General features: G+C 72.6%; 33 protein-coding genes and 1 CRISPR repeat array (2 of these 34 cut by a window edge). Of the genes, 12 read left to right on the top strand and 21 right to left on the bottom strand.

The window, feature by feature from the left end; genetic code table 11:
* The 10 genes from ACOJVX_RS11955 to eccD all read right to left on the bottom strand — a co-directional run.
* Positions 1–12,462, bottom strand: the 5' portion of a protein-coding gene (locus ACOJVX_RS11955) for a hypothetical protein (RefSeq protein WP_422647532.1). 5,832 nt of this gene lie to the left of the window's left edge; only the first 12,462 of its 18,294 coding nucleotides appear in the window; its start codon is at positions 12,460–12,462; the stop codon falls past the left edge of the window.
* Between the two features lie 19 nt (positions 12,463–12,481).
* On the bottom strand, positions 12,482–12,832 hold the full coding sequence (locus tag ACOJVX_RS11950) for a hypothetical protein (RefSeq protein ID WP_030107301.1): 351 nt from the start codon (positions 12,830–12,832) through the stop codon (positions 12,482–12,484).
* Positions 12,833–12,949: 117 nt separating this feature from the next.
* A complete protein-coding gene (locus ACOJVX_RS11945; RefSeq protein ID WP_030107302.1) occupies positions 12,950–13,432 on the bottom strand; it encodes a YbaB/EbfC family nucleoid-associated protein in 483 nt (160 codons plus the stop codon).
* Positions 13,433–13,481: 49 nt separating this feature from the next.
* Entirely contained in the window at positions 13,482–15,305 is a 1,824-nt protein-coding gene (locus ACOJVX_RS11940) for a WXG100 family type VII secretion target (RefSeq protein ID WP_026420311.1), read from the bottom strand.
* 62 nt (positions 15,306–15,367) lie between these two features.
* Positions 15,368–18,583, bottom strand: a complete 3,216-nt coding sequence (locus tag ACOJVX_RS11935; protein ID WP_337662020.1) for a hypothetical protein — start codon at positions 18,581–18,583, stop codon at positions 15,368–15,370.
* A 147-nt stretch (positions 18,584–18,730) separates the two neighbouring features.
* The gene (locus tag ACOJVX_RS11930; protein ID WP_418153557.1) at positions 18,731–19,654 is read right to left on the bottom strand and encodes a hypothetical protein; all 924 of its coding nucleotides are present in this window, start codon (positions 19,652–19,654) and stop codon (positions 18,731–18,733) included.
* Positions 19,655–19,752: 98 nt separating this feature from the next.
* Complete coding sequence (locus tag ACOJVX_RS11925; protein ID WP_026420308.1) at positions 19,753–20,040, bottom strand: WXG100 family type VII secretion target; 288 nt, start codon at positions 20,038–20,040, stop codon at positions 19,753–19,755.
* 53 nt (positions 20,041–20,093) lie between these two features.
* A complete protein-coding gene (locus ACOJVX_RS11920) occupies positions 20,094–20,423 on the bottom strand; it encodes a WXG100 family type VII secretion target (protein WP_026420307.1) in 330 nt (109 codons plus the stop codon).
* Positions 20,424–20,574: 151 nt separating this feature from the next.
* Positions 20,575–22,026, bottom strand: a complete 1,452-nt coding sequence (eccB, locus tag ACOJVX_RS11915) for a type VII secretion protein EccB (RefSeq protein ID WP_051314308.1) — start codon at positions 22,024–22,026, stop codon at positions 20,575–20,577.
* Between the two features lie 81 nt (positions 22,027–22,107).
* Positions 22,108–23,505 carry a type VII secretion integral membrane protein EccD gene (gene eccD, locus ACOJVX_RS11910; RefSeq protein WP_026420306.1) on the bottom strand — a complete coding sequence of 466 codons (1,398 nt, stop codon included), beginning with the start codon at positions 23,503–23,505 and terminating at the stop codon, positions 22,108–22,110.
* 143 nt (positions 23,506–23,648) lie between these two features.
* On the opposite strand from eccD, the gene ACOJVX_RS11905 reads away from it, so the two are divergent.
* On the top strand, positions 23,649–27,647 hold the full coding sequence (locus tag ACOJVX_RS11905; RefSeq protein WP_026420305.1) for a type VII secretion protein EccC: 3,999 nt from the start codon (positions 23,649–23,651) through the stop codon (positions 27,645–27,647).
* 335 nt (positions 27,648–27,982) lie between these two features.
* On the opposite strand, the gene ACOJVX_RS11900 is transcribed toward ACOJVX_RS11905, so the two are convergent.
* Positions 27,983–28,366: a VOC family protein gene (locus ACOJVX_RS11900; protein ID WP_103056897.1), complete on the bottom strand. Its 384-nt coding sequence runs from the start codon at positions 28,364–28,366 to the stop codon at positions 27,983–27,985.
* Between the two features lie 296 nt (positions 28,367–28,662).
* Here ACOJVX_RS11900 and ACOJVX_RS11895 point away from each other — a divergent pair, with 296 nt between their 5' ends.
* The 3 genes from ACOJVX_RS11895 (at position 28,663) to ACOJVX_RS11885 (ending at position 30,541) form a co-directional block, all read left to right on the top strand.
* Entirely contained in the window at positions 28,663–29,127 is a 465-nt protein-coding gene (locus tag ACOJVX_RS11895) for an NUDIX hydrolase (protein WP_422647531.1), read from the top strand.
* A 452-nt stretch (positions 29,128–29,579) separates the two neighbouring features.
* On the top strand, positions 29,580–30,185 hold the full coding sequence (locus ACOJVX_RS11890; protein WP_418153552.1) for a TetR/AcrR family transcriptional regulator: 606 nt from the start codon (positions 29,580–29,582) through the stop codon (positions 30,183–30,185).
* On the top strand, positions 30,182–30,541 hold the full coding sequence (locus tag ACOJVX_RS11885) for a DoxX family protein (protein WP_418153551.1): 360 nt from the start codon (positions 30,182–30,184) through the stop codon (positions 30,539–30,541). The genes ACOJVX_RS11890 and ACOJVX_RS11885 overlap by 4 nt, the downstream gene beginning before the upstream one ends.
* 303 nt (positions 30,542–30,844) lie before the next feature.
* Here ACOJVX_RS11885 and mycP read toward each other — a convergent pair whose 3' ends face one another.
* Both mycP and ACOJVX_RS11875 read right to left on the bottom strand, forming a co-directional pair.
* On the bottom strand, positions 30,845–32,260 hold the full coding sequence (gene mycP / locus ACOJVX_RS11880) for a type VII secretion-associated serine protease mycosin (RefSeq protein WP_422647530.1): 1,416 nt from the start codon (positions 32,258–32,260) through the stop codon (positions 30,845–30,847).
* 28 nt (positions 32,261–32,288) lie between these two features.
* Positions 32,289–36,749, bottom strand: coding sequence for a hypothetical protein (locus tag ACOJVX_RS11875; protein ID WP_422647529.1), 4,461 nt, complete (start codon positions 36,747–36,749; stop codon positions 32,289–32,291).
* A gap of 696 nt (positions 36,750–37,445) precedes the next feature.
* On the opposite strand from ACOJVX_RS11875, the gene ACOJVX_RS11870 reads away from it, so the two are divergent.
* On the top strand, positions 37,446–38,411 hold the full coding sequence (locus ACOJVX_RS11870; protein ID WP_422647528.1) for an arsenic resistance protein: 966 nt from the start codon (positions 37,446–37,448) through the stop codon (positions 38,409–38,411).
* Between the two features lie 1,131 nt (positions 38,412–39,542).
* A complete protein-coding gene (locus tag ACOJVX_RS11865; RefSeq protein ID WP_026420296.1) occupies positions 39,543–40,493 on the top strand; it encodes a glycoside hydrolase family 16 protein in 951 nt (316 codons plus the stop codon).
* A gap of 283 nt (positions 40,494–40,776) precedes the next feature.
* Here ACOJVX_RS11865 and ACOJVX_RS11860 read toward each other — a convergent pair whose 3' ends face one another.
* The 4 genes from ACOJVX_RS11860 to ACOJVX_RS11845 all read right to left on the bottom strand — a co-directional run bounded on the left by ACOJVX_RS11860 (position 40,777) and on the right by ACOJVX_RS11845 (position 45,495).
* Positions 40,777–42,111, bottom strand: coding sequence for an MFS transporter (locus tag ACOJVX_RS11860; RefSeq protein ID WP_081715668.1), 1,335 nt, complete (start codon positions 42,109–42,111; stop codon positions 40,777–40,779).
* A 77-nt stretch (positions 42,112–42,188) separates the two neighbouring features.
* A complete protein-coding gene (locus ACOJVX_RS11855; protein ID WP_418155226.1) occupies positions 42,189–43,523 on the bottom strand; it encodes an alanine racemase in 1,335 nt (444 codons plus the stop codon).
* Entirely contained in the window at positions 43,520–44,671 is a 1,152-nt protein-coding gene (locus ACOJVX_RS11850; RefSeq protein ID WP_051314304.1) for a M20 family metallopeptidase, read from the bottom strand. Before ACOJVX_RS11850 ends, ACOJVX_RS11855 begins: the two co-directional genes overlap by 4 nt.
* 101 nt (positions 44,672–44,772) lie before the next feature.
* The gene (locus ACOJVX_RS11845) at positions 44,773–45,495 is read right to left on the bottom strand and encodes a bifunctional 4-hydroxy-2-oxoglutarate aldolase/2-dehydro-3-deoxy-phosphogluconate aldolase (RefSeq protein ID WP_103056901.1); all 723 of its coding nucleotides are present in this window, start codon (positions 45,493–45,495) and stop codon (positions 44,773–44,775) included.
* Positions 45,496–45,805: 310 nt separating this feature from the next.
* Between ACOJVX_RS11845 and ACOJVX_RS11840 the strand changes: the two genes are divergently transcribed.
* The 4 genes from ACOJVX_RS11840 to ACOJVX_RS11825 all read left to right on the top strand — a co-directional run bounded on the left by ACOJVX_RS11840 (position 45,806) and on the right by ACOJVX_RS11825 (position 49,169).
* Positions 45,806–46,843 carry a sugar kinase gene (locus tag ACOJVX_RS11840; RefSeq protein WP_026420294.1) on the top strand — a complete coding sequence of 346 codons (1,038 nt, stop codon included), beginning with the start codon at positions 45,806–45,808 and terminating at the stop codon, positions 46,841–46,843.
* 61 nt (positions 46,844–46,904) lie between these two features.
* Positions 46,905–47,678 carry an IclR family transcriptional regulator gene (locus ACOJVX_RS11835; RefSeq protein WP_035292905.1) on the top strand — a complete coding sequence of 258 codons (774 nt, stop codon included), beginning with the start codon at positions 46,905–46,907 and terminating at the stop codon, positions 47,676–47,678.
* Between the two features lie 16 nt (positions 47,679–47,694).
* The gene (locus ACOJVX_RS11830; protein WP_026420293.1) at positions 47,695–48,108 is read left to right on the top strand and encodes a RidA family protein; all 414 of its coding nucleotides are present in this window, start codon (positions 47,695–47,697) and stop codon (positions 48,106–48,108) included.
* 698 nt (positions 48,109–48,806) lie between these two features.
* Entirely contained in the window at positions 48,807–49,169 is a 363-nt protein-coding gene (locus tag ACOJVX_RS11825; RefSeq protein ID WP_026420292.1) for a hypothetical protein, read from the top strand.
* A 236-nt stretch (positions 49,170–49,405) separates the two neighbouring features.
* Positions 49,406–50,033: a CRISPR direct-repeat array (repeat unit 37 nt; unit sequence GTTGCGATCCTCACCGGCCCTGGAGGGCCGGTGCAAC).
* A gap of 498 nt (positions 50,034–50,531) precedes the next feature.
* On the opposite strand, the gene ACOJVX_RS11820 is transcribed toward ACOJVX_RS11825, so the two are convergent.
* Entirely contained in the window at positions 50,532–51,461 is a 930-nt protein-coding gene (locus ACOJVX_RS11820) for a proline dehydrogenase family protein (RefSeq protein ID WP_418155229.1), read from the bottom strand.
* A gap of 25 nt (positions 51,462–51,486) precedes the next feature.
* The gene (gene pruA, locus ACOJVX_RS11815; RefSeq protein ID WP_026420290.1) at positions 51,487–53,112 is read right to left on the bottom strand and encodes an L-glutamate gamma-semialdehyde dehydrogenase; all 1,626 of its coding nucleotides are present in this window, start codon (positions 53,110–53,112) and stop codon (positions 51,487–51,489) included.
* 127 nt (positions 53,113–53,239) lie between these two features.
* Here pruA and ACOJVX_RS11810 point away from each other — a divergent pair, with 127 nt between their 5' ends.
* Positions 53,240–54,871, top strand: a complete 1,632-nt coding sequence (locus ACOJVX_RS11810; protein ID WP_035292967.1) for a PucR family transcriptional regulator — start codon at positions 53,240–53,242, stop codon at positions 54,869–54,871.
* Positions 54,872–55,236: 365 nt separating this feature from the next.
* On the opposite strand, the gene trxA is transcribed toward ACOJVX_RS11810, so the two are convergent.
* Positions 55,237–55,608, bottom strand: a complete 372-nt coding sequence (gene trxA / locus ACOJVX_RS11805; protein WP_026420288.1) for a thioredoxin — start codon at positions 55,606–55,608, stop codon at positions 55,237–55,239.
* A gap of 371 nt (positions 55,609–55,979) precedes the next feature.
* Here trxA and ACOJVX_RS11800 point away from each other — a divergent pair, with 371 nt between their 5' ends.
* Positions 55,980–56,810 carry an aldo/keto reductase gene (locus ACOJVX_RS11800; protein WP_422647527.1) on the top strand — a complete coding sequence of 277 codons (831 nt, stop codon included), beginning with the start codon at positions 55,980–55,982 and terminating at the stop codon, positions 56,808–56,810.
* 271 nt (positions 56,811–57,081) lie between these two features.
* Here the strand turns inward: ACOJVX_RS11800 and ACOJVX_RS11795 are convergent, their stop codons facing one another.
* Positions 57,082–57,671: the 3' portion of a pirin family protein gene (locus ACOJVX_RS11795; protein ID WP_422647526.1), read on the bottom strand. 409 nt of this gene lie beyond the right edge of the window; only the last 590 of its 999 coding nucleotides appear in the window; its start codon lies beyond the right edge, outside the window; it ends in the stop codon at positions 57,082–57,084.

Genomic DNA, 57,671 nt, shown 5'->3' with positions numbered 1-57,671 from the left:
ACCCGACTCCGGCTTGCTCGTGGACGAGGTCGTGTCGGTGGTACCGCCGCCGGACTCGCCCCCACCCGACTCCGGCTTGCTGGTCGTGACGTTCGCGGGGTCGGTCCCTGCCGGGTTCCGGCCCGTGGTCCCGGTCTCGCCCCGCTTCGCGCGGTCGTTGCCGCTCCCGTCGGTACCCGAGGTGCCGTGCTGGTACCCTGCCGACTGGGCGGGAGTCTGGGTGTCCGCGCCGGTCTGACTCGCGGGGTTCGGCTGCGCGATGGGGGTCAGCGGGATACCCGAGGCGGGGTCGCCGTTCGTCGTCGACGTGTCCCGCCCACCGCCGAAGAGCCTGCGCACCGGCAGGGGGACTGAAAGCCGGTCCCACCGCGTCACGTTGGCCTGCCGTCCTCCGTTCGCGGCGGGCGGGCTGGTGGTGGGATTGGTGTTCGCCGCCGCTCGGTCGCCCGAACCCTGGTTGTCGGTCTGACCGGTCTTCCCGGCGGGCGCGGGGCCCCCCGTCTCGCTCCCCTTGTCGGCGCCGCCGGACTTGTCGACCGTCGTCGACCCCTCGCCACCCGTCGACTTCTCGGTGGTGGTCGGCTGGTCCTTGAGCGCCTCGTTGAGCAGGAGCTCCACGGTGTCCGCATCGGAGCCGCGGACCCGCAGGTGCACCTTGCCCTCCTTGCCGTCGACGGTGAAGTCGACGTTCTCCATCCCCCGGAACCGGGTGGCGGAGACGTCCGCGCTGAACTCGGCGTCCAGCACGAAGAGGGTGGTGTCGGAATCGATCTTCGACTCGCTCTTGAGTGCCTGGTTGTAGGCCAACGAGCCCGTCGTCTTCCGGGAAGCGCCGAAGCCGAGCGTGCCGACCCCGCCCACGTTCATCTGCTGGCCGTGGCTCAGTTCTCCACCGGGACCGTAACCGCGTACCTCGACCCCGAGCTCGAAACCGCTGGAAATCCCCTGTTCGTTCGACTGGCTGCCGGTCGCGGAGGCCTCGTGGCCGAGGGTGGCTTCACCGGCGTCGTGCCGTTGGAAGCCGCGGAACCTGGTGGTCGTGGTCGTGCTGACGTCAGGGAGGACCTGGTGGTAGGTGCGTCGCCCAGAAGGCTGTGGATTGGAGGTGGACAGTCCGTGGATGAGGGCGTCGGGCCCCGACTTCTCCACATGCGCCGAGTTGATCCGGCTCACCGCGTCCCGGCGGATGGTCCCGTCGACGGGGACGCTGGCGGGCAGCTTGCTCATGACGTCCGCCCGGACCTGCCCCAGGCCCGAGACGAGATCCACGGACACGATGTGGTCGAGCAGGGCGGGTGGCAGGGCGACCGCCGGTCTCGGCTTGGGCGGGGCGGGGTTCCTCGTGCCCTCCTGCGGGGACGAGACGTCCTTGTCCGCCTTGGTGTCCTTCTCCCTGTCGGCCTTGGTGTCCTTGCCGCTGGTGTCCTCGGTCGTCCGGGTGTCCTCGCCCGCCTTGTCCCGCGACGTGGTGTTCTGGTCAGCCGGCGCTGACCGGGTGTCGACGGCGGACGTCCCACCCTCCGTGGTTGTCCCGGTGTCCGACTTCGGGGTCGATGTCGAGGCGGATTCTCCGGGGCGGGCGTCGCGCAGCGCCGTTTCGGAGTAGCTCAGCCGGAACTCGCCGGGGAGGCTGACCCCCGGTTCCTTCGGCTTCCCGCTGCCCCGCACCTCGACGTCGGCCCGGAAGCGGACGTCGAACAGGGAGGGGTCGCCCTCCTTGGACACCGAGCGCGAGGAGGTTCCCACACGCTGCGTGCTGTCCTGGGTGGACCGCTCGGCCGTGCTCCTGAAGGTTGGCGTCACCATGATCGGTGCGCCCGTCAACATCTGGAGCAGCGTGCCCGCACGAAGGGTGAAGGGCATCAGGGAACGGCTGACCTGCTTGTTCCGGGAACGCTCCGAGGCGATCGACGTGCCGGGCGCGACCTCGTCCTTGGGCCCCTCGTCCTTGCCGTCCTTGCCCTTGGGCTCCTTCGAGTCCTTGGCGTCGGGCGAGTCCTTGGCGTCGGGCGAGTCCTTGGCGTCGGGTGAGTCCTTGGCGTTCGCCTTGGAACCGTCCTCGCGACTCGTCTTCGTCCCGTCGGAGGAATCCGACGTCGTGGTCGACTTCGTGGCGGTGTCGTCCGGGGCCGGCAGGACCGATTCCGGCGTGAGCCGAACCCAGACATCGCGGACCGAGCCCTTGTCCCCGGTGAACTGGAACAGGTGTCCGTCGGTCAGCAGGCGCAGCGCGGCCACCGTGCCCTCCCGTCGGACGAGGTCCCGCACCTGGGTGCGCAGCGTCGTCCCCTCGGTCGGGCTCAACCCCAGCTTCTTCGGCCGATCCCCGGCGGTGAGGGTGTCGAGGATGGTGGTGAGCTGCTGTGCCGGGGTCGGCTTCCTCCCCGACGTCGGCCCGCCCTGGGACGACGTCGTCGAGGACTTGGAGTCCTGGTCCAGCTCGATGGACCGGATCTTGGCCTCCGGACCGAGTGTTCCGGCATCCTTGAGGTCCCGGGGCATCAGATCGCGCTTGGGCTTCTTCTCGGCCCCCGGCGTGTCGGTGTCAGTCGTCCGCTCGGGACTGACCGTCGTCTCATGGCCCGTCTCCCGCACGGCCGACTCGGTCGTCCGCTCGGGACTGACCGTCGTGTCGTGGCCCGTCTCCCGCGTGACGCGCTCGGTCAGCGGGTCGTCCCCCTCACGATGGCTGTGCTGGCCAGGTTCCTGATCGAGCAGTCGCGAAATGTGCACCCGGTGGGGGGCGGAGTCGGTCTCGAACGGGGACGTGAACGTCGTCGATCCGGGGTCCCGCGAGGGGTTCGGCCCCGCGGCCGGCCGCGTGGTGCTCGGCGCGGGAGGTTCCGCGTCGAACTCCGAGAAGTCCCTGTTCGATCGAACGAGGTAGGAGAAGTCGGAGATCACCGAGTCGTCGGGGATGGTCTCGAACGGGTAGCGCCGACCGGAGTCCCGCTGTTGCCCGGAACCCCGCTCGGGGGGCGGGGCGAACTCGGGATCCGAGCGGTCGTCGACGTCGTACCGCCGGCGCGGCGTGCCGCCCTCGGGATCGGGGGTGGCCGATCCACCTTCCTGGGCCGGGCGGTCCACACCGCCCCGTTCCTCGATGCCTCCGGCCGTGTCCCGGTCGGGAACCCGGCCTCCGGGGTCGTTCGACGCACCGTCGCCCCGCGCGGTCTCGGGTGGCGTCGGCGGGGCCTCGGTCGTGGTCAGCTCAGGGTTGGTGTCCTCGGTGGTGGGAACGTGGTCCGCACTCCGCACGGGGTCCGATCCGTCCGAGTCGACGCGCGTCGTGGGCTCCCGGTCCGCGACGACCTGGTTCGACCCCTCACCCTCACTCACCGGGGTGCTCTCCGGCACCCGCGAATCCCGGGTGGTCCCGCCGGTGCCCTCGGTGCCCCGCTCCTCCAGGCCGCCCTCGGTCAGTCCGTCCTGCGGGTGCTCGCGCCGTTCACGGGCGCGCTCCAGCAGCTCCGTGATCCACTCGGGGCGATCCCCCTCGAAGTCGGCGGTCCTCTCCACCGGCTCGGCGAACCGGACCCGGCGGGGCGGCGCGGGTGTGGACCCGCCGGTCTCCGCATCGGTGGTGGACGTCCCGCCTTCCCGCGTCGCAGCGGGCACCACGGGCCGCTCCGCACCGTCCTGGACGGCGTCGTCGGCACGAACCCGTTCCTCGGTGCTCCCGGCCTCGTCCCGCACGGGAGCCCGGCCGCCGGCTTCGTCCGACGCACCCTCGCCCCGCGCGGTCTCCGGTGGCGCCGGCGGGACCTCGATCGTGGGCGGTCGACCGCCGGTGGTCGTCGTGGTGGCGCCACCGTCCTCGACCAGCGCCGGATCCGACCCGTCCGGCTCGACGCGCGTCGTGGGCTCCCGGTCCGCGACGACCTGGTTCGACCCCTCACCCTCACTCACCGGGGTGCTCTCCGGCACTCGCGGCCCCCGGCCGGTTCCGCTGGTGCCCTCCGCGTCGAATGCGGCCCGTTCGACGGGGCTGGGAGCGGGGTCGTGGGTGTTCGGCGTCGGCGGGCGCTCGTTCACCAGCGGCGACGTCAGCACCGGCGGGGCGGAGGAGGCACGCGGCGTGGGAACCGGCGCACGTCGCGGTTCGCGGCTCTGGCGCTGTTCGGTGGAATCCGTGGCGCGTTCGGAGGTGGGCTCGCGGGTTCCGTCCACCTCCCCCGGAGGTGCCTGCCTCGTGGCCTCGTCGACGGTCGGGTCCGGCGTCGTCCGGGTGTCGTTGCCCCCGCGTTGGCTGGTGTCGGGGTTGGGCGCGTCGCCCTCGCTCGGACTGCTGGTCGGGTTCGTGGCGGGCGGCTGCTCGCCCTGGCCGGCTCGCGAGTCGGGCGCCGTGCCCTGGGGCGCGGGCCCCGGTGGCGGTGCGGGGGGCGCGGCGAGTTCGGTGCCGCCCAGGCGCGGGCTGCCGGCCGGGGTGGCCTCGCGGGCGTTGTGTTCGAACCAGTCCCGCGCCTCCTGGGTGAGGGCGTCGCGGGGTCCCGGGGTGGGATCGTGGTAGGCGGCGTAGGCCTCGGCGAACCACTCCATCGGATCGGAGAACTGGTAGTTGGACACCGCGTTGTCCCGGGCCGAGGCCTGGTAGCTCACCCACTGGTTGTGCGGGCTCACCTGGTAGATGCGCCCGTCGACGGTGAGCCGGTCGCCACCACCGTTGTCGAGGGTCCAGGGTTGCCGCAGCGCGGCCTGGGCGAAGTCGATGGCCTGTTGGACCTTGGCCCGGTATTCCGGGCCGTGGTGGCCGTAGTCGGTGAGGAGCCGGTCGAGCTTGCCGGGATCGCTCCTGGTGCCTTCGGGGTGCAGCGCCGTTTCCAGGGCGTCGTCGAAGGTGGTGCTCCCCGACCTGTCGGTGCGGGCGGCCTGTTCCGGTGTCATCCCGACCTTGGTGACGACCGCATCGGCCACGCTCGACAGGTCGTGGTCGCCGTTGCTGTTGACGTGGACCCGCCAACCGCCGAACCGGTCCTCGTGGGCGTGGTTCTCCAACCAGTCGTGCCCGTTGTCCACGGAGTGGGCGACCTCGTGCCGGAGTGTCCACTCCACGAGGTTGCCGTGCGCCAGGACGTCGGACACCCCGCCCATGACGTGCCGTCGTTCGCCGCCGATCCTGAGGGCGTCCCGGGCGCCCAGCCCTTCGTACTGGGAGAGCGGGCCGAGGTCCATCAGCCACCGCTGCCAGCCGATCCCCCGGTCCAGCCTGGTGTAGAGCCAGGAGGGCATCCCGCCGGGGTTCACCACCTCGATGCTGTTGGTGTCGAGGTTGTAGCGGCTCGCGCCGCTACTGCTCTCCGAGCGGACGATCGAGTCGAGGAACGGGTTGTCCCGGACGTGCAGGGGCGGCAGGCCCCCCAGCACGGTGTCGATCCTGTCGAGCATGGAGTGGCTGAAGTGCTTGCCGTCCGTGCCCGGTGCCGGTCCGATCCTGGTGTGGTACTTGCGGGACAGCTCCATCTCCCGCTGCTCGACGCCCTGTTCCCTGCGGCTCCCCGGCGCGGGGGGCGCGTCGAGGTCGTGGGGCGCGTCGCCCTCCGCTCGGGACCGGTCGGGCCCGCCGCGCTCACCCCGGTCCCCCGAGGAGCCCTCGGGGGAGGTGCGGGACGACGACGGCCCGGTGTCGGCGGAGAGGTCGCCGATGTGCTGGTCGAGGACCCGCAGGTAGCGGTCGGGGATCTGGACCCCCGGCATTTCCCGGATGGTCCCGTCGGCGTCGCGGTAGGTGGTCTCACCACCCATGAGGGTGCCAGTGATCGTCAGGCCGTCGGTCTCACCGGAGGGGTTGTACTCGTCGGGCAGGCCGATCATGTGGCCGACCTCGTGGGCGTAGACGAGGCCAGGTTGTCCCGGACGCCAGTTGCGCTGGTCGTTCCGCCCGCTCTCGGTGATCCGCACCTCGTGGTGTGCTGGCTGGTCGCCCTCGGCGCGCTCGATCCGCACCCGGAGCTGATCTCCGTTGGGCAGGCGCAGGTCGCGGGAGTTGAAGTAGTCGTCGACGCCCTTGCTCGCCTCGGCCCAGACGGCGTCGGGGTCCGCGGTGGACCCCGGGTCCGGGTTGACGCGCACGACGACCCGCACCTCGGTGACACCCTGATCGCCGACCTGGGCGCGTCGCACGTCGAAGGCGGTGTGCTCCCCGTAGGGGCGGCCGGGGACGATCCGCTTGGGCGGCACGCCCTCACCAGGGGGAACGAGGCCGCTGCGGCTGTCCTGACTGGGCAGCTGGCGGTACTTCCGACGTTCCACCCAGGGCGTCTCGTCCAGCTTCGCGCGTAGTTCGGGATCCAGCGGTGGGACGTCCCGTCCGGGCCGCGCCGGGCGACCGGGGGAACCCTCGGAGTCCCGGGTGCCCGGGCCGGACCGGTCGTCGGTGGTGGTCTGGTCGGTGGGGTTCCGGCCCGGTTCGCCGGTGGTGGACCCGCCGTGGTCAGCGTCCCCGGGCAGCGGGGCGCGTGGGGCTGGCGGGTTGGTGCTCTGCGGGCCGCCCCACTCGGCGTACTCGCCGCGCACGTCGTGGGGTAGTGCCTCGCCGTACACCTGGGCGGTGAAGACCTCCGCGACGAACTCCAGGCCGCTGTTCGTCGCGTAGTGGCTGACGTCCATCGCGCTCTGCGCCGCGTTGGAGGTCGGCGGGGTGCCCTGGAGGGCGTGGTCCTGCACCCGCAACCACTGCGACGGGTCCTGGGCGGTGTGCAGACCGTGCCCCAGCTCGTGCACGAAGGTCGCTTCCGCGACGGCCCTGCGGTAGGTGTTCGACCTGGGCTTGTGGTTCCCGGGGTACAGCGACTGCAACTTGTGCTTGGCCTCGTACCGGGCGTCGGCGACACGGTGCGCCACCCCACGCATCCCGCTCTCCCCGACCCCTCCCCGTACCCCGTAGTCGGCGCCGGACGCGTCGTTGGGCCGGAAGACGTTCGGGCCGAACAGCAGGTGCCACGACTGGGTGCCGGTGTTCGGGTCCCGCAGGTGCAGCATCTGCGTGAGCACCCCGTTGGTCCCTGGCGGTGCGAGGGACACCGTCACCGGCCCCGGGAACCGGTAACCGGCGCCCGACACCTTGTCCAGCGCCCCCTGGAGGGCATCCTTCTTCACCGGCCAGTCGGGATCCCGGGTCGCGTGCTCGACGCGCACCGTGACGCCGCCGTCGGACGAGGTCACGGTGTCGAACCGCGTCTCACCGCCGGAGCGGATCCGCGCCAACTGCTCGTTCGACACCTCCCGCTGGACCTGGTAGATCTCGTTGACCCGTTCGGGGGTGAGGGCGGGGCGGGGCGGTGGGGCCTGCGGGGAGGGCAGCGGCGGCCCGCCCCACTCGTCGTAGTCGTTGCGCACGCCAACGGGGAAGGACTCCCCGTACACCTGGCCGGTGAAGACCTCGGCGACGAACTCCAGGCCACTGTTCGTCGCGTAGTGGCTGACGTCCAGCGCGCTCGGAGCGGCATTCGGGACCGGCTGGGTGCCTCGCATCGCGTGCTGCTGCACCCGCAACCACTGCGACGGGTCGTGCGCGGTGTGCAGGCCGTGGCCGAACTCGTGCACGAGGGTCGCCTCGGCGATCGCCGTGCGGTAGTTCCGGGACTCCGACTTCGGCCTCCCGATGCCCAGGGACTGGAACTTGTGCTTGGCGTCGTACCGGGCGTCGGCGACGCGGTGCGCCACCCCACGCATCCCGCTCTCCCCGACCCCTCCTCGCACCCCGTAGTCGGTGCCGGAGGCGTCGTTGGGCCGGAAGACGTTCGGGCCGAGCAGCAGGTGCCAGGAGTGGGCGCCGGTCCCCGGGTCCCGCAGGTGCATCATCTGCGTCAGCACGCCCCGCGCGTCGGGGGGAGCCATCGTCACCATCACCGGACCCGGGAACCGATAACCGGCGCGGGAAACCCTGTCCAGCGCCCCCTGGAGGGCCTCCCGCTTCACCGGGTAGTCGACGTCCGGTGTGGCGCGCTCCACCCACACCGAGACACCGCCGTCCGAGGACGTCATGGTGTCCCACGTCATCGTGCGGCCCGCCCGGACCTGAGTGAGCTGTTCGTCCAGTGCCTCCCGCTGGACGTCGTAGATCCTCGTCACCTCCTCCGGAGTGATCGCCGGGCGGGGTGGCGGAGCGGGTGGTGCCGCGAGTTCGGACTCGGTCCGAGGCCGCTGGGGACCGTCACTCGGGGTGTTCGTCTCGGCTCGACCGTCCTGTCCGCCGGACCGGTCCCGTCCACTGGGCGGGGTGGAACCGCCGTTCGGGGTGGGGCCGGGTGGCACGAGGACGGGTGTCGGGCCCGGCTGTTCGGTGTCCCCTCGTCCGGGGGTGGGCCGCTGGCCGGGTGGGGGTGTCGGGCCGCCCTCGGCGCGCCGGTCCGGCGGTTGGACGGGCATCGGCTCGGGGCGGCTGGGCTGGCCACCACTCGTCGGGGGCCGGTTGCTCTCCGGCGGCGGGGTGGGTCGGCCGGGGTCGTCGGGGCGGGGAGCCGGTGGTGGGGTGGCCGGCCCCTGGTTCGGACCGGGATTCGGTGGAGCCCCCGTGGTGTGGCTGGCGGTCTGCCCGGTGATCGGGCCGCCGGTCGGTGCCTTGGGGGCGGGAGTGGTGCCCACCTCGACGATCGGCCGGGGAGTGGGGCGCTCCGGGGCGGGGCCCGAGGGGCGGGACTCGGTGGACACGCCTCCCCGGTCGGGGACGGCTGGCGGGGACTGCGGCGGCTGGGTGTGCGAGGAACCCGGTGTGGTCGAGGTGTGACCGCCGCTCGTGGGCGGCGGTGTCGGAGTGCTCGACTGCCCGCCACCGCCGGGCGGTGGGGTGGGCGGGGTGGGAGTTGGCGTGGTGCTGGTGCTGGAGCCCGGGGCGGGTTGGGGTGCGGGACCGTTCGGGCTCGGCGTGGCCGGCGTGGTCGCCTGGCCGCCCGTGGACGGGCTGGGCGTTGGCGCGGTGGCCCCGGCATCGGAGGTCACCGGAGTGGGGGTGGGGGTGCTCGGTGGGCCGCTGCTCGTGACCACCGGTGCGGGTGCCGGCGTGCTCGTCGTGGTGGGGACGGGACCGCTGGTGACGGGCGTGCTGGTGATGGGCGTGCTGGTCGTCGGCACGGCGGTGGGCACCGGTCGTGCGGCGGGCGCCGGCGGCGGAGCGCTCTGCTGGTTCGAGTTCGTCGGTTGCGTCGCGGTGTTCCCCCCCTGGTTGGTGGGGGTCCCGGAGCCGGACTGCGTCGTGGGTGGGGGCGCCGCCTGGGACGTCACCGGGGTGTCCGCGCGCTGCCCCGAGGTGTCGGAACTCGTCGTGGTGGGTCGGTCCTGGTGCGGCGTGCCGCCGCCCTGCTGTCCCTGCTGCGGGGCGGGGGACTGCCCACCACCGGTGTCGCCCGTGGTCGGGGGGTGCTGGACGCTGGTGGATGGCTGGTCGGAGCTGGTGGACGACCCGGTACGGCCGTTCGGGCTCGGTCCGGTTTGCTCCGCCTCCTGGAAGCGGCCGCCCGGCAGCGGCCCCTGCGCGCCCCGGTCCGAGGACGGGTTCGACGTGGGTTCGGGACGCCCGGTGTGCTGCTGGGCGTCGGTGTCCTGGGCGCGTCCCGTCGAGGTGTGCTGGTCGGGGGTGACCCGGGTGGGACCGTCGGAGGAGGAGTCCCGCTGCCCGCCGCCCTGCTGGGTCTGGGAGTGGGAGTCGGGAGCGCGGTGGCCGTCACCACGGTGGTCCTCGACGACGGGGGTGGTCCGCCCCTGCTCGGGTCGGTTGTCGGAGTGCTGGCCTCCCCGGTCACCCGTTCGCTGCCCGTCGTCGCCGGTCCGGTGGTTCGAACGGTCGTCGCCGCGCTCCGACACGTCGTCCCGCCCGACCCGGTTCTCCTCGGTCCCGGGTTCCGGCCGGCCGTGCTCGCCCCTACCCGAGCCGACGTCGTCCCCGCCACCGCGTTCACCGCGCTCACCGGGACCGCTGCCTACGTCACCGGACCGCTGGCCGTCCCGCTGCTCCGAACCGGAACCCCGCTCACCACCGGACCAACGACCGTCCTCACCGCCGCGCTGATCCGAGGAGTCCCCACCACGACCCCCCTCACGCTGGTCACCGCTCCCCCACTCACCACCGGAACGCTGATCATCCTCACCCGACCGCTCACCCGGACGACTCCCGGAACGCTCCGACGACGAATCGTCCTGCCCCCTCCGAGCACCCTCCTCGCCACCACGCTCACCCCGCTCACCGGGACCGCCGTCGACGTCACCGGACCGCTGACCGTCCCGCTGCTCCGAACCGGTGTCCCGGCCCGGTGTTCCGCTGGAATCGCGGTCGCTCGACTCCCGGCCGGGTCGCGAGTCCTCGCCGCGTTCGCCGCCGTTCGCACCGTCACCGGTGTCGGACCGGCTGTCGGTGCCCCGGTGCGAGTCGCGGGACTCGTCGCCGACCGCTCCGGAGTCACGGCCGGACTGGGAGTCCTGCCCCGAGCCCCGGCCGTTCTCGCCCGGGGTCGTCTCGGTGGACCGGTGCTCTCCGGTCCCCTGGCGGTCACCGGTCTCGCGGCCGGCGGAGTCGGTGCCCTCCCCGCGCTGCCCGCGTCCCTCCCCGGGGTTGGACTCCTGCCCGCCCTGGCCGTGGCTGGTGTCGGCGTGCGCGTTCCCGGGAACGGTCTCCCCGCCCTGGTTCCACCCGCCCTCGCCGCCGTTCGAGTTCGACTGCCGGTTGCCTGGGGAGTCGCTCGTCTCCTGGCGGCCGTTCGTGTCGGAGTCGGCCCGCGAGGCGGAGTCGCGGCCGCTGTCCGGCGAGCCCACGGTGTCCGGACGGTCCCGGGAGGTGACGTCACCGTTGCCGCCCCGCTCGCCCCGGGACTCGGTGACGATGCCCTCGCCGGAGTCCCCGCGCTGCCCACCGGGGACCGTGTCCCGCCCGGCGGGCTGGTTGACGTCGTTCTGGCCACCGTTCTGGGCACCAGGCCGGCCGCTCTGGTTGGACTGGTTGGACTGCTGGTTCTGGTTGGACTGCTGCCCGGGTCCCTGCTGGTTGTTGCTCACCTGGCTGGGCACGCCACCGTTGAAGCCCGAGGTCCGCTCGTCGCCGCCGGGAGTGTTCTGGCCTCGGCCGTCCTGCCCCGGGGTGTCGTACCCGCCTGACCGATCGCCGCGCGCGTCCGGGCTGACCTGCTCCGAGGAGTGTTGACCGCCCCGATGGCCAGGTGTGTCGCCCGGGTTGCTGGTCCGGTCGTGGGGGCTACCGGCGCCCTCCGTCCCGTCGCGGCCGAACTGGGACTCGCCCGGCCGATCCGCGTTCCCCCGGTCGCCGGCGTGCTGGTTCCCGCTGTCCTGCTGCCCACCGAACTCGGTCGAGTTCCCTCGGCTGTCGGACCCGCCGCCTCCGGTCCCCTCCTCGGCTGGGGGCGCGTCGCCGCCCTCCTGGACCGGGGCCTGGTTGTTCTCCGTGTCGAGCGTCGGCGGTCCCGTCAGGTCGTCGCCGGTCCCGACATCGACCCCGTCCCCCTCACCGCCACCGCCTCGGCCACCTCGACCGCTGAACCCGCCGAAGAAGCCCGCGCTCATCGAGAACGGGTTGAACTCGCCACCCATCGCCGCCGCGGTGGCGGCGTCGCTGATACCGGCCGCGACGCCCTCCCGCGCCGCTCCGCCGAACATGCTGAGGGCCTCGCCCGGCTTGGAGTTGTGGAAGTTCTGCGGCCCGCCGCCGAACTTGCCGTCACCGATCTTGTTGCCCAGCCCTCGCCCACCCGCACCGAGGAGGCCGCTGGCCGCGCCGTTCGTCGCGCCGCCGATCGCCGCGCCGATGGTGTTGTCCTTGTTCCAGTCGTCACGGCCCCCGGTGGCGATCTGGCCACTCTGGATGGCGACGTCGAGCCCGACCTCCTGGGCGGTGCTGTTGACGGTCTGCCGGCCGACCTGGTTGACGACGTTCCCGGCCCGGTTGCCGACGACCTTGTTGACGCCGCCGCCGATCTTGTTGCCGACACCGCCAACGGCGCGGGGGATGGTGGTGCCGACGGTGCGGATGACCTGGTTGCCGATGGTGCGGCCCAGGATCTTGGTGATCACGTTGCGCAGGACCTGCGAGATCACCGTGCGCGCCGCCGTGACGGCGGCGGAGACGATGGCCCCACCGAAGAACGGGATCCAGGCCATGGCGAGCGCCGCGGCGACCATCACCAGCTGGACGATGATCATGATACGGGCCTGCTGGATGTCGGCGGCGGTGTTCTTCGCCAGGCTCGACAGCTCCTGGGCTCCGGCGCGGAGCTCGTCGAGTTTGGTCCGGACCTGCCGGGCGGCCCAGTCCTGGTAGCCGTCGGAGAACTCGCCCGTCATGTCCTGGGACATGTTGCGGGCGGAGCGCTCCATGGCGACGGCGAACACCTCGAGTTCGTCCGCCATCTTCGACCACGCGCTGCTGATCGAACGCAGGCCGCTCTCACTCCCCTCGGGCCAGGGCTGGCCCGCGACGATCTTGAGAGCGGTCTGGAGTCCGGCAGGCAGTTCCGTGGTCATGTCTCACCCAGTTCCGTACTCAGCCCGAGGTGTCGGGCCGACCCCTGCGGAGATGGTCGATGGCGGAGCCGAGGTCCTGCGCCCCCTCGCTGTCGATCTGCATGAACAACTCGACCACCTCGGGCACGAAACCCGACATGTTCGCGCAGATCTCGTAGACGTCCTCCAGGCTCTGGACCTGCCCGTCAGCGGGTTCGACGTACTTGTTCGCGAACGCCTTCCCGATGTCGTCGGTGCTCCAGCAGCCGTCGTTGGCGTCGAGGACCTGGCAGAGCTCGCGCCACGCTGCACCGAAGTCCTCGATGGCCTCCCGGTCCTCCTTGTTGTGGATGAACACTTCGGTGGTGTCCACTGAGGTCTCGTCGGCCACGCCGCTCTCCTTCCTCTCGGGCCCCTCCAGGGGGGACCCGGTGTCCCGGGGGGACACGCGGTGGTCTCGGGTCAACGAAGGGGGAGGCCGCCGGGGTCAGGGGCGGCCCCAGGGCGGTCAGCGGTCGTGGTCCCAGCCGTCGTCCTGGGGACGCGGCTTCTTCAGCTCGGGTTTCTGCGTGGTGGCGCCCTGGTCTGCGATGATCGGGTCGAGGATGCCCTGGAGCAGTTCGCCGAAGTCGCTGCGCCCCGAGGCGAAGTCCTCGAAGTCCACGTTGGGGACCGGGGACCCGCCCATCAGCTCACCCATCGACTTGAGGTGCTCCGAGTTCGCCTTCCGCAACGTCTTGGTGAGGACCTCGGCCAGTTCCTTGGGCGTCATCTTGCGGTACTGGGTCGTGTTCACCTTGATCTCGCGCAGCTGGCCGTTGCCGTCGAGGGTCACGGTGAGCATCTTGTTGTCGGAGTCGACCGTCGTCGACGCCTTGGAGATGTCCTCCTGGAGCTTGATCAGCCGCGCCTGCTGCTTCTCGAACTCCGCGAGGGCTCCGGCGACGTCGGGCAGGCCTTGGCCGCTGAACGGGTTGAAGCCGGCGGTCATGTCAGGTCCTCCTGCTGGATGTTGCTGTCGGGGACGGTGGGGCGGGCTGTCAGTCCCGGCCGATCACTCCGGCGGAACCCTCCCGGGCGACCGACCACGAGTCGGACTCGGTGTAGGGAGCGTCTCGCAGCCGGTCCTCCTCCTGTTGGCCGGCACCCGCGCCCATTCCTCCCATCGGCATGAACGGAGCTCTGGAGTCTCCCGAACCCCCCGGGGTCACGACGCCAGGGGTCCCCATCCCCATGTCGAACCCGAAGACGCCGCCCGGGGTGGACACCGGCAACCGCCCGGGCGTCCCGCCGGGCAGTGGCGCTCCGCCGAGGGGCTGGCCCGGGACCGCGCTTCCTGGCGTCCCGCCTGGCACCGGCGGAACCGCACCGGGCGGGATCGCCCCTGGCGGCACCGCGCTGCCCGGCGAGACCACACCGGACGGCGGGATGCCCCCGGGTGTGGCGCCAAGGACCGGCAGCCCCGGGGTGACCTTGCCTGGTGGGAGCGCACCCGGGGGCGTCACCCCGCCGGGGGTCTGCCCGAACTGGGGGTTCTGGACGGGCACCGACCCGGGCCCACTGCCCGGCGGCAGGGTGTTCAGCGGAGGCTGCCCCGCTGGCGGTCGGCCACCCGACGGGTTCGTCGGCGACGGGTTGTGCCCCGGCGGGTTGCCCGGGCGGTCCCCGGACTGGTTGGAGACGGGCGGCACGACCGGGTTCACCGGCTGCGGGAACCGGGGCACGTTGGTGCCGACGCCGCCGGGCACTCCGATGCCCGCCACCGGCACCCGTCCACCCGCCTCGACCCCGACCGGGACGTTCGACACCGGTGCGACGGGCGCCACCGGTGCCCCGGGCGCGGCGGGGACCACGGGGGCGTGTCCGACGGTCTGCACCGCCTGCGCGTCCAGACCGACCGTGACATCACCCGGAGTGGACCACTGGCCGTCCTCCCCCGACTGCCCGTACTGCCCAGGCTGGCCGGCGCGGTCGCCGACACCGCCGACGACGCCGACGCCGGCGGGGCGCGCCACCGAGTTGACCCCGTACTTCTCGTCACCGACGGGCTGCGACGACGCGGCCGGCTGCCCCAGGACACCCATGCGTTGCTGGACCGCCCCGTAGGGGGCGGCACCGGCCACGGCGGCCGGCGCTCCCGCGTACGGGGTCACCTCCTGCTGCTCGGGAGCGGCCAGCCCGGTCGGGGAGAGCGGAACGCCGTTCGCCGGGGCGCCGAGCACCGACATCGGGGCGGAGGCCGTGGTGACCCCGACCTGGGTCACGCGGGTCATGGGCGCGTTGGCCCGCACCCGAGCGTCGGCCGCGGTCACCTCGGGAAGCTGCCGCAGGGTGGCACTGGTCTGGTTGTAGTCGGCGGACAGCCGGTGGAGCACATGCGCCGCCTGCTCGTCCTTGACCCTGGCGGCGTGTTCCGCCCGCGCGGCGTTGGCGTGCGCGGCGTCCTCCGCCGGCATGTCGGTGGGCAGCGGGTCCATCTGGACCGTCGACTGCTGGATGTCCTTCAGCTGCCGCTGTGCCCGCACCAGGGCGTCCCCGGCCTCCCTGGTGCGGGAGGAGTAACTCGGCGTGCTCAGGGTGTCGGTCACCTGGACGACGACGTTGTCCGTCCTCGTCCTCCGCTCGGACAACCTGTCCTTGGCCGAACCGCCCTGCCAGACCTCGTCGAGCCGGTTCCAGTGTCGACGTACCTCGTCCAACACCCCGTTGAGCCGGGTGACGATGCCGTCGAAGCTGTCCGCGGCGCGGTAGAACCGGTCGGGGTCGGCGGCCGCGAGCGCCGCCACGGCGCCCTCCAGCGTCGGTGGAACGCCCCCGAAGTCGCCCGGGTCGGGCGGCTGGGTGGTGTCGGAGACCAGCTCCATCCGTGATCCTCCTCGTGCTCACACCTGACGTGTCATCGCCGTACCCGCGCTGGCCGGCTCGCTCATTCGCGTCCCACCACCGGGGAGATGGAACGGTCGTCGGACCATTCCTCGTCGTCCGCCCCGATCCAGGCCTCGCGTTCCCGCTTCTGGTTCTGCCCACCCGCGCCGGCCGCCGCCATGCCGGGGGACATCGGGGGCATCATCGGCATCCCGTGCCCGCCCGGTCCGCCGGCCGACTGGGTCGCGGGCACGGACACCGAGGACACCGACTGGGGCATCGTCGCTCCGGGCGGTGCCACGTTGAAGGACGGGGTCCTCGTCATGGCGGCCGGGTCCATGGCCGGCAGTGTCCTCGGTGCGCCCACGCCCACCCCGGGGTCGACGCCACCGCCACCGCCACCGCCGATGGAGCCGAGGTCCGGCACGCCGCCACCGGCACCTCCGCCAGCACCGATCGACTCCAGATCCGGCGCCCCACCGCCACCGGCGCCGCCACCGGAGAGGAAGGACTCCAGGTCACTGGTGGCCGCCTTGGCCTCGGTGGCGGCGTCGCGCCACGAGTCGGTGTCACCCTCACGCGACAGCAGACCGGACAGGCTCTCCCGCCCCTCGGACAGCGACTGGCGGGCGTCCTCGATGGCCTGCCGGGCCTCCTCGGGGAGGGCGCTGGTGTCGATCCCGGCGAGCCGGTCCTCCGCGTCCCGGAATCCGCCGTCGGCGGATTCCAGGCCCTGCCGCGCGAGGTCGGGGTCGCCGTCGAGGTTGATCTCGCCGAGGCCGGCGACGGCTTCCTCCGCCATCCGCCTGGCGTCGTCGACCGCCTGGCGCGACGCCTCCGACATCCCGTCGGTCTCGATGTCGCCGAGACGTCCTCGGGCGTTGTCGAAGTCGCGCTGCGCGTCGTTGAGGTCGGCGGGCAACAGCTGTGGCTGGCCGGGGAGCGGAACGTCGGTGAGGCTGTCCATGCTCTCGCCGAGCTTGTCGCGGACGTCCTCGATGGCCTGCCGCTCGGCGTCGGACATGTCGCTCATGTCCATGCCCGCCAGCAGGTCGTCGGCGGCTTCGAAACCTGACCTGGCCTGTTCGAGTGCCTCGCTGACCTCGGCGGGGTCGCCGGTGAGGTCGATGCCCTCCAGCCCGGCCATGGCCTCCTCCGCGGCGCGGCGGGCACCGTCGACCGCGTCCTGGGAGCCGTCGGGGAGGCCGCCAGGGGTGGAGGAACCGATCTGACCGAGTTCGTCCAGTGCGTCCTGGGCCTGTCGGGCGGCGTCGTCGACGGCGCGTTCGCCCTCGCTGACCGAGGGGTCGAGGGCGTTCCTGGCCTCGTCGAGGCTGCCGAGGCCGTCGCTGAGGCGGTCCCTGGCGTCCTCGATGGCCTGCCGTTCCTGGGGGGACATCCCGCTGGTGTCGATGCCCTCCAGTTGGTCCTGGGCCTCGCGGAATCCGGCCTCGGCGTCGTCGATCGCCTGTCGGGCGGCTCCCGGGTCGAAACTCCCGTCCTCGCCGATGCCGAGGCCGCCCCCGTTGACCAGGTCGTCGAGGCCGTCGATGGCCTCCTGGCCGGCCCGCTTCGCGTCCTCGATGGCGCGGCGCGACTCGGGGTCGCGGTCGCCGGATCCAGGCGCCCCGCCGCCGGGCACGCCACCGCCTGGGACGCCACCGCCGATGCCGTCGAGACCACCGCCGCCGATCTCGTTGAGGCCGTCGATGGCCTCCTGACCGGCCCGCTTCGCGTCCTCGACGGCCTGCCGGGCCGCCTCACCGGCGCCGTTGTCCCCACCGCCGGCGGAGTCCCCGCCGCCACCGGTCCCCTCGGAACCGCCGCCGCCGAAGCCGGGCACGCCGCCGCCGATCGGGGCGCCACCGCCGCCCTCGCCGGGCGCGTCGCCACCGATGCCGTCCAGACCACCGCCGCCGATCTCGTTCAGGCCGTCGATGGCCTCCTGACCGGCTGCCTTGGCGTCCTCGACGGCCTGCCGCGCTGCCTCGCCGGCTGCCGAGTCGCCGCCACCGCCGGCACCCTCGCCACCGCCGCCGACGCCCTCCTCGCCACCGACGCCTTCCTCGCCACCGATGCCCTCGCCGATGTCGAGGCCGCCGGGGGAGCCACCGGGGGAGCCGCCACCCGCGCCCTCACCGGCCGAGTCGAGGCTCGGCGCGCTGTTCCCGATCTCGTTGAGGCCGTCGATGGCGTCCTGTCCCGCCGCCTTCGCGTCCTCGACGGCCTGCTGCGCCTCCTCGCCGGCGCCACCCACGTCCAGACCGCCGGGCGTCTCGCCTCCGGCCGGGTCGCCGGCGCCGCCACCGCCCACGCCGGGCGCGCCGCCGCCGATGCCCTCGCCGTTCTCCCCGAGGGCCTCCTCCCCCAGCTCACCGGGAGTGGTGGCCAGCCCCTCGGTGTCCAGCCCCGGTACCGCTTCACCCGGTGCGAGCTGCCCGGCCTCCGATGGGATCTCGCCCCCGAACCCCTCCTCCGCGGGGACGCCGGGGATGTTCTCCTGGGGGATCTGGTCCGGCAGCTGCTCCCCTGGCATCCCCTGGCCGTTGCCCGGAACCCCGGGCGGGTTTCCGACAGTCTCGACGGGCGGTGGCTGGAAGACCGCGCCGGCGGAGGACACCGGCGTGTCCAACGCCTTGCCGAGGGAGTCCTTCAGGGAGTCACCGACCGGCAGGTACACCTCGTCGGAGAGGTGTTGCATGGCCTCGCGGGCCTTCTTCAGCCGCTCCTTGCCCATCTCGGCGGCCACCTTGCCGAGCCCGAAGAGCATCATCGCCGTGGCGGGGCTGAAGAACATCACGCCGACACCCGCCGAGATGAGCTGCGCGGCAGACTTGTAGAAGCCCTGCGCCGCCTCGACCTCGTCGAGGATCGTGTCCCTGGCTTCCTGTGCCCGGTCCCCGACGTCGACGAAGATCCCGTACCCGCCGGAGTTGCCGCCCCCGCCGTCCTCGCCCCGGATCGGGTGTTGGTCGAAGTGGCTGGGCGAGAGCGCGTTCACCACCCGCCCCGAGATCCGCAGCAGTTCGCCGACGTAGTTCTGGAACGACTCGGCGGCCGCGCCCTCGAAGATCCCGTCCTCGTCGAGCTTCTTCGCCTGCGACTTGATCGAGTCGAGGGTGGTGTCGAGGTTCTGCGCGATGTTGGGGAATACCTCACCGGCGTGCCGCAGCGTGGGGGGTTCGATGGTCCTGGCGGTCTCGACCAGCCATTCCATCGACGAGTCGGCATAGCTGGTGGACGGCCGGTCGTTCTCGCCGTTCAAACGATCGGACATCGGTGTTCTCCCTCGTGGGGCGTGGGCGGAGGGCGGCGAACGCCACCGGCGGCATCGGGTCCCCCTGCGTTCCCCGAGGCGCGGGGGAACGCGGGGGGCTCGGTGATCTGTCGGTGTGCCCGCCGTGCGGCGCGGGCACTGCTGGGCCTACGCGTCGTGGTCGAGCCTCTCGGCCGGGATCGCGGGCTCCGCCGGGACGAACCGCGGCTCCAACGGGGTCAGCCCGCGCTCGACGGGCAGTGCCGGCGCGTTCATCGGCTCCAACGGGGTGTACGCGCGCTCGACGGGCAGCATCGGCGCGTTCATCGGCTCCACCGGCGCGTACGCGGGCTCCAGCGGGATCGCCGGGATGACCGGTGTGACCGGGATGACCGGCATGACCGGGAACGCCGGAGTCGCCGGGTAACCGTGGTTGACCGGGTAACCGTAGTTGGCGGGGATGCTCTGCGACTCGTAGGTGACCGGCTGCGCCGGGTACCCCCCGTGCTGCGACGGGTAGGTCGGCTGCTGCGTCCCGTACTGGTAGTTCGCTGGGACGTTCTGCGACTCGTAGGTGAGCGGCTGGCCGACGTACCCACCGTTGGGCGCCTGGTAGGTCGGGTCCTGGCCGGGATACCCGCTGTTCGCCGGCGTGTACTGCGACGGCGGGGGCGCGTACCCGTGTTGCTGCCCCGGGTAGGGGTAGTCCGAGGGCATGTACTCGGGATCGCCCGGCACGGGCTCGGGAGGCTGGAGCGCCATGTCGCTCACGAGGCCGTCGATCTGGGAGGTCACCCTGGCGAGCTCGGCGGCGTTGGTCTCGTCGACGTCCTCGAAGAGGCCGGCGATCTCCTCAAGGTTGTCCCCGATGTAGGTGACGACCTTCTTGAGGTCCAGCAGGTGCTGGCGGAGCTCCTCCTTGCGGTTCCCGACGACGTCCTCGAGGAAGTGACCGGCCGCCAGGTTGCCGGGCCGGATCTCGATGGACAGGAGTTCCGACATCATCTCGTCGAAGTTCGGCAGGAGGTTCTTGAGCGCGGCGGCCGCGTTCCGGACCTCGTCCGGGTCCATGGCCGTGTTGGAGTGGGACATGGTTGGCGACTCCAGAGGATCAGTGGCGGTGGACCGCCTCGGAACCGACACGCGGGAAAGCGGAACCCATCAACGGCGGGTTCCGCTTTCCCAGGGCCTCAGAAACCGCCGGCCGACGAGCGGTCCTGACGCTGGAGGCTGTCAGCGGCGCTCTCGATGGAGGTGGCGGCGTTGTTCAACGTCATGTTCGCCGAGTCGAACGCCTGCGTCACCAGCTTCGACTTCGAGCCGTAGGCCGTCGCGGCCTCACCGTCGAAGGAGGCGAGCTGCCGCTGGGTGTCGCTGCGCAGCCCGTCCACCGAAGCCTGGATGCCCCTGGCCGAGTTCCGCATGATGTTGATGCCCTCGGCGATCTTCGGGTAGACGTAGTTGATGTTCTCGCTCATGTCGCTCCGTTCGGAAGACTGGGTCGTGCGAGGGACGTACGGAAGTCAGGAACTCAGAGCATCCCGGCGTACGGGTTGCCCTGGTTCCCGACGTTCATGAGGTCCTGTCCGGACGTCTCGTCGGTGCTCTCGAGCTTGTTCGCGGAGTTCCGCACCTGCTCGGCCATCTCACGGAGCTTCTGCTCGATCCTCGCGAACTCGCCGTCCCACTGCTCGTGAACCCTCTTGAGCGTGTTGATCAGAGCGCCGCTGTTCCCGGAGACCAGCGCCGACACCTCACCCTGAACCCGCTGGCGCTCGCGGTTCAGCGAGTCCGCCTCGCTGTCGTGCCGGCCCGCGGTGGCGCGGAGCTCTGCGGGAGTCAAACGTGTCTGCTGGGACATCTCACCCTCACCGTCGGCATAGGAAAACACGGGACGCATCGACAACCACGGAACCGCGGTTTCACCGATGCTGACAGAAGTAAGCACATCACTGATTCCGAGTGCGTTCCGACCGGAACGCATCCCCCTGGCACTGTCGCAGGGGTATCCCTCAGTTGTCCCCCTCGGACTGGGGCGGCACGGGTTGACGCGGCCGAATGGCCTGTTCCGGATCGAGCACCGGCCCCGTCGGCAGGGCGGCGAGCAGCTCGCCAGGGACGGGCACCGACCGGCTTCCCCCGTACCCGAGGGTCGCCGCCACCTGGGTGGAGGCCAGCGGGTACTTCACCCCGAGGTCGGTGACGAGGTAGTGGGTCCCGCCGTCCACCCCGGGCGCCGGCAGATCCCGCACCAGGACCCCGCTGTTCGGGGGCACGAGAACCCGGTCGGCGCTACCGGCCTCGGTCCCGCGCGCCGGGCTCACCGGTCCGTCGACGGTGTCGCGGTCCACCATGCTCACCGCGATGTCGGGTCCGTCGGTGGAGCCGAGGGTGAAGCGCACGCACGGCCGGACGCTCGCCGATCCGTCCAGGTCGACCAGGGTCGGCGGGGTGTTCGGGTGGTCGGTGCCGGCGATCGGGGCCGAGGAACGCGGCGCTCCGGCGAGGGCTTCCGGACCGATCGCGATCGGGCGGACACCGCCGGCCGGGTAGGCGGTCGCGGTGGCCGGGGAGGCCAGGGCGAGGCTCGCCATCGTCGGGCTCACCGCCGCCAGGCCGTCCCGCCGCAGCACGTAGAACTCGGTGGCGTCGATCACCGGGTTGTCCACCTGGTAGATCTGGCCGACCACGCCAGGGCTGTTCCCGATGGGCGCGGTCGGCTCGCCGATGCCCTCGACCTCGGGAGGACCGAGGTCCGGCCCGGTGGGCAACGCGTTGATCCAGCTGGTGGTGACCCGGAGCGGGGTGACGGTGTCGTACCCGAGAGCGGCGGCGATGGTGCCGTCCGGGAAACGGTACTTGCGGCCCTGCCACACCAGGTGCGTCTGGTCGTCCGGGCCGACGACGAGCAGACCCTCGCCGTCAGCGAGGGTGATGCCACCGGGACCGGCGACCAGCAGGGTGGTGGCGGGGCGGTCCTGGCCGGCCTCGTCGGTGGTGGTGGAGGCGCAGGACAGCCACGGGCCGTCCGTCATGTCCGCCGCCGCCGGCAACGAGTCCGGCGCGTTGGGTATGCCGATGGGCACCCCGCGCGGCACGCCCTCCAACGACCGCTGGGACACCTGCGACACCTGCCCCCGCGCGTCGTTGACGGCGAGCCGGGCCGAGGCGTAGTTCAGGACGGGGTGCAGGAGCCCGTCCAGGTACAGGTACCGGGCGCCGGTCTCCTCCTCGACGATGATCGTGCCGGCGGCCCGCCACGAGTCGTTGCCACTGGGCACGATCAGCCCGTACACCCCGAAGCCCGCGCTGATCAGGGCGGCCAGCAGCACACCGCCGAAGAAGCCGGTGCCGAAGCGGCGGTGCGGCGGGGCCGGTTCGTCGGTTCTGGCCCGCATCAGCGCGGACACCAGCCGGCCCACGACGAAGAAGTAGGCTTGGACCTGGTCGCGCCGCGACTGCACGGCCCCTCCTTGTTCCCGGGTGGACTGCTGATTCGGTGGGCCGTCGCGGCGACCGCGACGGCCGGTGGGGCGGGCGTGCGCTCAGCCCGCGAGCCCCCGCATGATCCCGTACACGTCGAGCATCGCCAACAGCAGTGGCGCCACCGCCGCCGCGCACAACGTCTCCAGGATGTCCACGGTCCGCCCCCAGTAGGGCGGCGGCCGGTAGCCGGGCATCTTCGCGCTACCGGCGAGCAACGCCACGGCGAGGACCATCACGCCGCCGAACACCCAGGCGAGCCGTTCGAGCAGGGCCTGATCGGCGGCGAAGGCGACCACGACGGCGGCCAGGCCATAGCCGCCGGCCGCCAGCAGGGACCACCGGTGGCGACCGGCGTCGAGGTGCCGGGAGCGCAGCACCAGCAGCAGACCCACCACGGCGGCGGTGATCAGCGCCCAACCCGAACCGTTCCAGACCAGCGCCGTCAGCAACGCGGCCTCGATCACCGAGAACACCAGGTACAACGTCGTCATGTACCTGTCGGTGGCCAGGGCGCCGTCGATGACGGACTGGAACGGGGTGGGTTCGATGTCCTCGTTCAGTTCCTCCGGCGCGGTGGGCAGGGTGGGCAGCCCCAGCCGGCCGAGGCGGAAGGACATGCTCGGCACGAAGTTCTGCGCGACGAGGGTCACCACCAGCACGATCCCGGCCGCCCCTGACACGCCGAGGGTGTCACTGCCGGCGAGCAACGCCGTCGCGAGGGTGAACACCGAGAGCACCAGGCCGCCGGTGAAGACCAGCGCGGCGTCGGCGACGCCGACCAGCCCGAGCACCAGGGCCGCCGCGCCGGCCGCCGAGGCGCAGACGGCGCTGACGGTCGCGGTCGTCGAATCGGAGAACACCAGCGGGAACAGCCAGCCGAACCCGGCCGCGTAGCCGAAGCCGGCGACGGCCAGCACGGCGCCGGTCACCGTGTCCCGCACGGACCTGGACACCACGGCGGCGGCGACCAGCAGCACCGCGGCGATCCCGCCCATCACCGAGACCCGGGGCACCACCGGGCCGGGCACCAGGAGGACCAGGAGGCCGAGCAGCAGGGTGGCGCCGGCGAAGCCGAGCAGCATGTTGCGGGTGGCACGGGGTTTCCACCGGTCCCGACGCATCCGGGACTGGTCGGCGACCCCGGCCACGAGGTCGTCGAAGTCGATGGCGGGGAGCCCGTCGGTGCGAGGGCGCAGGTGCACGGTCTCCCCGTCGACCAGGCCGAGTTCTCCGGGGGTGTACTCCTCGTCGAACGGTGGCTGCCCCAACCGCTGGAGCACGAACCCCTCATGTTCGACGGCCTCGTCGGCCAGGTCTCCGCCGGCCTGCCGGAGGATCGCCGGCAGCAGGTCGACCAGGGGGACATCGCTGGGCAACGCCAGATCAACGGCGTTGTCCCCGATCACCAACCGAAGTCGGCAGAGTTGACTTGTGGCATCCTTGGACGCGTCATCCACGTGGTGTTGAGTTCCTCATACCCCGGTTGGCCGGGTTTCCGTTCCCTTGACAAGGCGGAAGCTAGCCACGAATGTCGCAGCATTGCTCCGTTCGTGCGGTACCGCCGGTGTTTTGAGGGTTATCTCTCGCCAAAGGAGACACGGTGAGCACGACGTTGTTCCGCAGGCCCCCGCGCCGGGTCGGTCCGAAGATGCCCGGTGGGGAGCTGGGCCTCCAGGAGCCGCCCACGGTGCCGGAGCCGCAGAGCGGCAACATGGCCACCGTCCTCACCTACCTGCCCATGGCGTTGGGCTCCGGCGCCATGATGCTGATCTTCCTCCAGCCCAACTCCAGCCCGCTGTCCTACATGGCTGGCGGGATGATGGGCATCGCGAGCATCGGCATGCTGGTGGGCCAGCTGGCGAGGACGGCGTCCGAACGCAAACGGCAGATGCACGGAGAGCGGCGGGACTACCTCCGCTACCTCTCGCAGGTGCGCAAACAGGTCCGGGAGAAGTTGGCCGCGCAGCACCGGGCGGCGACCTGGACCCACCCCGATCCGGCGTCCCTCTGGTCGCTGATCCTGAGCTACCGGCTGTGGGAACGGCGCACCGGGCACGACGACTTCGGGGAGGTGCGGCTGGGTCTTGGCTCGCAGCACTCGGCGATGAAGCTGATCCCACCGCAGACCAAACCGGTGGAGGACCTTGAACCGTTGTCCGCGCACGCGTTGCGCCGGTTCCTGCGCGCGTACAGCACGCTCTCCCCGTCGCCGATCGCGGTCTACCTGCGGGGTTTCGCGCGGATCCAACTCCGGGGCGACCAGGCCGCTGGCAGGGACCTGGTGCGGGCGATGTTGGCGCAGCTCGCGGCGTTCCACTCCCCCAACGACCTGACGATCGCGGTCTGCGCGAAGGGCGAGAACCTGCCGGAGTGGGACTGGGTGAAGTGGCTTCCGCACGCCCAGGACCCCGACCGCAGGGACGCGCTGGGGCCGCTGCGGATGGTGGGCCAGGACTTCGCCGAGTTGGAGGAACGGCTCGGGGAGTCCTTCACCGCTCGCACCAAGTTCGAGACCGGCACGATGATCACTGCGGGCGAACCGCTGGTGGTGATCGTGGTCGACGGTGTGGAACCACCGCCCGGTCACCAGAGCGTGGACACCGGTTACCAGAACACGGTGCTCATCGACGTCGGCGGCACACTGCCGTGGCGGCCGAACCGGAGCGTGCTGCACCTGGAGGTGAGCGCGGAGGAGATCGGCCGGGTCAGCTTCGACCGCACCGGCAAGGAGAGCTCCGCGACGCTGTGCGCCCCGGACCGCATGTCGGTCCAGGCGGCGGCCGCGCTGGCCAGGGGCATGGCCCACCAGCGGATGAGCACCAGCAACGACACCAGCGCCCCGCTCAGCGGTGACTACGAGCTGACGACCCTGTTGGGGGTCGGCGACGCCCGGACCTTCGACCCGACCCCGGTCCGGCTGGCCCGCTCCTCCCGCCAGCGTCTCCGGGTCCCCATCGGGGTGGCCGAGGACGGAACGCCGGTGGACCTGGACATCAAGGAGTCGGCCGAGTCCGGGATGGGCCCGCACGGGATGCTGGTCGGCGCCACCGGGTCCGGCAAGAGCGAGCTGCTGCGGACCCTCGTCGCCGCGCTGGCCATCACCCACTCCTCGGAGGAACTGAACTTCGTCCTCGTGGACTTCAAGGGCGGCGCGGCCTTCCTCGGGTTCGACCAGTTACCCCACACGTCGGCCGTCATCACCAACCTCGTCGACGAGCTGGAACTGGTCGACCGGATGGCGGACGCGTTGACCGGGGAGATGACCCGGCGGCAGGAGCTGCTGCGGGCGGCGGGCAACTACGCGTCCCGCCGCGACTACGAACAGGCCCGGCGCAACGGGGTCCCCCTCGAACCGTTGCCGGCCCTGTTCGTCGTGGTCGACGAGTTCAGCGAGATGCTGGTGAGCAAGCCCGACTTCATCGACGTGTTCGCCACCATCGGACGTCTCGGCCGAAGCCTGGGCGTGCACCTGCTGCTGGCCTCCCAGCGCCTGGACGAGGGCCGCATCTCCAAGGTCGAGACGCACCTGTCCTACCGGATCGGTCTGCGCACGTTCTCGGCGATGGAGAGCCGCGCGGTGATCGGCGTGCCCGACGCCTACGAGCTGCCCACCTCCCCTGGCAACGGCTACCTGCGCAGCGACACCCACACCCTGGAGCGGTTCAAGGGCGCCTACGTCTCCGGTGCGTACCGGTCCAGCCGTCGCCAGCACAGCAGGCAGGTCATCGAGGAGCAGTTGCACGCCTTCGAAGCGGGCTACCTGGCACCGAAGGTGCGGACGGAACGGCTGGTCAGCGAGGAGGAACTCGCCGCGGAGCGGGAGGCGGGCGCGAAGCAGGCCGGGCTGAGCGTGCTGGACGTGCTCATCGACCGGTTGCGCGGGCTCGGGCCACGCGCCCACCAGGTGTGGTTGCCGCCGCTGCGCCGCTCCGCCACCCTCGACGAGCTGCTGCCGCCCCTGTTGGAGGAGCCGGGGCGCGGCCTGATGGTGGCCGACCCGTCGCTGGTGCGCCCGCTGAACGCGCCGATGGCGCTGGTCGACCTCCCCGAGCAGCAGCGCCGCGACCTGCTGACCGCCGACCTGTCGGGTTCGGCGGGGCACATGGCCGTGGTGGGCGGGCCGCAGAGCGGGAAGAGCACCGTGCTGCGCACCGTGATCACCGGGCTCAGCCTCATGCACGACGCCACCGAGGTGCAGTTCTACTGCCTGGACTTCGGCGGTGGCACCCTGTCCTCGCTCTCGGGCCTCCCGCACGTGGGTAGCGTGGCGAACCGGCTCGACCGGGACCGGGTCAGCCGCACCGTGATGGAGATGTCGGCGTTGTTGGAACGGCGGGAGCTGCTGTTCCAGGCGAACAACATCGACTCGATCGCCAACTACCGGCGGGCCCGCAGGGAGGGGCGGCTGGTCGAGCAGGACCCCTACGGGGACGTGTTCCTGGTCATCGACGGCTGGTACACCGTCCGGCAGGAGTTCGAGGAGCTGGAGGACCGGCTCGGGGAGATCGCCGCGCGGGGTCTGACCTTCGGCATCCACCTCATGGTGGCCGCGACGCGGTGGGCGGAGATGCGGCCCTGGCTGCGGGACGTGCTCGGCACCCGGTTCGAGCTGCGGCTGGGCGACCCGGTGGACTCCGAGATCGGCGGCAAGATCGCCGCCCAGGTGCCCGCCATCCCCGGACGTGGCATCACGGCGGACGCGATGCACTACCTGACGGCGCTGCCGAGGGTGGACGGCCGGTCCAGCACCGACGACCTGCCCGACGCCGCCCTCGACCTGGTGGACACCTTCGCGATGCCCGGCGTGCCCCAGGCGCCGCCGGTGCGGATGCTGCCGGCGACCGTGTCGGCCCGGGACCTGCCGGGGCCCCAGGCCGACCGGCCGGAGGCCGAGGTGCGGGTGGCGTTGGGCCTGGACGATGTGGACCTGGCCCCGCTGTGGCACGACTTCGACGTCACCCCCCACCTGTTGGTGTTCGGCGACGGCGAGACCGGGAAGACGAACCTCCTCCGCCACATCGCCCGGTCGGTGGCCGCCCACCACCCGGCGGGGGAGGCCCGGATCATGTTCGCCGACTTCCGCCGCGAGCTGTACGACGCGGCACCCCAGGAGCACCAGATCGCCTACTCGGTGACCAGTGACTCGTTCGGGGAGAACGTCGGGCACGTCGCCGAACTGATCAAGAAGCGGTTGCCCGGCCCGGAGATCACGCCGGACCGGCTGTCCAAGCGGGACTGGTGGACCGGTGGCCGGCTGTTCATCCTCGTGGACGACTTCGAGCTCATGGGCGGCGGCTACGGCGGCAGCCCGCTGCAACCGCTGCTGCCGATGCTGCCGCAGGCGGCGGACATCGGCCTGCACGTGATCATCGCCAGGAGCACGGCGGGGGCGAACCGGGCGATGAGTGATCCGGTCGTGCGGCAGATGTGGGAGCTGGGGACCCCGGCGCTGATGTTCTCCTGCCCGAAGGACGAGGGGCGGTTCCTGGGGGACCTGCGGCCGAAGACGCTCCCGGTGGGCCGGGCCCAGCACGTCAACCGCCGGCGGGCGGTCCGCATGGTGCAGACGGCGCTGCTGGACGACCGCGAGCAGGGGTGAGTCCCCGCGCCCGGGGGTCGGTCGACGCTCACCCGCGACGGCCCCCGGGCGTCCGGTCCCGAAGCCCGGTCAGGCTCAGCACGACGAGCCCGGTCCCGAGCACGACCGCGGTCACCAAGACGTGCCTGGAGTCCGGGGGTCGACGCGCCGCCGACGGCGTCGAGCAGCGCGCCCCCGGTCGGAGGCCGGCGGCGCGACTGCCGCGCCGACCGCCGGACGACGTGCCCCACGGGCACCGTGGCCAGCGGCAGCGCCGAGCCCACGGAGGCCCTACCTCCGGGCGAGCGCTTCGGACCGCATCCCGACGACAACCGGTCAGGGCGAAGCGGGAGCTGTCACGTCATGGCCATGTGCACCAGTTCCCACACGTGCCCGTCGGGGTCCTGGAAGCTCCCCCCGTACATCGGGCCATCCTCCATCGGCGGCTTCCAGGGCCGCCCGCCGGCGGCGATCGCCTTCGCCACCAGGTCGTCGACCTGTTCCCGGCTGTCCGCCGACAGGCAGGTCAGCACCTCCGTGGTGGTGGAGGTGTCACTGATCTCGTCGGTGATGAACTGCCGGAACTGCTCCTCCTCCAGCAGCATCACGTAGATGTTCCGCTCGACGACCATCCCGGCGACGGTGTCGTTGGAGAACGTGGGGTCGAAGGAGAAACCCAGCTCGCCGAAGAACCGCTTCGACCGCTCGAGGTCCCTGACCGGCAGGTTCACGAAGATCATTCGCACTGTTCGGCCCTCCACGGGACGAGGGCACGATCGCCGGACCTTCCCGCGGTCCCCGTCCCACTCGACCTCCCGGCTTCACGTCGAGGGGCTGCCTCCACCGTAGGCCCGGTCGCGCGGCACGGACAACGTCGCGCCTCGACCCCTCCAGGGCGGGGCGGGACCGCCCTGATGCGTGGAGGCCGCCACCGGAGCACCGGCGTGGAGCGGCGCTGCCACCAGGGACGCGGGTGGGGCGGGTCCGTAGGCTCCCGGACGGTACGTCCCCACCACCGGCCGCCCGGAGGCCACCGATGCCAGAACGCCACCTCGTCGACGTGCACCTGATCCTGGTGCGCGACGACGAGCTCCTGCTGAGCCTCCGCAGGGACACCGACCCGAGGTTCGACGGCCAGTGGCACCTGCCGGCGGGAAAACTGGAGGCAGGGGAGTCCGTCCTCGCCGGAGCCGCCCGCGAGGCGCGTGAGGAGGTCGGCGTCTCGGTGAGGCAGGACCAGCTGCGGCTGGTCCACACGGCGCACGTCACCGCTCCCGGCGTGGAACCCCGGTTGGGTCTGTTCTTCGAAGCGACCAGGTGGTCGGGAGTTCCGTTCAACAGGGAACCCGAGAAGAGCTCCGGCGTGGCCTGGTTCCGGTTCGACGCCCTGCCGAGCCCGCTGATCGCCTACTCGGCGGTGGGCATCGCGCACTACCGGGCGGGCGTGGCCCTGTCCGTGCTGGGTTGGGACGACACCGAGGTCACGCGTTCCCGACACTGACCACGAAACCCCAGGACCCGCCGGGCGGTGCGGGGACGTGGGGCGGCGGGATCCCGACGTCGTGGCGGATCCAGGTGGGTGCCAGCCGTGCCTCGACCCGGGGCACCGGTCTACCCGCGCGGCCCGCCCGGACCACACCTCACCGCACCAGGAGACCTCCGGCGTGCCACGCGCCTGAGGGCGCCGATCCGCCCCGGGGGTCATCCACCGGCGGCGGGACGGGTTCCTGACCACGCTCGACGGGGTCCGGTGGAGGCCGGCCGTGCCGGTGATCAGCTGGGACGACGCGAAGGACGACGCCCCGGCCCTGCCCACCGTGACCGAGAGCGGGGCCGGCGACGCGCGGGCCTCAGGGCCAGGAGAGCCGCCGATGCCGTGACGGGTGCCGGAGGCGCGGGAGCACCACAGTATGCTGAACGTGTTCAGTGAACTCGTTCAGTCTGGTGGGTCCGATGGGTACGACACGAGATCGACTACGAAGCGCGACGCACGCGAAGGTGCTCGCCGCAGCCGACGCCCTGTTCCTCGAGCAGGGCTTCGCGGCCACCACGGTCCGGGACATCGCCGCGTCGGCGGGCGTGAGCGTCGGCACCGTCATGGCGGTGGGCGACAAGAGCGGGCTCCTCGTCGCCATCTTCGACAGGCTCATCGAACAGGTGCACCTGGCCCGGCGCGGCTCGGTCACCGAGCCGCCATCCGCGACCGGAGTCCCGTGCGCGGCTCGCGTGATGTCGCTCCTGACACCGTTCCTCGACCTCTTCACCACCCGCCCAGGCCTCGCCAGGGCGTACGCCTCGATCCTCGTCGCCGGGAACCACTCCTCCACCGTCTTCACCGAACTGTCCACGACGCTGGTGGATGAGATCCGCGACGTGCTCGAGGCGGGCGGCCGCCCGGGCACACGCGACCCCACCTCGCTGGCGACCGCGATCTACTTCGCCTACGTCGGAACGCTGTTCGGCTGGGCAGCCGGTCCCGACGACGAGGCCACCACGATCAGTGATCGCCTGCGCGACACCATCACCACCATCTGCTCCAGTGAGGACCACTCGTCATGACACTCGTCCCTGCCCTCTGGTGGCTCCCGGCGGCGCTTGCCTCGGTACTCCTCCTGGACGCGGCGCTCTCGATCCGACCGCCGAAGTTCATTCGCGACTGCCTCGACGGGGTGGGCTTCCCCCGGGAGTGGTGGTGGACACTCGTCGTCATCAAGGCACTGGCGAGCGCGGGACTCCTCGTCGGCATCTGGGTACCGGGAGTCGGGGCCACCGCGAACGCCGGAGTGGTGGCCTACTTCCTGTGCGCCTCGTACGCGCACGTCAGAGCCCGTTTCCTACGACAGGAGTTCTGGGTCAACTGCCTGGGGCTGCTCGTCTTCTCCGTGGTGGTGTTCGTGTTCTCGTACGTGGTCTAGCCGCCACGAGCACCGCCGGGTCACGGCGACGCTCCGCCGCCCGACCAGAGTGCGGAGGGCACGCCCCAGGTCCAGCACGGCGGGGCGGTCAGCCGGTGACCGGTGGCCTCGTCGCGCCGCCCACGCCGCTCGAGCGCCGGAGAGCCCGGCGGCGGACGTCGGCCCCCTCGCGGCCGGGTCGCCCGTCCCCGGCCCCCGCACGACCGGGGCCGACGGGCGAACCCCTCGGCGACCCGGCCCCGATCGGGTCCTCCCAACGCCGGTGTCGACACCGGACCGGGGGCGTCCGCTCTCGGCCCCCGCTCAGCGCACCTCGGCGGCGGGGGGCCGGCCGCGCCGGCCGACCGCACCCCCGGCGGGGGTGACGGCCCGGGGGCTCCCCTCCCTGACCGCGCCGTCCGGCTGGTCGCCCCCGTCGGGGTCCGACGGTCCGCCGGCGGGACCGCCCGGGGGCTCGACCGAGGAGTTCGCGCCCGCCTCGTCCGCACCGGCGACGACGGCGACACGGCTCCGGCGCCACCGCCGGCGCCATCCCGGCGGACCGAACACTCCGGCCAGGACACCGACGAACGCGAGGACGGCGGCGGAGGCCACCGTGAGGGTGGCGACGATGCGGGGGATCGGGTCGTCCTCGGGGATCACCGGGTGGGAGATCGTCGGCTGCCGCGCCGGGCTCGGCTGCTCCTCCAGTTCCGAGGGCACCACGGCGGTGACGGCCGCGTACGGGTTCACCACGCCCCAGCCCAGGGCGGGGTCCGGGCGTTCGGCCGGGGGCGGGTCCGCGGTGACCCGGAGCCGGTGGGCGACCTGGCTCGCGGTCAACTCCGGGTACCGCGACCGCACCAGCGCGGCCACCCCGCTGACGAAGGGCGCCGCGTAGCTCGTCCCGCTGCCCTGCCAGTGCCCGGGGCCGCCGGGGCCCAGGCTCACCACGTCGACGCCGGGAGCGACCAGGCTGACGAACTCGCCCGTCTGCGAGAACTCGCCCCGCTCGCCCTGGGCGTCGATCGCGCCCACCGCGAGCACGCCCGGATACGCGGCCGGGTAGGAGGTGGGGTTGCCCTCCTGGGCGTTGTTGGCGGCGGAGGCGACGACGAGCACGTCGGAGGTGGTGGCCCGCTCCACCGCCGCGCGCAGCTCCTCGTTCGGGTAGGTCGTGCTCGCCGAGATGTTGATGACGCCCGCGCCCTCGTCGACCGCCCGGTGGATGGCCTGTGCCATCACCGGCGCGGACCCGTCGTTCTGGCTGTTGGCGTTGCGCAACGGGAGGATGCGCGCACCCGGGGCGATTCCGGCGAACCCGGTGCCCTCCGCGGGCTGGGCGGCGATGATGCCGGCGACGAAGGTCCCGTGCCCGTAGCAGTCGTCGTCGGCCGACCCCCCGCCCCCGTTGACCAGGTCGACGCCAGGCAGCACCACGCCCTCGAGCTGGGGGACGGCGCCGTCGACCCCGGAGTCGATCACCGCCACCGTCACCCCCTCGCCCCGCGTCAGTTCCCAGACGCGCCGGGGCAGCATCCGGCGCTGCGCCCAGGGCACGGACTCCTCGACCATCGCGGGCGGGGGCAGGCAGCCGGAGTCGACGGTGGGTACCGGGGGCACCTCCTGGGCGCTCGCGGTTCCCACGGCGAGCTGCGGGCAGAGCAGCACCGCGACGGCGAGCAGGGCTCCCCTGCGGACACGGGAAGCGCGGGCCCCGGCGTCAGGACGCCTGTTCATCTCAGATCTCCGGTTCGGTGGTACCCGGTCAGTCGGCGGAGCCGGCGGTCGCGGTGGCGGTGGCGGTGGTGGTCGAGGAGGACGAGGGCATGGCCGACCCGGTCAGGCCGAAGGGCGCGGCCCACCGGCCGAACGTCTCCTCCTCGGACAACTCGCGCGGCGTGGCGCGCTGCCGACGGCTCAACGCCCGCCGCAGCCGCGCCAGCACCTGGGCGTCGACCTCGTCCAGACCGATGCCCAGGCTGGTCTCGTTGGCCCGCAGCTCCCTGGCGAGCACGGCGGGCCGGGTGGCGGCCCCGCCCACGACGTCGAGCACCTTGAACCGGCTGTGGGAGAAGAACACCACCTCCTCGGGTAGGCCGCCGGCCCCCAGCATCCCGACCCGGCGGCCGGTGGTGGACCAGATGAGCAGGTCGACGGTGGCGTCGGGGGTGTTCAGGTCGTGCGCCGCCGTGGCGCTGAGGAAACCCGGTTCGTCCAGCACCTCCGCCGGTGGGCACACCTCCCGGAGCCGGTCCCCGTCGTCGGGGAGGTGTGCCTGTTGGAAGGTCGCGCCGCGGTGGACGGGAAGCCGGCGGAGGCCCGAGGTCAGGCAGGCGACGAGATCGCGCCAGCCGCGACCGCCGTCCGATCGCAGGGCCTCGTTCAGGACCCGGCCCCCGTACCCCTCGTGGGCCAGGTACAGGCACACGGCCACGAAGTCGGCCTTCGCGGACTCCCCGCCCGCGCCGCGCAGGACCGGTGACATGGCCAGGGCCGCGTTGACGGTGGCCAACGCGTTCTCGTAGTCCTCGCCGACGAGCCTGGCGAGCGCGGCTCGTTCCGCTTCGGTGCTCCGGTGGTCCGGCGGCACCCACCCGACAGCCGCCTCCCCGTTGGGGTCCTCCTCACCGGTGTCCTCCTCGGACCCCGAACGGTCCCCCTCATCCCCTGGCGCGGGCTCCGGGTCGTCGGTGTCCTCAGTGGACGGCGCGCCCTCCGTTCCGGCCGGTTCGGTGGCAGGGTCCTCGGATTCGGCCCCCGGAGCCGCTGGTTCGCCAACAGGGCCCTCGGTCGCGTCGACGGTCGGGGTTCGCTCGACGGTCGAGGGCTGTTCCGTGGCGGGGCTGGTCTCGCTGGGCGGTGGCTCCTCGGCGTAGAAGGTGAGGTCCCATCGGCCCGGGGTCGAGGACGTCGTCGGGCCGGGCGGTGGGGTGGGGTGGGGGGCCGGCTCGCGGGGAGCCGCCGCCGGAGGTTCCGCAGGGGGCGGTGGGACGTCCCGCGCCTCCGGCGGTGGGTCCGCCGGCCGGTGCCGGCCGGCCGGCGGGGTCGTGAGGTCGGCTGGCTTCGGTTCCGCGACCGTGGCCGGCCGAACGGGGACGAGGGGGACGACGGCGGGTTCGACGGGCGGGGCCGCCTCCACCGGGGCGGGTGGCGCGTCGGCGCCGCCAGCGTCCGCCTCGGGCACCGGGGGCTGGTCCTCCGGAACGGCGGTCGGGTGGGCGATGCCCCCGTCGGCGGGTGGAGCCGGTGGCGCACCGGCGACCGGCGCCGCCCCCGGGTCCTGGTGGTCCTCCCGAGGGCCACCGTGGGCGTCGAGGTGCCCGGGGGACGGGGCTTCGGGCGGGATCGCGGTCTCGTCGGTCGCACCCGTGACGTCGCCCGCCACCTCGGGCCGGGGGTGCTCGTCGATGTCGGCGGGACGCGTCCCCGGCTGGTCGACCGCGCGTGGCTCCGCCTCACCGCCGTCCTCCCGCGCCCCGCCGTCGGGGGTCGCGGCGGCCTCGGAGCCCCCGCCGGCGACGGGGCCGGGGGATTCCGGCGACACCTCCGCCTCGCGGTCCGTGGCCCAGGTCGCGCGGTCGAGGTGAGAGTCGGAGTCGGAGTCGGAGGAAGGGGTGGGGGAAGGGGTGGGGGAAGCCGCCGCGTCGACGGTCGAATGATCCACCGGCCGGGGTTCGGTGGGCGGAAGCGCGGGGAGGTCGGCGGCGGGGCCCACCGAGCGGTCGCCATCCGCCTGCCGCCGGTCGCGCGGCTCGCCTCCGTCCGGGCCGTCCCCGGCGCGGTGAGTGCCGGGAACCCGGTCACGGGCGGCGGTGGTCGCCTCCGTGCCGGGGTGGGCGCCGCGGTCCGGTTCGCCCGCCGCCGGCTCCCGGGTCAGGGCGCGGTCCTGGTCCGCGTCGCCGGCCGGGGCCTCGTCGGCTCGCGCTGGCGGGGTGTCCGCCGGTCCGGCGGCGGGAGGCGTCGAGGGGTCGTCGGCCCCCTCGGGGGTCGACCGCCCCTCGGAGGGGCGGGCCGGGGAAGTGCCTTCGTGGCCGGGGGCGGCGGGCCGCGCGTCCACCCGCACCGGGCCAGCCTCGACGTCCGAGGTGGACGGCTCATCCCGGGTCCCGGTGGGCGTCGGTGTTCCCCCGTGTCGGAGGCGCCGGTCCGTGGCCGGCTCGGTGGCGGCGTCGACCTCGTCGGTGGCGGGAGCGGTGTGCCCGGTGACCGGTTCTCGGGGGTCGACCTCGGGATCACCGGGCCGGGTCGCGCCGTCGCGCGACTCCGTCACCGGCCGGTTCGCGATCCCACCTGGCCGTGGTGCACCGTTCGACACGTGGTCGGTGCCGGGCGGCGGAGCCATCGTCGCGGCCGGCGCCACCGGTCGGTCGTTGCGGGCGGGATGCTCCGGGTCATGCCGCACCCACCACAGGGGGGCCGAGGTCGGCCGGTGGCCGGGGTGCTCGTCATCGACCCCGACGCCGGCGTCGGCCGCTGCCCCGTCGGTCGCCGGCGTCGGCTCGGCGGACCAGGTGGGTTCGGTGGGGGACGGTCGCGGCGGGACGTCGCCGGGACCGTCCTGCTCGGACGGGGGCTCCGCCGGTGCGGTGTCCGTGGCGGCTCGCTCCTCGGACGGGACCGGGTCGCCACCTCCTGCCCGCCCGTCCTCCGGCGCCGTCCAGGCCGCCTCGGAGGTGGCCGCCCCGGTTGGGGCCGAGTCGTCGCGGGACTCCTCCCGGCCGAGGGGGGCGGCGCCGGGATGGGGACTCTCCTCCCGTCCGGCGGATTCCTCGGCGCGAGCTGGCTGCCCGCTGCCGGAGGCTCCGCCCTCGGCGCCGGGCATCCCGCCGTCAGCCTCCTCGGCCTCTGGCGGCGGAGCCGCCCCCAGCTCCGGGGACGTGGTTCCTCGCGGGACGTTCGCCTCGTCGTCCCCGGAGGGGACGACGGCGGGGCGCGGTGTCACCCCTTCCTCCTCCGCGACCGCAGCTCGTGCCGGCGACGCCTCGTCGTCCGGGTGCGGTTCGCCGGCGGGGGTGCCCGGTCCCGACGCCCCGGCAGCGCCCGACGCGTCCTCCTGGTCGGACTCCCCGTCCGCCCACTCGGCGTCCCCGGCGGCCCCGCCATCCGAGGCGGCCCCACCCAGGACGGGCGCTGTCCCCCCCGGCGCGAACCGAGGGGCGGCGGGCGCGCCCACCACGGGCAGCACGACGGTCTGCTCGTTGGCGCCCGGGCAGTCCGTCTCCGCCGGAACCTCCACCTCGGGATCGACGAGGAGATCCGACACCGCCAGCCGTTCCACCACTCGCGGCCTGCCCAGCGGGGGGTGGCAGCGCAGGCTCAGCTGGTCGTGGGCGTCGAGATCCGCGAGGTCGGGCAGGGCGGCTGGGCGCCAGCTGCCGTCGCGGCCACGGATCAGGGAGACGCTGGGCAGCACCACGTCGTGGTCGAGCAGCGCGGCGAGGCGACTCGCCCAGTCGGACAGCGGCCGGACACCGTTGACGGGCACGACGGTCAGGTACCGCCGCAACCCCGGGGGCAGCCGGTCGACCAGGACGGCCGTCTCCTCCGGGCTGGGCAGTCCACCAGCCAGGTCCAGCACCACCCGGGGCGCGGCGTCCGACAGGCGGACCTGCCGGCCCGCGTGTTCGGGGAGCGGCTGCCCGGAGCGGGACCGGACGTAGAGGCCAGCGGGGATCGGGTCAGCCTGGAGTTCGTCGGTGGTGGTCGGGCCCGGCGGGACGAGCGCCTCCCAGTAGGGGCGGCGCCACCGAACCGCGAACCGGAACGTGGGCTGACGGCCACGGAAGAACCGCCAACCCGACTCGCCGGCGGCGCCTCCCGCGTAGAGGTGTCCACCAGCGACCCACTCCACATCGGCCTCGGGTGCGACGATGTCCACTCGGAACGCGGAGCTGAGCTCGGCGGCCCAGCGGGCGTGAGGCCCCTCGACGTCCCCCAGTTCGGGGACGGCGAGCCACAGCTGGTGGCCGGGCCCCCGCGACTCCGGGAGGCCGAACCGGCAGGCCTCCCACAGCAGCGGCCACAGGTTCCCCGTCCGGAGGACGGACGGGGCCACGACCACGATGGTGTTGTCGGTGACGGCGGGCAGCTCCCGCAGGAACCGCTGTTCCTCCTCGTCCCGGTCTCCTGCCATCCGGATCAGCACGTTCGGTCCGCGTGCTTGGAGGAGGAAGTCACCGTCGGGTTCGGGCCGTGTGCCGGCCCGCTCGTCGTGCGGCGGCTGCATCAGGGCGCGTCTCGATTCTCGGTCTTTCCGCTCACCGGTGCCGGGTCCGTCTCCCAGGTCAGTGGGTCGCCACTCCTCGCGGGCCAGTCTCGGTGATCACCATCGCGCCACCGGGGGCGGTACCCTCGCCTGTGAGCGATCCAGGGGTTTCCCTCACGACACGGGACGTCGATGTTTCGCGTCCGTGAGGGCGTCACGGTTCCACACTGACCATGCGAGGCGAGTCGGCGGATCTTATCACCCGACGGGGTGAGCTGGATCTCGCGACCTCGTCCCCGCGACGAGGGTGAAGCCCGCCGCTCACTAGCGTGAACGGGTGTCCTCGTCCTGTCGCCAGGGCCGCGTCGTCGCAGCTCACCCGGCCGCCGCCTCCCGATCCCACGTGCCGCTCTGGTGGCCCGCCACCACCTTCGGAGGCGGGACCCGCACCCGGCGCGACTCCGCCCGGGCCGGGGTGCCGCGACGCGTGCCCACCACACCGATGTCGCCGTCGAGCGCGGCCGCTCCCGGCCGCCGGCACGCCTCCCCGGACAGGCCCGCGACGAGCGGTGCGGCAGCCGGTCGGCCGCACCGCCACTCCCCGCACCGCCGCGCCCCGCTCCTCCAGCCGCGCGGGGTCGACGCGGCGGACGTGTCGCCCGCCGGACCCGCCGCTGGACCCACCGGCGGGCCGGAGCGAACGGGCGGGTGTTCCTGATGTCCCGCTGGGAGCGCCTGCAGAGCGTCCTGGTGGCGGCGGCCGCCGGCGGTGGCCTCGCGGTGGGCGTGGCCTGGCCCGTGGGCGCCGTGCTGGAGCACCTGGTGCTGCCGGCGCTACTGCTGATGCTCGTCTGCGTCTTCGCGCGACTCGACGCCGCCCAGGTCGGGGCGTTCCGCCGGGCTGGGGCGGTCGTCACGACCAGCCTGGTCCTCAACTTCGTCTGGACACCGCTGCTGGCGTGGGCTCTGGGGTCGGGGCTGCTGGGAGACGCGCCGGACCTGCGGATAGGCCTGTTGCTGCTGCTCGTCACCCCCTGCACCGACTGGTACCTGGTCTTCACCTCACTGGCCCGGGGTCACCTGGGTCTCGCCGCCGCGCTGCTGCCGGTGAACCTCGTGCTCCAACTGGTACTGCTCCCCGTGTACGTGGTGCTGCTGGGCGGGCCGGCCGCCATGGTGGACGCGGGGACCCTGGTCGAGACCGTCCTCGTCGTCCTGGTCGTCCCGCTCGCGTTGGGCCTGGGGCTCCGCTGGGGCACCGGCCGGTGGCGCGGACCGGCGTGGCGCGACCGCGTGCTGGACGGCCCGGCGGGAGCGTTGGTGCTGCCCCTGCTCTGCGTGGCCGTGTTCGCGATGTTCGCCTGGCAGGCGCGCACCGTCGTCGAACACGGGTCCGCGCTGCTCGCCCTGCTGATCCCCCTGCTGGTCTTCTTCGTCGTCACGCCGCTGCTGGCCGTGGGGACCGGACGTGCGCTGCGCCTGCCCGCCGACCAACGGGTGACGTTGACGATGACCATCACGGCCCGCAACTCGCCGATCGCGTTGGCCGTGGCGGTTGCCGCGTTCCCGGACCGCCCGTTGATCGCCGTGGCGCTGGTGGTGGGGCCGCTGCTGGAACTGCCGGTGCTCGCCCTGCTCAGCCAGGTCGTCCGGGTGCGGGAACCAGCTGGTTCGACGGGCTGAGCGGCGGGTGGCGTGGCCAACGCCGCCGGACTGGCCCGTGCGCCGCACGGGTTCCAGGCGCTGGTGCGGCATCCCAGGCCGGGGAGGGAGCGGACGTCGAGATCCGGGAGGCCCCGGGGACGGCGGGGCATGGGAAGCCGTCCCGGGTGGCGGGACGGCGCACTCCCGGCCCACCGCTCTACCGACGAGTTTCCTTCACGCGGGCTGGCGACCGGCCCTGGGCGAGCGGTGAAGCTCCGCGTTGCCGGGGCCTGTTGGCGGCGCGCTTCGTCGCCAGCGGACGCGCCCGGACCCCCACCGCGCCCCGCGCCACACGAGCTCCCGCGCGCCGAGCGGATCGAGGTGCGTTCCGCACAGCACGGAAGTGCCGCACCCGGACCGCTAACCGGAGGGGACGAGCGAGGAGTTCTCGGCGCCACCAACGCCGAACCACCCCGCTGGCGCGTCCTGCGGCGGGGACCGCACGCCAGAGGGCCGCCGCGCCTCCGCCGAACGGCGACAGCACGCCGGTCACTCCCCGGACCGGCCCTGCTCGCGGCGTACGGGCACCCCGTCGTGACCGTCGCCCACGTACCGTCGACACGGCGGCTGATCCACCATCACGACGGTGATCGGCCTGCCCCGGATCAGCTCCCTGATCCCCTCGCGGTCGAACGGGGCAGGGCCGTCACCGCATCGCGTCCGACGGCGGCAGTACGAACCCACCTCCCCGCCGACCCGCCCCGGCGGGAACCGCCATCAACGGGGCTCGTCCTCGCCTGCGCCGTTCGCCGTAGCGCGGCGGACAGCCTCCTGGACAGCTCGCGAGGCACCTCGTCGACTGTCAACACTGCCCGTCCTGGGTCGCGCAGACCCTCGACCTGCCGGTGAGCAGGACGAAGCACCCTTCACACAGGCGGCACCGCGCCCACACCGCCGGCCGGCCAGACGCTCGCTCTCCCTCCCCGGTGTCCCCGGTCACGGCCGTCGGTGCGGTACCAGTAGTCCGCCGGCACCCACCAGGTGCCGGTTGGTCAGCGGCCGACGACGGAACGACCTGCCGAGCGGCATGGGGCCTCGTACGGGGTCGGACGCCGTCGGCGGTAGCCACCCCGCAGGTCGAAGCGGTCGCGTGGAAGACAGGAGCGTGGAATGCCCCTTGGAACAGGACGGTCAGCCCGCCGTCGTCACCTCCCCGCACTGGTCGCTCTCGCCGGCGCGGTCGCCCTGCCCGTGGGCCTCCTCCCCGCTCTCGGCGGCACCGCGACAGCCGGGGCGGAAGCAGCTGAGGCCCCCACCCAGGTGCTCTTCGACGACTTCGACTACACAAGCCACACCGACCCGCGCCTGCGGGAACGCGGCTGGAGCGTGCGGAACTACCCGGGAGGTCCCGGCATCGGCGGTGACACCTGGTCGGCCGCCAACATCAGCTTCCGGTCGGAGGGGGCGGGGGCGGTGTTGCGGCTGGAGGCGACGACCGACGGCACGGTGGCCGGCACCTCCCAGGCGCAGATCAACACCCAACGCCGTTTCCACCACGGCACCTACGCGGCCAGGGTGCGGTTCACCGACACCCCGGTGAGCGGCCCCGACGGCGACCAGGTCCTCCAGACCTTCTACACCATCACTCCCCTGCGCTGGGACTACGACCCGGAGTACGGGGAACTGGACTTCGAGTACCTGCCCAACGGCGGCTGGGGGCAGCCGTCCTCGGCGCTGTTCCTGACCAGCTGGGACACCTACCGGCCCGATCCGTGGGACGCGCGCAACGAGTCGACCGTCCGCCCAGGATCGCTGGAGGGCTGGCACGACCTGGTGGTGCAGGCCGACGGCGGTACCCGGACGATCCGCTACTACCTGGACGGTCAGCTCGTCGCCGAGCACGGCGGCCCGAACTACCCGGCCAGCCGGATGTCGATCGACTTCAACCAATGGTTCATCCCGGAGGGCTTCGTGGGGAGTTCGGCGAGCCGGACCTACGAGCAGGAGGTCGACTGGGTGTACCACGCGAAGGACGAGATCCTCAGCCCCGCCGAGGTGGCCGCGCAGGTAGCGGCCCAACGCGCCGCCGGAATCCCCCACCTGGACACCATCACGGAGTGAGCCCGGTACGCCACGCCAGCCGGAGCACCCAGGGACATACCGCTCCGCCGAGTGCTCCGGCCTGGCTGGGTCCACAGGATGCTCCGGCCTGGTTGAGTTCACAGGCGGAGGCTGCCCACGGCGCGCGAACGGTCACCTCGCAGCGTCACGACACTGTGGTACTCCGCACCGAGGGCGTTCAACGTGGCGGGAACCGGGAATCAGGGACGTTGGGCTCAACGACCGAATGGTGCGGCCGACACCCTGCTGGGCGTCGGCCCCACCGCTCCTCCACTCGCTCAGCTCAGCTCGCCGGCTGGCCAGCCTGGCGGGTGTCCGGGGTGCGGACCCGGCCGAAGAACGCCAGCAGCAGCGCACCGGTCAGGGCCACCACGGCGGCGACCGTGAAGGTGCCCGTCCAGCCGAGGGACGAGTCCACCAGGTACCCGGTGATCATCGGCGCGATGATCGACGCGGTCGTGGCGAACATCTGCATGGCGCCCGACACCGAGCCGTACCGCGAGCCGGGCACCGCCTCACCCACGATGAGCCAGTACTGGGCGCCGGTGAAGTACAGCAGGAACACCACGACCGTCATCAGCGCGACCGCGCTGCCCGTGCCGCTGACCGTGCCGATCGAGCCGAACAGCAGGCCGGTGGCGGCCAGGCAGATCACGACGGTCCAACGCCGGGGGGCCACCGACTTGCCGGTGCGCCGCACCAACCAGTCGGTGAACGCGCCCCCCAGCGCCAGGCCGATGCACCCGCCCACCCAGGGGATGGCGCCGGTGACGGCGAGATCGCTGAGGTCGATGCCCCGCTCGTTCACCAGGTACGTGGGGAACCAGTTGAGGAACGTCCACAGGATCCAGGCGTACCCGAAGAACGCCACCGCCGTCGTCCACACCGCCGGCAGCGTCAGGTAGCGCCACCACGGTTCCGCGTTCGCGTCGGCGTCGGCGTCGTCCTCGGCGGCCGGGGCGGCGTCCTGGCGGATGTGCGCCAGTTCGCCCTTCGACACCCAGGGATGCTGCTCGGGGGTGTCGCGGACGACGACGAACCAGCCGATGGCGAAGAGGACACCCAGGACACCGAAGATGATGAAGGGCAGTCGCCAGTTGCCCTGGGTGGCGTCCATGATCGCCACGACGACCGGGGTGCCGATCGCCCCACCCAACGGGGTGGCGGCGTTGGCGATGCCGACCGCCGTGCCCAGTTCCTTCTTCGGGAACCAGTTGTGCATGACCTTCGCGGTGACCGTGGCCTGCGGCCCTTCACCGGCTCCGAACAGCAACCGGATGATGAGGAGGCTGACGAAGCCGACGCCGGCCGCGGTCAGCGCGGTGAACACCGACCAGGCGATGGCTGCCCACCCCATCACCTTGGCCGGGCCGAACTTGTCGGCCAGCCACCCGCCGATGAAGCCGAACGGCGAGTAGGTGAAGGCGAAGGCGGCCAGGATCCAGCCGAACGCGGCGTTGGAGAAGCCGAACTCGGTGATGATCAGCGGGGCGGCCACGCCGATGACGGCCCGGTCCGCGTAGTTGAGCATCAGGATCATGAAGTTCGAGGCGAGGATCGCGAACCGGGTTCGTGATCTCTTCTCGGTGGAGGCCTCGGTGGAGGTGGGGGCGGTCATGGCGGTTGTCCTTCTGGGTGGCGCGGGCCGCGGGGTTCGTGTGACACGGGCCGGGCGGCGTGGACGAGCGCTGCTGGTCAGAAGTAGCAGCGGGCCACCGAGACGACGGTGTCGTCGTCGGCGGCGATGACCGCGGAGAGCCAGCGGTCGTGGGCGGTGCACGGATGGGAGATGCCCAGGCGCACCAGGTCGGAGGGCCCGAGGTCGGCGTCCGGTGGGACGGTGAGGAAGGCGTGCTGGTCGTTGAGCGCGGTGACCTGCCATCCCGTGGTGGGGCGGGGTGACCCGCCCCGGTGGTCCCTGGCCTCGATGGGGAGTGGGAGCCCTTCGTCGTAGTTCAGCTCCCGTCGGCCGGCTCCGAGGATGACCTGGTCGGGGGTGGGCCTGGTGAGCACCGGTGCCCACACCTCGATGGCGGGGGCGAGCCTGGCCACCTCGGCCGGGTCGGAGCCCGAGCCGTCGAGTGGGGACAGTGCGTGGTAGAGGCCCTGGTCGTGGGTGAGGTAGGCACCGGGCCGGGCGATCACGCGGACGGGGACGTCGGCGGGCCACCCGGTGGCGAGTTCCTCGCCGACCAGGTCGAAGTAGAGGCTGCCGCCAGCGGAGACCACGTATTCGGGGAGCCGGGGGTCGCGGTGCGCGAGGACGGTGTCCATGGCGGCCCGCACCCAGCTGAGGTAGTCGCGCACGGCGCGCAGGCCTTCGCTGCCCCGCGAGTGGCTGACCGACCCCTCGTACCCGGACACGCCGGCCAGGGCGAGCGTGGGGTTGGCGCGCACGGCGTCGATCGTGGCGGCCAGGGTGGCGGTGTCCCGGCAGCCGCCGCGTCCGCCTTCGTGCCCGACCTCCACGAGAACGGGCAGGGGGTTGTTGGGGTCCTGGTCGGCGAGGGCGTCGGCCAGCACGGCGACGCCGGCCGGGGAGTCCACGTAGCAGGAGAAGCGCCGTTCCGGGTCCTCCCCGAGCCACTGGGCCGCCTCGACGGCGAAGGCCCGGTCGACGAGCTGGTTGGCCAGCAGGATGCGGTCGTGACCGGCGGCCATGAACACCCGGGCCTGGAACGGGTTGGCCACGGTGACGCCCCACGCTCCGGCGCGGAGCGCGTAGTCGGCCACCTGCGGGGAGGCGGACGTCTTCAGGTGGGGCGCCAGCGACATGCCCCGGTCGGCGGCGAAGAGGGCCATCAGTTCCGCGTTGTGGCGCAGCGCGGAGTCCCGCAGCACGAGCAGGGGGAAGCCGAAGTCCCCGTCGAAGATCCGGCGTCCGGAGTCACCCAGTTGGGCGAGGGTCTGGTGCGCGGCCGCCGGGGGCAGCCCCTTGAACCGCCAGCCGATCGCGCCGTCGTCGATGAACCCGGGTTCCGGGCGTGCGGGGGTGGTGGGGGTGCGGGTGGTTCCGGTGTTGTCCGTCATCGTGCCTGCGCTCCCTTTGTGTCGAGGACCGGGCTGCGGAGCAGCTCTCCCACCACCTTGCGGGCAGCGTGGAGTTCGTCCAAGGGCACGAACTCCGCCGGCGTGTGCGCCTGGGCGATCGCGCCGGGACCGAAGACGACGCAGGGCACGCCGTCGAGGGCGATCTTGGACGCGTCGGTGCCGTGTCCCACGCCCTTGGCCTCCGGGTTGTGCCCTGCCCCGGCCAGCACGGACGCGACGGAGCGGACGAACGGGTCCTCGGGGTCTGTTTCCAGGGCGTAGTCGACGATGTGGGGTTCGGCGACGTCGACGCCCTCGGGCCAGCGGCGGAGGAGTTCGTCGCGGAGTTCTCCCCACACCTGGTGGGGGTCCTCGCCGGCGACGGTGCGGCGGTCGATGGTCAGGGTGGTGCTCTCGGGCAGGACGTTGGGGCCGGAACCGCCGTCGATCATGGTGACGGCGAGGGAGGGCGGTCCCACCAGGGGACGGGCCTTGGCGTCGAGGGCCGGGGCGTACTCGTCGGCGAGGTAGTCCACGATGCGGGCGGCGGTGGTGATCGGGTTGGTCTTGCCCCACGGTTCGGAACTGTGTCCGCCGGGCCCGCGAGCGGTGATCCGGCAGCGCATGCAGCCCTTGTGGGCGGTGACCATGCGCAGCGAGGTGGGTTCGCCGATGACGGCGCCGACCGGGTTGATGCCCTGGTCTCGCAGTGCGAGGACGCCCCGGTAGATGTGTTCCTCGTCGACGACGCCGGCGAGGGTGACGGTGTGGGGTCGGGGGCCGCCGGCGGCGAGTTCTGCCATGGCGGTGAGGAACACCGCGAGGGGCCCCTTGGCGTCGCAGGAGCCCCGTCCGTAGAGGAGGCCGTCGCGGATGGTGGGTTCGAACGGGGGCACGGTCATGCCCTCGGTCTCGACGGTGTCGAGGTGGGTCTCCAGCAGGATCGTGTCCGCGCTGTCGCCGGGGACGGTGACGACGACGTTGTACCGGCCGTCGAGGACCTCGTGGAGGTCGGCGGTCATGCCGTGCCGTCGGGCCCAGTCGGCGACGAACTCGGCGAGCGGTGTTTCGGCGGGTTCGGCGCGTCCCCTCGGGTTGACGCTGGGGATGCGGATCAGCTGCGACACGAGGTCGACGACGTCAGTCATGGCTCCTCCTGGTCCGCCGCCGGGAACACGGCGGTGTGTTGGTGGTGCGGGCGGTTCGGGGGTTGGCTGGTCGGGGACGGCGCGGTGTCGGGTGGGGTCGGTCAGGCGACCGCCTCGGGGGTCGGGTGGTCCGGCGTCGCGGGTCGAGCGCGGAGCGCCCGGACGAACTCGGCGGCGCGGCGGGTGAGGGCGGGCCAGTCGCCGGCGGCGATGGCCTCGGCGGGGGCGACGTCGGTGCCGGCGGCGACGGCGAACGCGCCGGCTGCCAGGTACGCGGCGGCGTCGCGCGCGGTGACACCCCCGGAGGGCACCAGCGGGGTGGTGGGCAGGGGGCCGGCGAGGTCGCGGAGGTAGCGGGGGCCGAGCCGGTTCGCGGGGAAGACCTTGACGGCGGCGGCTCCGAGGTCCTGGGCGGTGAGCACCTCGCTGGGGGTGAGCGCGCCGAGCAGGACGGGGAGGCCGAGGTCGTGGGCCGCCTCGGCGACCTCGGGCTGGAGGCCCGGGGTGACGAGGAAGCGGGCTCCGGCGTCGGCGGCGGCCCTGGCCTGGTCCGCGGTGCGGACGGTGCCGGCCCCGACGATGGCCCCGGTCTCCGCCGAGGTGTCCGAGGCGCGGCGGAGGTGGCGGGGCAGGTCGGGGGTGGTGAAGGTGAACTCGACGATGCGCAGGCCGCCGGCGGTGAGTGCCGCCGTGAGCTCGGCGGCGTCCGGGAGAGTGCTGGCTCGGACGACGACGAGGGCGCGGTCAGTCGCGAGGGCTTCCACGGCGGGGTGGGCCTCGGGTGGTGACGAGCCCGGGGAGACGCGGGGTTCCCTGGCGGTCATCGTGTTGCTCCTTGTGCTGGCGAGCCACCGGTGGTCGGCCGGGTGACGGCGATGTCGGGGTGTTGGCCGGGTGGTGGCGCGGTCGCCGTGGGTTCCGTCGAGAGCCGGGAACGACCCCACCACCTGCATTGCGTCATACGCAACGCTTATTGCGTATTTCGATTGGGAGGTTGTAGCATTCGACCGCGCCGGGGTCAATGGCGGACCACGGCACCCGGACTGGCCGGGACGGACCAGGAACACGCCGCCACCTGGCGGTAGCACGCACGACCGGCCGCAGCACCGCGCCGACCTCGACCAAGGAGCGTTCATGCCCCTGCCAGCCCAGCGCCCGCCGCGAGCCGTGTGCGTCGGCGAGTCGATGGTGGTGCTGGTGCCGCACCGGACCGGACCGCTGGAACACGCCGAGGAGTTCCGGCGCTATGCCGGCGGCGCCGAGTCGAACGTGGCCGGTGCGCTCGCCGGACTCGGCGTCGACACCTCCTGGGTGTCCCGCCTGGGCGACGACGGCTTCGGTCGGTACCTGCGGGCGGACATCGCCGACCGCGGGGTGGACGTTTCCGCCGTCGAGATCGACCCGCTCCGCCCGACCGGCCTCTACGTCAAGGAGACCGGCGACGGAACCGGGGACCTCCCCGCCGGACGCAGCCGCATGCACTACTACCGTGCCGCGTCAGCGGCCTCCGCGATGTCCCCGGACCTGGTCTCCGGCGGGCCGGCGCGCGACCTGCTGGACCGGGCCGACCTGGTCCACGTCACCGGCATCACCGCCGGGATCTCCGACTCCGCCACCGACCTGCTGTGGCACCTGCTCTCCAGGCCCAGGCCGTCCACCACCGTCAGCTTCGACCTGAACTGGCGCCCCGGCCTCTGGCACGGACGCGACCCCGCCGTGCTCGGACGCCTCTGCGCGCTCGCCGACGTCGTCCTCCTCGGAGCCGACGAGGCCGCCGAGGTGCTGGGCAGCTCGTCCCCCGCCCGCCTCCGCGAACTCCTCCCGAACCCCGACATGCTGGTCGTCAAGAACGACGCGCACGACGCGATCGCCGTGGACCGGACCGGCGCCGAGGTCGTCGTGCCCGCCCTCGACGTCGAGGTGGTGGAACCCGTGGGAGCGGGTGACGCCTTCGCCGCCGGCTACCTCGCCGGCACCCTCCGGGACCTGCCGGTGGCGCACCGCCTCCGCCTCGGGCACCTGTGCGCCGCCCGCGCGTTGGCCGTGCCCGGCGACCACGGCGTTCCCCCCTCCCCCGCGACCATCACCGCGCTCCTGGCCCGCACCGATGACGAATGGGCGCGGACCAGGGTGAGCCGGCTGGGCGTCGACACCCCGCCGGTAGCGTCGTGACGGCGGAACCAGGAGGCGGGCGACGAACGCGTCGACCACGCCCGGACCAGGAGGTGGGAGCGTGAGCCAGAGTCTGGCCAGGGCGCTGAGCATTCTGATCGACCTCGGCGAACGGGAGCAGTCGCTGGACGACCTCGCTGAACGGTTGGGCGTGCACAAGACGACCGTGTTGCGGCTGCTGCGGACCCTGGAGAGCGAACGCTTCGTCTTCCGCGACGACGCCCACCGGTACCACCTCGGATCCCGGCTCTTCGCGCTGTCCAGCCTCGCCCTCGAGCAACGGGAGGTGCGGAACATCGCCTCCCCCCACCTCGCAGAGCTGAACCAGCGCACCGGGCAGACCGTGCACCTCGCCGTCTACGAGGCGGGCGAGGTCATCTACGTCGACAAGTACGACTCCCGCCACCCGGTGCGGATGTACTCGAGGATCGGCCTGCGCGCCCCCCTGAACTGCGCCGCCGTGTCCAAGGTGCTGCTCGCCGACATGCCGCCCGCGAAACGGCGCGGGGTCGTCGACGGCATCGACTTCGTCCGGTTCACCGACCAGACCATCACCGACGCCCCCACCCTGCTGGCCGAGCTCGACCGGGTCGCCGACCAGGGATACGCGGTGGACCAGGCCGAACACGAGTCGTTCATCAACTGCGTCGGCGCGCCCGTACGGGACGCCAGCGGTCGGGTGGCCGCCGCGGTGTCCGTGTCCGTGCCCACCGTCGTGCTCAGCTACGAACAGGTCCTGGAACTCCTCCCGGACCTGCTGTCCACCGCCGCCGCGATCTCCCGCGACTGCGGGTACGGCGGCACCGCACCGCCGAGATCCACCTCGGCCCGTTGAGAGAGGGGTCAGCTCGATGGCTGCCCAGAGCAAGACCGCGATCCGCACCGACGCCGCCCCGGCCCCCGCGCACACCTTTTCCCAGGGGGTCCGCAAGGGACCGCTGCTCCAGGTGTCCGGTCAGGGCCCGGTCGACCCGACCAGCAACGAGTACGTCTTCCATGGTGACGTCCACGCGCAGACGATCCGCACCCTGGAGAACGTGGCGGCCATCCTCGCGGCGGGCGGCGCGAGCTTCGAGGACGTCATCATGCTGCGCGTCTACCTCACCACCCGCGACGACTTCGCCACCATGAACGAGGCGTACGGCGAGTTCGTCACCGCCCGGGTGCCCAGTGGCGTGCTGCCCGCGCGGACGACCGTGTTCACCGGCCTGCCCCGCGAGGAGATGCTCGTGGAGATCGACGCCCTCGCCGTCGTCAACGACTGACTCCCCGCCCCACCCGGGTGTTGGCCAGTCCGCGCTCCGTTCGCGTCAGCGCGCCAGCACCCGGGCCGAGGCGCCCTCCCCCGGCATCCCCGAAGACGCCGACCGGCGGCAACCAGAAACCCGCGGTTCGACAGCACCGTCCTCACACGACACTGTCAGGAGTCGTGCTCCTCCGGTGGTGCGCACATCCCCGCACTCCACACCAGTGACCAACCCCCGTGTCGTTGACCACAGCCTCGCGCTGATCGATTAAGCCACGAGGTGGGCACGGCACGACGGGATCGCAGGACGCAGCACCTGGCTCACCCGCGAACTCGACGCAACCCCCGCCCGCACTCGGCGGGACGATCGCGGCGTTCACCCCCGCCGCGGCCGCGGCCGCGTCACCCCCAATGCGGACAGCGCCGAGGCCATGTCCACCAAGCTGGATGCCATCGCGGACCGCGCCGAACGCAGGCTGACGCTCTTCGAGGACCTCGAGCGGGTAGCTCTGGGGTCGAGTGACGTCCGCCCCGCCAGGACGATGGAACGGCAGGACCGCGCTGCGGCCGCCGGCACCCCCTCGCCAGGAAAAAACTCGTGCTCCACGTGCGGTCGCTTCGCGAGGTCGCCGCCGCGGTACGGGCCTGCGCGCACTCGACGGTCGGGACGGACGAGGAGAACGCCGCGGTCCCGAACCAGAAGGGAGACCAACCGGCATGGGAGCCTCCAGACGCTGCGGCCGGGTCCTGGTAGGTCCACTGCTGGCGGCGCTCGTCACGATCAGCGGCTGCGTCCGGGAGTCGGCCGGTCACGCCACCCCCACCACCAACGGCGACCAGTCGGGGACGTCCGAAACGGACGCCTCCGCGACGGGCGGGGCGTCCACACCGAGCAGCGGAACTGGTTCCTCCTCGGCAAGCGCAACCCTGGGAGGTCTGGACCCCTGCGAACTCCTCGACGACGAGCTCACCTCGGTCGGAATCGACCCGGCGACCGGAGAACGGAACTCGATCGGCATCAACCACGCCCGCGCGTACGGGCAACTGGACCCGTCAGCCCCCGTGTACTGCTTCAGCTGAACACGTTCCTCGAGGTCGACGAGCAGAACTACGGGGACGAGGAGGTGGAGGAGATCGAGGCGGACGGCGCCGCGCGCTGCGATTGAAGGACGACACCTTTCGCGAGATCGTCCTGAACAGCGCACTCCCCTAGGCCTCCATGATCGTGACGGACATGCTCAGTTCTACAGATCCTCACCGCCCCGGAGGGCCGGTGCAACGGCGCTAGGTGTCCCAGAGGGCGCACCGGTTCAGGCGTTGCGATCCTCACCGGCCCCGGAGGGCCGGTGCAACCCCGATCGTCAGCCCCCAGACACCCCCAGACATGCGAGTTGCGATCCTCACCGGCCCCAGAGGGCCGGTGCAACGCGTGGGTGTGCACCGTGCTCGCCGCGTTCGCGGTGATGTTGCGATCCTCACCGGCCCCGGAGGGCCGGTGCAACCCGGGTGTCGACTTGACCTTGGCCAGCACTGGTACCAGTTGCGATCCTCACCGGCCCTGGAGGGCCGGTGCAACGCTGCCGGGTCCTGCCCGGCCGGCCACGCCCCGTGTGTTGCGATCCTCACCGGCCCTGGAGGGCCGGTGCAACGGGGAGGTCGTTCGCGTGACCGGGATCGAGGGCGGAGTTGCGATCCTCACCGGCCCTGGAGGGCCGGTGCAACGCGGGTCTACCGGAAGGAGATTCGCCCGGCGCTGAACGTTGCGATCCTCACCGGCCCTGGAGGGCCGGTGCAACACGACGATCCCGTTCACCTCGGCGACCCAGGCGGCTAGTTGCGATCCTCACCGGCCCTGGAGGGCCGGTGCAACTGTACGATGGGCCAGTAGGGGCTACTGGCCGGGCGGAGTTGCGATCCTCACCGGCCCTGGAGGGCCGGTGCAACGCTGCGCGAGCAGCGGGTTTCCAGTCTAGAGGCGACACCACGGCCACCATGAGACAGACATATCGGACAACACGCCCGGGATTCGCTTAGGAGAGCACCGGTGTGTCGCGTGACGCTTCCGATCCGCGCTCGAGGGAGGCCGCTGATCGGATGCCGTTGCACCGAGCGCACGGCTGCGGGGACACCGCTACCGAAGGACACCGGTTGATGTTACCGCCGCCCCGGCATGGACCTCCCGAGCACAGCGCCCCGTGAGCGCCGGGGCCCCTCCTCCGCACCGTCGCCCCTGCCCCGCACCTGGTGGCCACCCGGCGCGCGCAGGCCCTGGCGCACCGCCCGGCGCGCATGCGGGGCGGGCCTGGGTGGACCTCGGCCCGGCCCACCGGAGTGGTGGACCGGGCCGACGGGCCGTGTCCCCGCGCGGGCGTTCGGGGACACGGGTGGTGTTGCGGTGCGCCGCCCGGCTGGTCACGGCGACGCACCGCAGGTCAGGGGTGGTCAGCTCTTCGTGGCGAGTGCCCGCAGGAAGAAGCCCACGTTCGCGGGCCGCTCGGCCAGCCTGCGCATGAAGTAGCCGTACCACTCGTCGCCGTAGGGCAGGTACACGCGCATGGTGTTGCCCTCCCCCGCCAGCCTGAGCTGTTCCTCGGGACGGATCCCGTAGAGCATCTGGTACTCGTAGCTGTCCCGCGCCCGGTTGTTGTCCCCGGCCAGCCTGGCCGTGATGGCGACGAGCCTGGGGTCGTGGGTGGCCACCATCGGGTAGCCCTCCCCCGACATCAGGACGTCGAGGCACCGCACGTAGGCCCGGTCCACCTCGTGCCGCGACTGGAACGCCACCGAGGACGGCTCCTTGTAGGCGCCCTTGCACAACCGGACCCGGCTGCCGGGGCCGGAGAGGTCCCGGCAGTCGGCCTCGGTGCGCCGCAGGTACGCCTGGAGCACCGCCCCGACCCACGGCCAGTCCGTCCGGAGTTCGCGGAGGACCTCGAGGGTGGAGTCGGTGGTGGTGTGGTCCTCCATGTCGAGGGTGACCGTGGTCCCGGCGGCAGCGGCGGCCTCGCACACCCGGCGGGCGTTGTCGAGGGCGATCCGCTGACCGTCCGATCCCAGGAACTGGCCGACGGCGGACAGCTTGAGCGACACCTCGGCCGCCTGGGCCAGGTTCGCCGTCCGCAGCCGGTCCAGCAGTCGCACGTAGGCGTCGACCGTCGCGTCCGCCTGCTCCCGGTCCGTGGTGTCCTCGCCGAGGTGGTCGAGGGTGATGCGCAACCCGTCGTCGGCCAACGCCGTGGTGGCGGTGATGGCGTCGTCGAGGGTGTCGCCGGCGACGAAGCGCCGGACCACGTACCTGGTCGCCGGGGTCCGTTCGACGACGGTTCTGGCGAGCGGCGAGCGGCCCGCCGCGAGCAGGATGGATCGCAACATGGGGTTTCTCCTCACGCGGTGATGCTCAGCCCTGGTGCGGGTAGCCGCTCGACGTCGGCGGCACCAGCGTCTCCTTGAGGGAGCGGGGGCTGGTCCAGCGCAGCAGGTTCAGCACGGAGCCGGCCTTGTCGTTGGTGCCCGAGGCCCGGGCCCCGCCGAAGGGCTGCTGGCCGACGACGGCGCCGGTGGGCTTGTCGTTGACGTAGAAGTTGCCGGCGGCGAAGCGCAGCTGCTCGCTGGCGTAGGCGATGGCGGACCGGTCCTGGGCGATGACGGCCCCGGTGAGCGCGTAGGGGGACACGCTCTCCATCTGGCGGACGACCTTCTCGAAGTCGGCGTCGTCGTAGACGTGCACGGCGAGCACCGGCCCGAAGTACTCGTCGCGGAACACCTCGTGCTCGGGGTCGGTGCCGACGAGGACGGTCGGCCGCACGAAGTAGCCCTCGCTGTCGTCGGCGGTGCCGCCGGCGATGACCTCGAGCGTCGGGTCGGTGCGGGCCATGTCCAGCACCCGGGACAGCTTGGCGAAGGAACGGTCGTCGATGACGGCGCCCATGAAGTTGGACAGGTCGGTGACGTCACCCATGGTGAGGCCCTCGACCTCCGCGACGAGGTCGTCGCGGAGCCGGGTCCACAGCGAGCGGGGGATGTAGGCGCGGGAGGCGGCGGAGCACTTCTGGCCCTGGAACTCGAAGGCTCCCCGGACGAGGGCGGTGCGGAGGGTGTCGACGTCGGCGGAGGGGTGGGCGAGGACGAAGTCCTTGCCGCCGGTCTCGCCGACGATCCTCGGGTAGCCGCGGTAGTTGGCGATGTTGGCGCCGACCGCGCCCCACAGGTGCTGGAAGGTGGCGGTGGAGCCGGTGAAGTGGATGCCGGCCAGGTCGGGCTGGGCGAGGGCCACCTCGGAGACGTCCAGGCCGTCACCGGTGACGAGGTTGATGACGCCCGGCGGGAGACCGGCCGCCTCCAGCAACCGCATGGTGAGGTGCGCGGCGAAGCTCTGGGTGGGCGCGGGCTTCCACACGACCGTGTTGCCCATCAGGGCGGGGGCGGTGGGGAGGTTGCCGGCGATGGCGGTGAAGTTGAAGGGCGTGATCGCGTAGACGAAGCCCTCCAGCGGCCGGTGGTCCATCCGGTTCCACACGCCGGCGGAGCTGCGGGGCTGCTCGGTGAGGATGTCCCGGCCGTACTGGACGTTGAAGCGCCAGAAGTCGGCGAGCTCGCAGGCGGAGTCGATCTCGGCCTGGATGGCGGTCTTCGACTGGCCGAGCATGGTGGCGGCGTTGAGGGTGGAACGCCAGGGGCCGCTGAGCAGGTCGGCGGCGCGCAGCAGCACGGCGGCGCGGTCGTCGTAGCTGAGGGCGCGCCAGCCGGGGGCGGCCTGGCGGGCGGCCTCGACGGCGTCGGTGGCGTCCTGCTGGGTGGCGTTGCCGAGGGTGCCGAGCACGTGGCGGTGGTTGTGCGGCTGCACGACGTCGATCCGCCGGCCACCGCCCATCCGCTGTTCACCGCCGATGGTGAGCGTCAGCTCGCGGGGCTCGGCGGCCAGCTCGGTCAGCTTCGCCTGCAGCTCCGCGCGCTCGGGGGTGCCCGGCGCGTAGGAGAGGACAGGTTCGTTCTGCGGCGTCGGAACGTTGGTGACGGCGTCCACAGGACGGCTCCTTCCGGCGGTGGGTGGATCGATGTGACGGACCTTAGGCCCGGGGCAGCGCGGAAGGCTTGGCCGACTGGCTAGTGTTCGTGGTGGAAGTTTGTTCGATCGAACGAAAGGGGCGGGTGTGACGGTGCGGGGTGTGTCCGCCGCCGGGGCGCCGGGGGCGTCGCTGCGGCAGCTGCTGCTGGCCTTGGACGACCCGTTGGTGGAGCTGGTGGCCGCTCCCGCTGGGTTGGACGTGGTGATCGGTGAGGTGGTGATCCTGGATCCGGAGGACGCCCCGGACACCCAGCGGGGGGATCTGATCCTGTTGATCGGGGCGCGGGACGCCTCGGCTCTGCCGGCGGTGCGGGCGGCGGCGCGACGGGGGGCGGCGGCGGTGGCGGTGAAGGTGACGTCGTCGGGGGCGTCGGACGCGTTGCGGGCGGCGGCGGTCGACGCGGGGGTGGCGTTGCTGGCGGTGCGCCCGGCTGCCCGGTGGGAGCAGGTGGAGTCCCTGGCGAGCGGGGTGGTGAGCCGGGCGCGGGTCAGCGCGGACGCCGACGAGGGCGAGGTGTTGGGTGACCTGTTCTCGACGGCGCAGACGGTCGCTCACCTGACGGGCGGCATCGTGAGCATCGAGGACACGGCGGCGCGGGTGTTGGCCTATTCGCGGTCCTCCGGTGAGGTGGACGAGTTGCGGAGGTTGTCGATCCTGGGGCGCCAGGGGCCGGAGCCGTACCTGGAGATGCTGCGCGAGTGGGGCGTGTACCAGCGGTTGCGGTCGGGGGAGGACGTGGTGCGGATCGACGAACGCCCGGACCTGGGGATTCGGCGGCGGATCGCGGTGGGGGTGCACGCGGGTGGGCGGCCGTTGGGCGCGATCTGGGTGCAGGAGGGTGACGAGCCGTTGACCGAGCACGCGGAGCGGTCCTTGTTGGGGGCGGCGCGGGTGACCGCCCTGCAGCTGGTGCGGCACCGCAACGAGCCCTCGGCCGGGTTGCGGCTGCGGGAGAACCTGCTGGCCGGGTTGTTGAACGGGCGCCTGGACCCGTCTGCTGCCGCCGGGCAGTTGGGGGTGGATTCCCGGCGTCCGGCGGCGGTGGTCGCGTTCGCCTCGCGGGTGGAGTCGCCGGGGGCGGTGGTGGACCGGCCCGAGCTGGAGTTGCGCCGGGACCAGTTGGGGAACGTGATCTCGATGCATGCCGCCGCGTTCCGGCGTGGGGCGCTGGTCAGCCAGTTGGGTACGCGCACCTACGCGTTGCTCCCGGAGCTGAGCGGTTCCGGGGAGGCGGCGGTGGTGGGGTTGGCGCGGGAGATCATCTCGGCGTCGCGGGGTATCGGATTGGTGGTGCGGGCCGCGGTGGGGTCGGTGGTGCCGGAGTTGGGGGGTGCCGCGGACTCGCGTCGGCAGGCGGATCGGGTGTTGGACGCGATGGCCGGGGACACGGCGGCGCGGGTGGCGACGATCGCGGACTGGCGGGCGGAGGTGCTGGTCAGCGAGACGGTGGACCTGCTGGCCGAGCACCCGGCGATTCGGGACCCGAGGGTGACGGCGCTGCGCCGGCACGACGAGAGGAACAACGGCTCGTTGGTGGGGTCGGTGGTGGCCTACCTGGAGTCGTTCGGGGATGTCCGGGCGGCGGCGCGGCGGCTGCACGTGCACCCGAACACGCTGCGGTACCGGATTCGGCGGGCGGAGGAGGTGAGCGGTCTCGACCTGGGAGACGCGCGGCAACGCCTGTTCACGGAGCTCCAGTTGCGGTTGCGCGAGTGAGCCGGCGGTGGTTCCGGAGGGGGCATCCGGCTGTCGCGCCTCGTCCTGGTGTCGGGGCACACCCCGGCTGGCGAATGGCAGCGGATGTGGGTGGTGGCGGGGCCGGGCGGTTCGGCCGGCCAACCCGCCCGACGGCTATTCCGGCCGTTTCGAGGTGACGTGGTGGCGGGACGTCCGGGTGCTCGTCGACCAGGGGCGGTGATGGCGCGCGTCCAGCTGGTCGGAGAGGCGGTCACCGGGCGAGGACTGGAGGGGACCGGGGGACTCCCGGTCTCCGGGCGGGGACCCCAATCGCCTACGACAGCGCTCCGCCCCGGCACCCGTTCAGGGCACCGGGGCGGGCGCGACGCGTGACGGCGAGCGGTTCACTCGGCCTTGCTGGACTCGGCGACGGAGCGCCGCACCTCGTCCATGTCCAGTTCCCGCGCCTGCCGGATCACGTCCTCCAACGCCGCCTCCGGGAGGGCGCCGGGCTGGGAGAAGACCAGCACGTTGTCCCGGATGATGGCCAGGGTGGGGATGGAACGGATCTCGAACGCCCCGGCCAGCTCCTGCTGGGCCTCGGTGTCGACCTTGCCGAACACCAGGTCGGGGTTCTTGTCGGCGACGCGGTCGTAGACGGGCGCGAACTGGCGGCAGGGGCCGCACCAGGACGCCCAGAAGTCGACCAGAACGAAGTCGTTCTCGGACACGACCTCGTTGAAGTTCTCCTTGGTCAGTTCGACCGTGTTGCTCATGGATTGCCTGCTTCCTGGGGTTGGGAGTGCCGGCACTGGTGACCAACACGATGCCCCGGCCGGGTATTCCTCGGCTCCGGGAGGGGCCGTTCACCTCGGGGAACTGGGTCGAACGCTCCGGGCCACCCACCCCCCGGGCCGGTCGGGCGGCGTTCTCGGCCAGGATCGGGACCGCCGCGCCGGGAGCGCCTGCCCGGCCCGGCCCCCGAGCCGGTCACGGTGAGGCGGGAGGTCCGAGGTGCGTTCCCGCCCGTGCTGGGTAGCCCCACGAGAGCGGGTTCCCCTCCGGGGCGGACCCGCGCGGCCGACCGGCCACCCCAGGAACCGCGCGTCCCGCGGTTCTCCACCGAACAGGAGAGGACGTCCTCGCCGTGACCACCGTTCCCACGCTCACCCTGAACAACGGCGTCGCCATGCCCCAGCTCGGCTTCGGCGTGTACCAGGTTCCGGACGAGGAGGCGACCGCGACGGTGCGGGCGGCGCTGGACGCCGGGTACCGCAGCATCGACACGGCGGCGCTCTACCAGAACGAGGTCGGGACCGGCCGGGCGCTGGCCGAGTCGGGAATCCCCCGGGAGGAACTGTTCGTCACCACGAAGCTGTGGAACACCGACCAGGGTTACGACGCCACCCTGCGTGCCTTCGACGCCTCGTTGGAACGCCTGGGCCTGGACCAGGTCGACCTGTACCTCATCCACTGGCCGGCGCCCAAGCTCGACCGGTACGTGGACACGTGGCGGGCCTTCGAGCGGATCTACTCCGAGGACCGCACCAGGGCCATCGGCGTGTCCAACTTCCAACCCGCGCACCTGGCCCGGCTGTTCGAGGCCAGTGGGATCGTGCCGGCGGTCAACCAGGTCGAACTGCACCCCCGCCTCCAGCAGTTGGCGGTACGGGAGTTCGACGCGTCCAACGGGATCGCCACCGAGGCCTGGGGGCCGCTGAGCCAGGGCAAGGGCGGTCTACTGGAGGATCCGACGCTGACCCAGCTCGCCGCCAAACACGGCCGCACTCCGGCCCAGATCGTGCTGCGCTGGCACATCCAGCTGGGCAACGTGGTGATCCCGAAGTCGTCGACCCCGTCTCGGATGCGGGAGAACATCGACGTGTTCGACTTCCAGCTCGACGCGGACGACATGGACTCCATCGCCGGGATGGAGACCGGCGCCCGAGGGGGTCCCGACCCGGACGTGCTGTCCTGAGCCTTCCCCGACCACCCGTCGATCCCTCGGGACGGGCGGGTCAGGGCCGGGCGCCGCCGTGGACGCCTGGCCGGACCGGACGGCGGTGGGCCCGCACCGGCGAGCGGCTGTGGCGGCGAGCGCACGACGAGGAGCGGAGTTCCCGCGTGTCCTGGTGGGCCCCACCGTTGCCGCCACGGCGGCGTCGGGGGCGGACGGCGGTGCGCCCCGTCCCGGCAGTGCGCGGGTGGGGTGCGGGTGACGCCGGTCGACCGCCACCCGTGCCACCCGGTCAGTTCTCCCGGGCCGGTGGTGCCTGGTCGTGCCCGGCGTGCGGGACGCGTTCGGTGGGGATGACGCCCATCCGGCCGGCCTGGAAGTCCTCGAAGGCCTGGATGACCTCCGCCTTCGAGTTCATGACGAAGGGCCCGTACTGCACGACGGGCTCCCGGATCGGCTGGCCACCGAGGACGAGCACGTCGAGGTCGGGGGTGCGGGCGTCGGGGTGGTCGGTGGCCTCGATGGTGAGGAGGTCGCCCGCGCCGAAGACCGCGAGCTGGGCCGCGCGCAGGGGGTGCCGCTCCTCCCCCACTCCGCCGCGCCCGGAGAGGGCGTAGACGAGCGCGTTGAAGTCGGTGCGCCAGGGCAGCACCAGGCGGGCGCCGGGGCTGAGGGTCGCGTGGAGCAGCGTGATCGGGGTGAAGGTGTTGCCGGGGCCGTGGTGTCCGTCGACCTCGCCGGCGATCACCCTGACCAGGGCTCCTCCGTCGGGGGAGGACAGCAGGGTGGTCTCCCCGCCCTGGATGCTCTGGTACTGGGGCGGGTTCCACTTGTTGGCGCGGGGCAGGTTGACCCAGAGCTGGATGCCGTGGAACAGGCCAC

It is taken from the genome of Actinoalloteichus caeruleus (assembly GCF_049311605.1).
In the GTDB taxonomy this organism is placed as follows: Bacteria; Actinomycetota; Actinomycetes; order Mycobacteriales; family Pseudonocardiaceae; genus Actinoalloteichus_B; species Actinoalloteichus_B caeruleus.
This window is presented reverse-complemented; position numbering and strand designations above follow the sequence as displayed.

What these genes read in the sequence shown, in the direction of transcription:
- ACOJVX_RS11945 (WP_030107302.1), bottom strand. Translation starts at nt 13,432, where the DNA reads ATGACCGCCGGCTTCAACCCGTTCAGCGGCCAAGGCCTGCCCGACGTC.
- ACOJVX_RS11940 (WP_026420311.1), bottom strand. Translation starts at nt 15,305, where the DNA reads ATGGAGCTGGTCTCCGACACCACCCAGCCGCCCGACCCGGGCGACTTC.
- ACOJVX_RS11935 (WP_337662020.1), bottom strand. Translation starts at nt 18,583, where the DNA reads ATGTCCGATCGTTTGAACGGCGAGAACGACCGGCCGTCCACCAGCTAT.
- ACOJVX_RS11930 (WP_418153557.1), bottom strand. Translation starts at nt 19,654, where the DNA reads ATGTCCCACTCCAACACGGCCATGGACCCGGACGAGGTCCGGAACGCG.
- ACOJVX_RS11925 (WP_026420308.1), bottom strand. Translation starts at nt 20,040, where the DNA reads ATGAGCGAGAACATCAACTACGTCTACCCGAAGATCGCCGAGGGCATC.
- ACOJVX_RS11920 (WP_026420307.1), bottom strand. Translation starts at nt 20,423, where the DNA reads ATGTCCCAGCAGACACGTTTGACTCCCGCAGAGCTCCGCGCCACCGCG.
- ACOJVX_RS11900 (WP_103056897.1), bottom strand. Translation starts at nt 28,366, where the DNA reads ATGATCTTCGTGAACCTGCCGGTCAGGGACCTCGAGCGGTCGAAGCGG.
- ACOJVX_RS11895 (WP_422647531.1), top strand. Translation starts at nt 28,663, where the DNA reads ATGCCAGAACGCCACCTCGTCGACGTGCACCTGATCCTGGTGCGCGAC.
- ACOJVX_RS11890 (WP_418153552.1), top strand. Translation starts at nt 29,580, where the DNA reads ATGGGTACGACACGAGATCGACTACGAAGCGCGACGCACGCGAAGGTG.
- ACOJVX_RS11885 (WP_418153551.1), top strand. Translation starts at nt 30,182, where the DNA reads ATGACACTCGTCCCTGCCCTCTGGTGGCTCCCGGCGGCGCTTGCCTCG.
- mycP (WP_422647530.1), bottom strand. Translation starts at nt 32,260, where the DNA reads ATGAACAGGCGTCCTGACGCCGGGGCCCGCGCTTCCCGTGTCCGCAGG.
- ACOJVX_RS11875 (WP_422647529.1), bottom strand. Translation starts at nt 36,749, where the DNA reads ATGCAGCCGCCGCACGACGAGCGGGCCGGCACACGGCCCGAACCCGAC.
- ACOJVX_RS11870 (WP_422647528.1), top strand. Translation starts at nt 37,446, where the DNA reads ATGTCCCGCTGGGAGCGCCTGCAGAGCGTCCTGGTGGCGGCGGCCGCC.
- ACOJVX_RS11865 (WP_026420296.1), top strand. Translation starts at nt 39,543, where the DNA reads ATGCCCCTTGGAACAGGACGGTCAGCCCGCCGTCGTCACCTCCCCGCA.
- ACOJVX_RS11860 (WP_081715668.1), bottom strand. Translation starts at nt 42,111, where the DNA reads ATGACCGCCCCCACCTCCACCGAGGCCTCCACCGAGAAGAGATCACGA.
- ACOJVX_RS11855 (WP_418155226.1), bottom strand. Translation starts at nt 43,523, where the DNA reads ATGACGGACAACACCGGAACCACCCGCACCCCCACCACCCCCGCACGC.
- ACOJVX_RS11850 (WP_051314304.1), bottom strand. Translation starts at nt 44,671, where the DNA reads ATGACTGACGTCGTCGACCTCGTGTCGCAGCTGATCCGCATCCCCAGC.
- ACOJVX_RS11845 (WP_103056901.1), bottom strand. Translation starts at nt 45,495, where the DNA reads ATGACCGCCAGGGAACCCCGCGTCTCCCCGGGCTCGTCACCACCCGAG.
- ACOJVX_RS11840 (WP_026420294.1), top strand. Translation starts at nt 45,806, where the DNA reads ATGCCCCTGCCAGCCCAGCGCCCGCCGCGAGCCGTGTGCGTCGGCGAG.
- ACOJVX_RS11830 (WP_026420293.1), top strand. Translation starts at nt 47,695, where the DNA reads ATGGCTGCCCAGAGCAAGACCGCGATCCGCACCGACGCCGCCCCGGCC.
- ACOJVX_RS11825 (WP_026420292.1), top strand. Translation starts at nt 48,807, where the DNA reads ATGGGAGCCTCCAGACGCTGCGGCCGGGTCCTGGTAGGTCCACTGCTG.
- ACOJVX_RS11820 (WP_418155229.1), bottom strand. Translation starts at nt 51,461, where the DNA reads ATGTTGCGATCCATCCTGCTCGCGGCGGGCCGCTCGCCGCTCGCCAGA.
- trxA (WP_026420288.1), bottom strand. Translation starts at nt 55,608, where the DNA reads ATGAGCAACACGGTCGAACTGACCAAGGAGAACTTCAACGAGGTCGTG.